Source organism: Streptomyces dysideae (assembly GCF_001514305.1).
GTDB lineage: Bacteria > Actinomycetota > Actinomycetes > Streptomycetales > Streptomycetaceae > Streptomyces > Streptomyces dysideae.
In genome coordinates this window covers 169,955-226,605 of record NZ_KQ949086.1, presented here as the reverse complement: position 1 = coordinate 226,605, position 56,651 = coordinate 169,955, and the positions used below count along the sequence as shown (strand labels likewise).

At 71.3% G+C, this 56,651-nt stretch carries 50 protein-coding genes and 3 pseudogenes (2 of these 53 running past the window's edge); 26 read left to right on the top strand and 27 right to left on the bottom strand.

The genetic code is table 11. From position 1 onward, the window contains the following. The 8 genes from AQJ91_RS20895 to AQJ91_RS20860 form a co-directional block, all read right to left on the bottom strand. On the bottom strand, positions 1–685 hold the 5' portion of the coding sequence (locus AQJ91_RS20895) for an SDR family NAD(P)-dependent oxidoreductase (RefSeq protein ID WP_067023739.1). It extends 107 nt beyond the left edge of the window; 685 of the gene's 792 nt are visible here — the first part of the coding sequence; its start codon is at positions 683–685; its stop codon lies beyond the left edge, outside the window. A 64-nt stretch (positions 686–749) separates the two neighbouring features. Next, on the bottom strand, positions 750–1,877 hold the full coding sequence (gene pcaDC / locus AQJ91_RS20890; RefSeq protein WP_067023736.1) for a bifunctional 3-oxoadipate enol-lactonase/4-carboxymuconolactone decarboxylase PcaDC: 1,128 nt from the start codon (positions 1,875–1,877) through the stop codon (positions 750–752). Further along, positions 1,874–3,211, bottom strand: coding sequence for a 3-carboxy-cis,cis-muconate cycloisomerase (gene pcaB / locus AQJ91_RS20885; protein ID WP_067023733.1), 1,338 nt, complete (start codon positions 3,209–3,211; stop codon positions 1,874–1,876). Before pcaB ends, pcaDC begins: the two co-directional genes overlap by 4 nt. Continuing rightward, positions 3,208–3,813: a protocatechuate 3,4-dioxygenase subunit alpha gene (gene pcaG / locus AQJ91_RS20880; RefSeq protein WP_067023730.1), complete on the bottom strand. Its 606-nt coding sequence runs from the start codon at positions 3,811–3,813 to the stop codon at positions 3,208–3,210. Before pcaG ends, pcaB begins: the two co-directional genes overlap by 4 nt. Before the next feature lie 6 nt (positions 3,814–3,819). Next, positions 3,820–4,593 carry a protocatechuate 3,4-dioxygenase subunit beta gene (pcaH, locus tag AQJ91_RS20875; RefSeq protein WP_067023726.1) on the bottom strand — a complete coding sequence of 258 codons (774 nt, stop codon included), beginning with the start codon at positions 4,591–4,593 and terminating at the stop codon, positions 3,820–3,822. 120 nt (positions 4,594–4,713) lie between these two features. After that, positions 4,714–5,916, bottom strand: coding sequence for a thiolase family protein (locus AQJ91_RS20870; protein ID WP_067023723.1), 1,203 nt, complete (start codon positions 5,914–5,916; stop codon positions 4,714–4,716). Next, positions 5,913–6,560, bottom strand: coding sequence for a CoA transferase subunit B (locus AQJ91_RS20865; protein ID WP_067023720.1), 648 nt, complete (start codon positions 6,558–6,560; stop codon positions 5,913–5,915). The genes AQJ91_RS20870 and AQJ91_RS20865 overlap by 4 nt, the downstream gene beginning before the upstream one ends. Beyond that, positions 6,560–7,315, bottom strand: a complete 756-nt coding sequence (locus tag AQJ91_RS20860) for a CoA transferase subunit A (RefSeq protein ID WP_067023717.1) — start codon at positions 7,313–7,315, stop codon at positions 6,560–6,562. The genes AQJ91_RS20865 and AQJ91_RS20860 overlap by 1 nt, the downstream gene beginning before the upstream one ends. 212 nt (positions 7,316–7,527) lie before the next feature. On the opposite strand from AQJ91_RS20860, the gene AQJ91_RS20855 reads away from it, so the two are divergent. Beyond that, positions 7,528–7,992 (top strand): MarR family winged helix-turn-helix transcriptional regulator, encoded by a 465-nt coding sequence (locus AQJ91_RS20855; protein ID WP_067023715.1) that lies wholly within the window; start codon positions 7,528–7,530, stop codon positions 7,990–7,992. Between the two features lie 7 nt (positions 7,993–7,999). Here AQJ91_RS20855 and AQJ91_RS20850 read toward each other — a convergent pair whose 3' ends face one another. Continuing rightward, entirely contained in the window at positions 8,000–8,992 is a 993-nt protein-coding gene (locus AQJ91_RS20850) for a DUF3048 domain-containing protein (RefSeq protein ID WP_067023712.1), read from the bottom strand. A 175-nt stretch (positions 8,993–9,167) separates the two neighbouring features. After that, entirely contained in the window at positions 9,168–10,238 is a 1,071-nt protein-coding gene (locus AQJ91_RS20845; protein WP_067023709.1) for an ATP-dependent DNA ligase, read from the bottom strand. Positions 10,239–10,313: 75 nt separating this feature from the next. Between AQJ91_RS20845 and ligD the strand changes: the two genes are divergently transcribed. Then, positions 10,314–11,330 carry a non-homologous end-joining DNA ligase gene (gene ligD / locus AQJ91_RS20840; protein ID WP_067023706.1) on the top strand — a complete coding sequence of 339 codons (1,017 nt, stop codon included), beginning with the start codon at positions 10,314–10,316 and terminating at the stop codon, positions 11,328–11,330. A gap of 29 nt (positions 11,331–11,359) precedes the next feature. Here the strand turns inward: ligD and AQJ91_RS20835 are convergent, their stop codons facing one another. Beyond that, positions 11,360–13,510 (bottom strand): OmpL47-type beta-barrel domain-containing protein, encoded by a 2,151-nt coding sequence (locus AQJ91_RS20835; protein WP_199847983.1) that lies wholly within the window; start codon positions 13,508–13,510, stop codon positions 11,360–11,362. A gap of 44 nt (positions 13,511–13,554) precedes the next feature. Further along, positions 13,555–16,023, bottom strand: coding sequence for a ThuA domain-containing protein (locus tag AQJ91_RS20830; protein ID WP_079085082.1), 2,469 nt, complete (start codon positions 16,021–16,023; stop codon positions 13,555–13,557). Positions 16,024–16,212: 189 nt separating this feature from the next. Between AQJ91_RS20830 and AQJ91_RS20825 the strand changes: the two genes are divergently transcribed. Next, positions 16,213–17,184: a multicopper oxidase domain-containing protein gene (locus tag AQJ91_RS20825; RefSeq protein WP_067023703.1), complete on the top strand. Its 972-nt coding sequence runs from the start codon at positions 16,213–16,215 to the stop codon at positions 17,182–17,184. A gap of 14 nt (positions 17,185–17,198) precedes the next feature. Here the strand turns inward: AQJ91_RS20825 and AQJ91_RS20820 are convergent, their stop codons facing one another. After that, entirely contained in the window at positions 17,199–18,059 is an 861-nt protein-coding gene (locus tag AQJ91_RS20820; protein ID WP_067023700.1) for a hypothetical protein, read from the bottom strand. Between the two features lie 142 nt (positions 18,060–18,201). On the opposite strand from AQJ91_RS20820, the gene AQJ91_RS20815 reads away from it, so the two are divergent. The 3 genes and pseudogenes from AQJ91_RS20815 (at position 18,202) to AQJ91_RS20805 (ending at position 20,264) form a co-directional block, all read left to right on the top strand. Continuing rightward, positions 18,202–19,239, top strand: coding sequence for a LacI family DNA-binding transcriptional regulator (locus AQJ91_RS20815; protein ID WP_067023698.1), 1,038 nt, complete (start codon positions 18,202–18,204; stop codon positions 19,237–19,239). A gap of 157 nt (positions 19,240–19,396) precedes the next feature. Beyond that, positions 19,397–19,856 (top strand): annotated as a pseudogene (locus AQJ91_RS20810) (VOC family protein); the annotation flags it as partial. 162 nt (positions 19,857–20,018) lie between these two features. Beyond that, on the top strand, positions 20,019–20,264 hold the full coding sequence (locus AQJ91_RS20805; RefSeq protein WP_199847978.1) for a WhiB family transcriptional regulator: 246 nt from the start codon (positions 20,019–20,021) through the stop codon (positions 20,262–20,264). A gap of 391 nt (positions 20,265–20,655) precedes the next feature. Here the strand turns inward: AQJ91_RS20805 and AQJ91_RS20800 are convergent, their stop codons facing one another. From AQJ91_RS20800 to ssgD, 4 genes are all read right to left on the bottom strand, one after another. Next, a complete protein-coding gene (locus tag AQJ91_RS20800) occupies positions 20,656–21,633 on the bottom strand; it encodes an acyl-ACP desaturase (protein WP_067023692.1) in 978 nt (325 codons plus the stop codon). 216 nt (positions 21,634–21,849) lie between these two features. Beyond that, positions 21,850–22,626: a dimethylargininase gene (ddaH, locus tag AQJ91_RS20795; protein ID WP_067023688.1), complete on the bottom strand. Its 777-nt coding sequence runs from the start codon at positions 22,624–22,626 to the stop codon at positions 21,850–21,852. A gap of 182 nt (positions 22,627–22,808) precedes the next feature. Further along, the gene (locus AQJ91_RS20790) at positions 22,809–24,434 is read right to left on the bottom strand and encodes an ABC-F family ATP-binding cassette domain-containing protein (protein WP_067023685.1); all 1,626 of its coding nucleotides are present in this window, start codon (positions 24,432–24,434) and stop codon (positions 22,809–22,811) included. Between the two features lie 257 nt (positions 24,435–24,691). Then, a complete protein-coding gene (gene ssgD / locus AQJ91_RS20785) occupies positions 24,692–25,108 on the bottom strand; it encodes a spore wall synthesis regulator SsgD (protein WP_067023682.1) in 417 nt (138 codons plus the stop codon). Positions 25,109–25,528: 420 nt separating this feature from the next. Here ssgD and AQJ91_RS20780 point away from each other — a divergent pair. From AQJ91_RS20780 to mmpA, 4 genes and pseudogenes are all read left to right on the top strand, one after another. After that, positions 25,529–26,646, top strand: a pseudogene (locus AQJ91_RS20780) (WD40/YVTN/BNR-like repeat-containing protein). Between the two features lie 49 nt (positions 26,647–26,695). Continuing rightward, positions 26,696–27,022: a plasmid stabilization protein gene (locus AQJ91_RS20775; protein WP_067023679.1), complete on the top strand. Its 327-nt coding sequence runs from the start codon at positions 26,696–26,698 to the stop codon at positions 27,020–27,022. 57 nt (positions 27,023–27,079) lie between these two features. Continuing rightward, positions 27,080–27,763, top strand: a pseudogene (locus AQJ91_RS20770) (endonuclease V); the annotation flags it as partial. Positions 27,764–28,331: 568 nt separating this feature from the next. Then, complete coding sequence (mmpA, locus tag AQJ91_RS54480; protein WP_199847977.1) at positions 28,332–28,478, top strand: morphogenic membrane protein MmpA; 147 nt, start codon at positions 28,332–28,334, stop codon at positions 28,476–28,478. A 4-nt stretch (positions 28,479–28,482) separates the two neighbouring features. Here mmpA and AQJ91_RS20765 read toward each other — a convergent pair whose 3' ends face one another. Then, complete coding sequence (locus AQJ91_RS20765) at positions 28,483–29,661, bottom strand: saccharopine dehydrogenase family protein (protein ID WP_067023676.1); 1,179 nt, start codon at positions 29,659–29,661, stop codon at positions 28,483–28,485. A gap of 92 nt (positions 29,662–29,753) precedes the next feature. On the opposite strand from AQJ91_RS20765, the gene AQJ91_RS20760 reads away from it, so the two are divergent. From AQJ91_RS20760 to AQJ91_RS58300, 8 genes are all read left to right on the top strand, one after another. After that, positions 29,754–30,134 (top strand): MmcQ/YjbR family DNA-binding protein, encoded by a 381-nt coding sequence (locus AQJ91_RS20760; protein ID WP_067023826.1) that lies wholly within the window; start codon positions 29,754–29,756, stop codon positions 30,132–30,134. Between the two features lie 125 nt (positions 30,135–30,259). Next, the gene (locus tag AQJ91_RS20755) at positions 30,260–31,390 is read left to right on the top strand and encodes a CaiB/BaiF CoA transferase family protein (RefSeq protein ID WP_079085080.1); all 1,131 of its coding nucleotides are present in this window, start codon (positions 30,260–30,262) and stop codon (positions 31,388–31,390) included. Beyond that, positions 31,387–32,538, top strand: a complete 1,152-nt coding sequence (locus AQJ91_RS20750; protein ID WP_067023673.1) for an acyl-CoA dehydrogenase family protein — start codon at positions 31,387–31,389, stop codon at positions 32,536–32,538. Before AQJ91_RS20755 ends, AQJ91_RS20750 begins: the two co-directional genes overlap by 4 nt. Before the next feature lie 23 nt (positions 32,539–32,561). Then, positions 32,562–33,776 (top strand): acetyl-CoA C-acetyltransferase, encoded by a 1,215-nt coding sequence (locus tag AQJ91_RS20745; RefSeq protein WP_067023670.1) that lies wholly within the window; start codon positions 32,562–32,564, stop codon positions 33,774–33,776. Positions 33,777–33,817: 41 nt separating this feature from the next. Next, positions 33,818–36,010, top strand: a complete 2,193-nt coding sequence (locus AQJ91_RS20740) for a 3-hydroxyacyl-CoA dehydrogenase NAD-binding domain-containing protein (protein ID WP_067023667.1) — start codon at positions 33,818–33,820, stop codon at positions 36,008–36,010. A 66-nt stretch (positions 36,011–36,076) separates the two neighbouring features. Further along, a complete protein-coding gene (locus AQJ91_RS58310; RefSeq protein ID WP_407696885.1) occupies positions 36,077–36,421 on the top strand; it encodes a thiamine pyrophosphate-binding protein in 345 nt (114 codons plus the stop codon). After that, entirely contained in the window at positions 36,418–36,798 is a 381-nt protein-coding gene (locus AQJ91_RS58305; protein WP_407696884.1) for a hypothetical protein, read from the top strand. The genes AQJ91_RS58310 and AQJ91_RS58305 overlap by 4 nt, the downstream gene beginning before the upstream one ends. Further along, on the top strand, positions 36,789–37,100 hold the full coding sequence (locus AQJ91_RS58300; protein WP_407696883.1) for a hypothetical protein: 312 nt from the start codon (positions 36,789–36,791) through the stop codon (positions 37,098–37,100). Before AQJ91_RS58305 ends, AQJ91_RS58300 begins: the two co-directional genes overlap by 10 nt. Positions 37,101–37,120: 20 nt before the next feature. Here AQJ91_RS58300 and AQJ91_RS20730 read toward each other — a convergent pair whose 3' ends face one another. Next, entirely contained in the window at positions 37,121–37,867 is a 747-nt protein-coding gene (locus AQJ91_RS20730) for a MerR family transcriptional regulator (RefSeq protein WP_067023664.1), read from the bottom strand. Positions 37,868–37,981: 114 nt separating this feature from the next. On the opposite strand from AQJ91_RS20730, the gene AQJ91_RS20725 reads away from it, so the two are divergent. Continuing rightward, positions 37,982–38,470 carry a macro domain-containing protein gene (locus AQJ91_RS20725; protein ID WP_067023660.1) on the top strand — a complete coding sequence of 163 codons (489 nt, stop codon included), beginning with the start codon at positions 37,982–37,984 and terminating at the stop codon, positions 38,468–38,470. A gap of 26 nt (positions 38,471–38,496) precedes the next feature. Then, positions 38,497–39,429, top strand: a complete 933-nt coding sequence (locus tag AQJ91_RS20720; protein WP_067023657.1) for an adenosine kinase — start codon at positions 38,497–38,499, stop codon at positions 39,427–39,429. 37 nt (positions 39,430–39,466) lie between these two features. On the opposite strand, the gene AQJ91_RS20715 is transcribed toward AQJ91_RS20720, so the two are convergent. After that, positions 39,467–40,972, bottom strand: coding sequence for a M1 family metallopeptidase (locus AQJ91_RS20715; protein WP_199847976.1), 1,506 nt, complete (start codon positions 40,970–40,972; stop codon positions 39,467–39,469). 201 nt (positions 40,973–41,173) lie between these two features. On the opposite strand from AQJ91_RS20715, the gene AQJ91_RS20710 reads away from it, so the two are divergent. Then, the gene (locus tag AQJ91_RS20710) at positions 41,174–43,129 is read left to right on the top strand and encodes a Xaa-Pro dipeptidyl-peptidase (RefSeq protein WP_067023819.1); all 1,956 of its coding nucleotides are present in this window, start codon (positions 41,174–41,176) and stop codon (positions 43,127–43,129) included. Then, positions 43,126–44,433, top strand: coding sequence for a M14 family metallopeptidase (locus AQJ91_RS20705; RefSeq protein WP_067023651.1), 1,308 nt, complete (start codon positions 43,126–43,128; stop codon positions 44,431–44,433). Before AQJ91_RS20710 ends, AQJ91_RS20705 begins: the two co-directional genes overlap by 4 nt. Positions 44,434–44,439: 6 nt before the next feature. Here AQJ91_RS20705 and AQJ91_RS20700 read toward each other — a convergent pair whose 3' ends face one another. After that, on the bottom strand, positions 44,440–45,399 hold the full coding sequence (locus tag AQJ91_RS20700) for an FAD-dependent oxidoreductase (RefSeq protein WP_067023648.1): 960 nt from the start codon (positions 45,397–45,399) through the stop codon (positions 44,440–44,442). 66 nt (positions 45,400–45,465) lie between these two features. Between AQJ91_RS20700 and AQJ91_RS20695 the strand changes: the two genes are divergently transcribed. Both AQJ91_RS20695 and AQJ91_RS20690 read left to right on the top strand, forming a co-directional pair. Beyond that, positions 45,466–46,488 carry an oxidoreductase gene (locus AQJ91_RS20695; protein ID WP_067023645.1) on the top strand — a complete coding sequence of 341 codons (1,023 nt, stop codon included), beginning with the start codon at positions 45,466–45,468 and terminating at the stop codon, positions 46,486–46,488. Positions 46,489–46,535: 47 nt separating this feature from the next. Beyond that, positions 46,536–48,176 carry an ABC-F family ATP-binding cassette domain-containing protein gene (locus AQJ91_RS20690; RefSeq protein ID WP_067023642.1) on the top strand — a complete coding sequence of 547 codons (1,641 nt, stop codon included), beginning with the start codon at positions 46,536–46,538 and terminating at the stop codon, positions 48,174–48,176. Between the two features lie 30 nt (positions 48,177–48,206). Here AQJ91_RS20690 and AQJ91_RS20685 read toward each other — a convergent pair whose 3' ends face one another. The 5 genes from AQJ91_RS20685 to AQJ91_RS20670 form a co-directional block, all read right to left on the bottom strand. Continuing rightward, positions 48,207–49,445, bottom strand: coding sequence for a serine hydrolase domain-containing protein (locus AQJ91_RS20685; RefSeq protein WP_067023637.1), 1,239 nt, complete (start codon positions 49,443–49,445; stop codon positions 48,207–48,209). Positions 49,446–49,478: 33 nt separating this feature from the next. Next, positions 49,479–50,066 carry a putative glycolipid-binding domain-containing protein gene (locus AQJ91_RS20680; RefSeq protein WP_067023634.1) on the bottom strand — a complete coding sequence of 196 codons (588 nt, stop codon included), beginning with the start codon at positions 50,064–50,066 and terminating at the stop codon, positions 49,479–49,481. Positions 50,067–50,143: 77 nt separating this feature from the next. Beyond that, complete coding sequence (locus AQJ91_RS20675) at positions 50,144–52,555, bottom strand: Tex family protein (protein ID WP_067023630.1); 2,412 nt, start codon at positions 52,553–52,555, stop codon at positions 50,144–50,146. 100 nt (positions 52,556–52,655) lie between these two features. Continuing rightward, on the bottom strand, positions 52,656–52,787 hold the full coding sequence (locus AQJ91_RS57395) for an LPFR motif small protein (RefSeq protein WP_267891225.1): 132 nt from the start codon (positions 52,785–52,787) through the stop codon (positions 52,656–52,658). Positions 52,788–52,865: 78 nt separating this feature from the next. Continuing rightward, positions 52,866–53,735, bottom strand: coding sequence for an SCO6745 family protein (locus tag AQJ91_RS20670; protein WP_067023626.1), 870 nt, complete (start codon positions 53,733–53,735; stop codon positions 52,866–52,868). Positions 53,736–53,847: 112 nt separating this feature from the next. Between AQJ91_RS20670 and AQJ91_RS20665 the strand changes: the two genes are divergently transcribed. Beyond that, positions 53,848–54,807, top strand: a complete 960-nt coding sequence (locus tag AQJ91_RS20665; protein WP_067023623.1) for a GlxA family transcriptional regulator — start codon at positions 53,848–53,850, stop codon at positions 54,805–54,807. 611 nt (positions 54,808–55,418) lie between these two features. Continuing rightward, positions 55,419–56,054, top strand: a complete 636-nt coding sequence (locus AQJ91_RS20660) for a DJ-1/PfpI family protein (RefSeq protein WP_067023620.1) — start codon at positions 55,419–55,421, stop codon at positions 56,052–56,054. On the opposite strand, the gene AQJ91_RS20655 is transcribed toward AQJ91_RS20660, so the two are convergent. Next, on the bottom strand, positions 56,041–56,651 hold the 3' portion of the coding sequence (locus AQJ91_RS20655; RefSeq protein ID WP_067023617.1) for an enoyl-CoA hydratase/isomerase family protein. 142 nt of this gene lie beyond the right edge of the window; 611 of the gene's 753 nt are visible here — the last part of the coding sequence; the start codon falls outside the window, past its right edge — the gene reads right to left on this strand; the stop codon is at positions 56,041–56,043. The genes AQJ91_RS20660 and AQJ91_RS20655 overlap by 14 nt on opposite strands.

Here is a 56,651-nt window from a genome sequence, read left to right as displayed (position 1 = left end):
CCGAGCCCAGGTCCTGAGTGGCCAGGGCCAGGACGCCCGGCGCGCCGTCGGCGACGGTGTTCCAGGGCGTGATGCCGCCCTCGCGGACCATCGCGGTGTCCATGTAGGTCGCCGGGTGCAGCACGTTGACGCTGACGCCGGTGCCCGCCAGCTCCTCGGCGAGGGCGAACGTATGGACGGCGAGCGCGAACTTGCCGCGGCAGTACGCCGAGACACCGCTGTAGCCGCGGGTCAGCTCGGGGTCGTCGAAGTCGAGGGGCTCCTGGCCGGCCGAGCCGACGTTCACGATCCGCGCGGGCGCGTTCGCACGCAGCACCGGCAGCAGGGCGCGGGTCAGCACGACCGGCGCCAAGTAGTTGACCGCCAGCCGCAGTTCGTGCCCGTCGGCGCTCAGCTCACGCCCGGAACCGCTCGGACCGCTGCCCACGCCCGCGTTGTTGACCAGCACGTCGAGCTCGGGGTGGGCGTCGGCGACATGGGCGCCCAGCTCCCGCACCCGGTCCAGAGAGGCCAGATCGGCGACGAAGCCCTCGGCGTCGCCCTCGGCGCGCAGCTCCTCGACGAGCCGTCCCGTACGGTCCGCGTCGCGCCCGTGCGTGAGGACGACATGCCCGGAGCGGACCAGCTCGAAGGCGACGTGGCGGCCGAGACCGGAGGTGGCGCCGGTGATCAGGATGGTGGACATGCCTCCACCGTAGGCACACGGCGGAGGCATGTGCGAGGTGCTGCTGAGGCTGTGACCGGCAGGGTCACCCTTCCTCTTCCGCCAGGACGCGCTGGGCGGCGGCGAACGCCGAGTTCGCCGCCGGAACCCCGCAGTACACGGCCGCCTGCAGCAGTACGGCGCCGATCTCCTCCGGCGTCAGCCCGTTGCGCCGCGCCGCCCGCACATGCATGGCCAGCTCGTCGTAGTGGCCGTGCGCGACCAGCGCCGTCAGCGTGATCATGCTGCGTTCGCGGCGGCTGAGCGTCAGGTCGGTCCAGATCTCGCCCCAGGCGTAGCGCGAGATGAAGTCCTGGAACCGCGCGGTGAAGGCGGTCTGCCGCGCCTGCGCCCGGTCCACGTGCGCGTCGCCGAGCACCTCGCGCCGTACCTCCATGCCGCGCTTGGCACCACCGGCCGCTTTGTCGAAGTGTGCCCGCATCGCCGTCAGCACGGCCTCCGGGCACTGCGCGGGCGCCAGATGCGAGGCCCCCGGGATCTCGACGAGCGCGGCACCGGGCACGGCGTCCGCGATCTCCCGCAGATGCGCGGGTGGGGTGGCGGGATCGTCACGCCCGGCGATCAGCAGGGTCGGCGCGGAGATCTCCGGCAGCCGCTCCCGCAGATCGAACGCGGCCAGCGCGTCACAGCAGGCGGCATACGCGCCCGGGTCGGCGTCCCGATGGTCCTGGACGAGCCCCGGCACGGTGAACCCGGGCGTGAACCAGCGGGCGTCGGCACCCTCCGCCAGCGAGGCCAGCCCCTCACGCCGTACCAGCGCGGCCCGCTCCTCCCACATCTTCGAGCCGTTGAAGTGGGCCGACGAACAGATCACGGCCAGCGACGAGACCCGCTCCGGATGGTGCACGGCGAGATACAGCCCCACCGCACCCCCGAGTGAAACCCCGGCGTACGCGAACCGCTCGATGCCGAGGGAGTCGGCGAGCGCGAGGACGAGACCGGCGAGGTCACCGACGGTCGCGCCGGGTCCGATGAGGTCCGGTGCCGAGCCTCCGTGTCCGGGCAGGTCCCAGCGCACGACGCGATGACCGATGGACAGCTCGGGCGCCACCTGGTCCCACAGGGCGTACGACGTCCCCAGCGAGGGCCCGAGCAGCAGCGGGGGAGCGGTAGTGGGCCCCTCGGTGCGGTGGTTGAGGAGTTTCTCGGTCAACGTCGCTCCAGAGCACGGTCGGTGAGGTCACCGGCGGAACCGGTGTAACGGGCGGGATCGGCGAGCTCGCCGAGGTCGACGTCCTTCAACTCAGGCTCGACGGCGAGGAGTTCGGCGAGCGACCGGCCCTCGGCGTATGTCCGCCGGGCGAGCTCGGTGAGCAGCGCCTTGGCTCGGGCGCGGCCGAGCACGGGAGACAGCTCGGCGGACAGCCGCTCGGAGACGATCAACCCGTGGGTGAGGCCGAGGTGTTCCCGCATGACGACGGGAAAGACCCGTAGCCCTTCGGTGAGTTCGGCGGCGTCGCGCGTGGCTCCGCCGACCAGCCGCAGCAACTCCCGCAACGGCTCCCACTCGGCATGCCAGGCCCCGGCCGGCCGCTCGTCCTCCGCGACCAGCGACCCGTACAGCGTCGCCGCGAGCTGCGGCGCACGCCGGGCGGCGGCCACGATCAGCGTGGACCGCACGGGATTCGCCTTGTGCGGCATCGCCGAGGACCCGCCACCACTGCTCTCCGCGACCTCGGCGATCTCGGTCCGGGCGAGGGTGAGGACGTCCACGGCTGCCTTGCCCAGCGCCCCGGCCGCGAAGGCCAGGCACCCGGCGAGATCGGCGACCGGCGTACGCAGCGTGTGCCAGGGGAGATCCGGCGCCCGCAGGCCGAGCTCACGGGCGTAGGCCGCCGTCAGAGCGGACGGGTCCTGAGTGCCGTACGCCGAGAAGGCCGCCAACGTCCCGGCGGCGCCCCCGAGTTGGGCGGGCAGCGAGTCCCGTACGGCCGTCACCCGGTCCCGCGCGTCGAGCACCAGTGACCGCCACCCGGCCGCCTTCAGCCCGAAGGTTGTGGGTACGGCGTGCTGGGTGAGCGTCCGTCCCGGCATCGCGGTGTCCCGGTGCCCGGCGGCCAGCCGGGCCAGCGCCCGCTCGGTGCGGGAGAGGTCGGCGAGCACCACGGCCAGCGTGCGCGACGCGACCAGCATCGTCGCCGTGTCCATGATGTCCTGGCTGGTCGCACCCCGGTGTACGTACGGGCCGTAGCCGTCGCCGACCGCCTTCGTCAGATCCGCGACCAGCGGGATGACCGGGTTCCCGCCGCCGCGCGCCCGCTCCGCGAGCGACCGTACGTCGAAGCGCCCGGGGTCGGCCGCCTCGGTCACCGCCGTGGCGGCCGCGGCCGGGGCGAGGCCCAGTGCGGCCTGGGCGCGGGTCAGGGCGGCCTCCGCGTCGAGGAGCGCCCGCAGGTACGCGGTGTCGCTCGTCTCGGACGCGGCGGCGGAACCGGCCCACCCGGGGGCGAGCAGACCGGGTCCGGCATCGGCGTCGGGAGATGTCACATGAACTCCAGGAAGACCGTCTCGCCTTCGCCCTGAAGGCGGATGTCGAAACGGTATGCGGCATTCCCCTGGTCCACGGCGATCAGCGTGTCGCGTCGCTCCGCCGCCACCTGGGAGAGCAGCGGGTCGGCGGCGAGTGCCGCCGCGTCGTCCGGCAGATAGATCCGGGTGAACAGGTGCGCGAGCAGCCCGCGCGCGAACACGCACACGCTGATGTACGGAGCGCTCCGCCCCCGCGCCCCGGGCCGCAGCGTACGCGCGGACCAGTGGCCACTGGCGTCGGTCTGGATACGGCCCCAGCCGGTGAACTCGACGCCGTTGCGGCCCAGGAAGCCGCCGCTCGCCGGGTCGCGCCGCATCGAGCCGTCGACCTGCGGCAGGTTGCCGTCCGGGTCCGCACCCCACAGCTCCACGAACGCGTCCGGCAGCGGGTTGCCCTCGCCGTCGTACACATGCCCCTGCAGGGTGATCGTGTCCGGGTGGCCGACCGGGGCGATGTCGTCGCCGCCGGGGAACGGCAGGGCGTGGCCGTAGAAGGGGCCGACCGTGTGCGACGGGGTGGGGAGCACGGTCTCCGGACGGCTCGTGTCGATCTTCGTCATGGCAGGTCAGCGTCCTTCTTCGATCCAGGTGGCGTTCGGCCCGTCGAGCACGATGTCCCAGTGGTAGCCCATCGAGAACTCGGGCACGGACAGACTGTGGTCGTACGTCGCGACCAGCCGCTGCCGGGCCGCGTCGTCCGTCACCGACTGGATGATCGGGTCGTACGGGAACAGCGGGTCGCTCGGGAAGTACATCTGCGTCACGAGCCGCTGCGTGAACGCCGTACCGAACAGCGAGAAGTGGATGTGGGCCGGCCGCCAGGCGTTGACGTGCTGGCGCCACGGGTACGGGCCCGGCTGGATGGTGGTGAAGCTGTAGAAGCCGTCGCTGTCGCTGAGTGTGCGGCCGACGCCGGTGAAGTTCGGGTCGAGCGGGGCGTCGTGCTGCTCGCGCTGGTGGGCGTAGCGGCCGGCCGAGTTGGCCTGCCAGATCTCGACCAGCTGCCCGCGGATCGGACGCCCGTCGCGGTCCAGCAGCCGCCCGGAGACGGTGATGCGCTCGCCGATCGGCTCACCGGTGTGCTGCCGGGTCAGATCGTTGTCGATCTCGGTGATGTCCCGCTCCCCGAACGCGGGCGAGGCCAGCTCCACCAGCTCCGGGTCCTTGGTGACGTCGATACTGATCGGCGGCTGCTTGGGGTGGCGGAGAACGGAGGAGCGGTACGGGGCGTAGTCGCGGCGCGGCTGATGCTCCACGGGCGCCCCATCGGCGACGCGCTTCTCGTAGGCGGCGTGCTCGGCCGCGATCTCCTGGTCGATGTCGTGCTGCGTGAGAGTCATAGGGGTTCCTGAGGGCTCTGACGGTCTCGTCGGGGTCGTAAGGGGCGCGGGGCTCTTGTCGATGTGCGGCTCCGCCGCGTGGGCGCGACCAGCCACGGGCGGCCCGCGGTTTCCGAAGGGCTAGCGTTCAAGCACGAGGGCGAGGCCCTGTCCTACGCCGATGCAGAGGCTGGCGACGCCAACCCCGCTGCCCCGGCGGGCGAGCTGGTGGGCGACCGTACAGGCGAGGCGGGCGCCGGACGCGCCGAGCGGATGGCCGAGTGCGATCGCACCGCCCTGCGGATTGAGGACCGCCGGGTCGAACTCGGGCCACTCGGCGACACAGCCGAGCACCTGCGCGGCGAACGCCTCGTTCAGCTCCAGCACTGACAGATCGTCAAACCCCTTGCCCGCCTTGGCGAGAGCACGGTTGACGGCCTCCACCGGGGCCAGCCCGAAGTAGTGCGGGTCGAGCGCGGAGACGCCGGTCGCGGAGACCCGGGCGAGGGGCTCGCGGCCGGTGGCCTTGAGGCCCTCCTCATCGGTGAGGAGGAGAGCGGCGGCACCGTCGTTGAGCGGTGAGGCGTTGCCCGCGGTGACGGACCCGTTCTCCGTGCGGAAAGACGGCCTGAGCTTGGCCATCGCCGCCAGGGAGGCGTCGGCACGGACGCACTCGTCGGCGGCGAAGAGCACCGGGTCGCTCTTGCGCTGGGGCACCGGCACGGGGGCGAGTTCCCCGGCGAAGAGGTCCTCGCACTGCGCCTTGGCGGCCTTCTGGTGGCTGTGCAGGGCGAACTCGTCCTGCTGCTCGCGGGTGATCTTGTGCTTGTCGGCGATGAGTTCGGCCGACTCACCGAGCGGGACCGTCCACTGCGGGTCCATCCTCGGGTTGACCATGCGCCAGCCGAGGGTGGTGGAGTACAGCTCCGCGTGCCCGGCCGGGAACGGCTTGTCGTTCTTCGGCAGTACATACGGCGCCCGCGTCATCGACTCCACCCCGCCCGCTACGGCGATGGAGGCGTCGCCGACCGCGATGGCGCGGGCGGCCTGGATGACCGCTTCGAGGCCGGAGGCGCACAGCCGGTTGACGGTCACGCCCGGCACGGACGTGGGCAGCCCGGCGAGGAGGGCGGCCATGCGGGCGACGTTGCGGTTCTCCTCGCCGGCGCCGTTGGCGTTGCCGAGGTAGACGTCCTCGATGCGCGCCGGGTCCAACCGCGGGGTGCGGGCGAGGAGTTCACGCAGGGCGTGCGCGGCGAGGTCGTCGGGCCGGACGGAGCCGAGCCCGCCGTTGTAGCGGCCGAACGGGGTGCGTACCGCGTCGACGATGTAGACGTCCTTCATGCCTGGGTCTCCTCCGGGATGCGGACCTTGGCGGCGGTCTTGGCGACGATCTCCTCGACGGTGACGCCGGGCGCGGTCTCCACCAGCACCAGGCCCTCGTCGGTGACGTCGAGGACGCCGAGGTCGGTGATGATCCGGTTCACACACGCCTTGCCGGTAAGGGGCAGCGCGCAGTCCTCGAGGATCTTCGGCGAGCCGTCCTTGGCGGTGTGGGTCATGACGACGATGACCGTGCGGGCGCCGTGGACCAGGTCCATCGCCCCGCCGATGCCGGTGATCATCTTGCCGGGGATGGCCCAGTTGGCCAGGTCGCCCTTGGCGGAGACCTGCATGGCACCGAGCACGGCGACGTCGATGTGTCCGCCGCGGATCATCGAGAAGGACAGCGCCGAGTCGAAGAAGGAGGCGCCGGGCAGGACGGTGACGGTCTCCTTGCCCGCGTTGATCAGGTCGGGGTCGACCTGGTCCGCGGTGGGGTAGGGGCCGGTGCCGAGGATGCCGTTCTCCGATTCGAGGATCACCTCGACGTCGGCGGGGAGGTAGTTGGGGATCAGCGTCGGCAGGCCGATGCCGAGGTTGACGTACTGCCCGTCCTGGAGTTCCCGCGCCGCCCGCGCGGCCATCTCCTCACGCGTCCATGCCATCAGCTGCTCACCGTCCGCCGTTCGATGCCCTTGTCGGCGGCCTGCTCGGGCGTGAGCGCCACCACCCGCTGTACGAAGATCCCGGGCAGATGCACGGCGTCCGGGTCGATCTCGCCCGGCTCGACGAGTTCCTCGACCTCGGCGATCGTCACCCGCCCGGCCATCGCGGCGAGCGGGTTGAAGTTGCGGGTGGACTTGTTGAAGACCAGGTTCCCGTGCCGGTCGCCCTTGGCGGCCCGGACGAGCGCGAAGTCGGTGCGGATCCCGTGCTCCAGGACGTACTCGACCCCGTCGAACTCCCGTACCTCCTTCGGCGGCGACGCGAGCGTGACCCCGCCCGAGCCGTCGTAGCGCCACGGTAGCCCGCCCTCGGCGACCTGGGTGCCGACCCCGGCGGGCGTGTAGAAGGCGGGTATCCCGGCGCCCCCGGCGCGCAGCCGCTCGGCCAGCGTGCCCTGGGGGATCATCTCGACCTCGAGCTCGCCGCCCAGATACTGCCGGGCGAACTCCTTGTTCGCCCCGATGTAGGACCCGGTGACCCGGGCGATGCGACCGGCCGACAGCAGGACCGCCAGGCCGGACTCCATCGCCCCGCAGTTGTTCGACACCACGCCGAGCCCGGACACCCCGCGCTCGTACAGGGCCCGGATCAGTACGTTCGGCACCCCGCTCAATCCGAACCCGCCGACGGCGAGCGTCGCGCCGTCCGGCACATCGGCCACCGCCTCCAGAGCGGTGGCGACCACCTTGTCCATCCGTGAAGCCCCATCCCGTACGAGCGCCCGGTCCAACAGAATAATCAGGGCACTGAGCATTTCGGTGAAGTTTCCTTCACGCTGCCACTCCACGGCGGCAGCGTCAAGACCTCGGGGAATTACAAGGTCACCGCGGTCCACGACCCGCAGACAACTCATTCTGCCACCCGGTATCGTTCAGTGCACGGACGATTGCGACCTCGGGAGCACACATGGCGGCGGTGGACCTCACCACCCACCCCGGGCATCTGGCCCGGCGGCTGCAGCAGGCCCACTACCTGCTGTGGAACACGATGGTCTCGGAGGAGATCACCTCGCCGCAGTTCGCGGTCCTCAACGCACTCGTCGCCGAGCCCGGCCTCGACCAGCGGACCGTGGGGGAGCGGGTCGGCCTCGACCGGTCCACCATCGCGGAGGTGATCAGCCGGCTCGGCCGCCGCGGCCTCCTCGACAAGGTCCGCGACCCGCAGGACGGCCGGCGCTCCCTGCTGCGCCTCACCGACGAGGGGCTGCGCACCCACCGCAAGCTGACCGTGCGCACGGCCAGGATGAACCAGGTCTTCCTGGCCCCCCTCTCCGCCGAGGAGCAGACCCTCTTCTTCGACCTGATCCGACGCGTCGCGGACGCGGCCGAGGGGCTCCGCAACCCGGCGGAACCCCTCGCCACCCAGGGCTGAGCTGAGGTCAGGAGGCCTTCGCGTAGACCACCCACACCTGGCCCTTCGCGAAGTTCACCGGCGTGCCGTCGTTGGTCGTGAACTCCGTGCCGTCCGTGGCCTTCTCGCGCTCCCAGTTCACGTCGTAGGCCCGTCCGTCGCGCAGCACCTTCGCCTTCCCGGAGCCCACCGTCTCGGTGTACGGCGTGTTGTTGCCGAGGAAGTCGTGGTAGGCGGACTTGCGGATCGTCACGTACTGCACGACGACCGTCGCCGCGGCCACCCGCTTCCCGTCGGCCGTCTCCGTGGCTGTGCCGTCCATCGAGACCAGCCAGCGGTCGCGGCTCTCGGACCAGGTGAAGGTGAAGCGGGCGGCCGGGTAGCGCACGGTCCGTGCGGCCTCCGCCTTGCCGCCCGTCGGTGCGGTGCCGTAGCGGAAGCCGGTCGTCAGCGCGTCCGCGCCCGGTGCGGACGGCATCAGCTTGCCGGGGCGGAGGTAGAGGTTGTGCGGGGAGGGCTTGTCGGTGCCGCGGTAGTACGCGCCGGAGGTCTGGTCGGGCGTCTGCACGTTCAGCGGCGCTTTGTTGATCAGTGGCATCAGTTTGCTCTGTGCCCCGGAGAAGGCGAGCGTCGGCTGGTCGAACTGGCGCAGCAGTTCGAGGTCGGACTCGCGCGCGCTGCGCACCGGCCCGACGGCCTTCGGCAGCTTGGTCGCGTACACCGCCATCAGCCGGCTCAGCCCGCCCTCGACCTGCTCCGCGTACACCACGTCCGCGGAGTCCAGGCCCGTGTGAGGCCGGGCCGCGCGCGCGTTGTCGATCTTCACGGCGAGGACGGAGCCACCGCTCGCCGGGCTCTGCGCGGGTTTCGGCTCCTCCTGCTCCCGGCTCGGATCCGCTCCGCGCCCGTCGTCGGAGGGGCCGTTGCCCGTGGTGCAGCCCGCCGCCACGGAGGCCGCCAGCGCGGCGGCCAGGAGTGCCGCTGTCGTCGGCGCGCATCGCGTGCGCGCTCTTCGTGCCATGCCCACCGTTGCCCACCCAGTCTCGTGTCTTCGATTGTGCGCTTATCAGTTCGTTGGTGGCCATACCCGCGTGGTTCTGATTGCGCGCGTTGAGTAGGCCGATCGGCCCATGCCGGTTGGGTGGGAAGTGTCCGGATGGCCCGCTGTTCGGGTCTGTGCGCCCCTCGGGGAACCGTCAGACCCGCGGTCCGAAGATCTCCGCGAGGTTGTACCCGACGGGCTCCTCCAGCTGGGCATAGGTGCAGCTCTCGGGGGTGCGGTCCGGGCGCCAGCGGCGGAGACGGGCCGTGTGCCGGAAGCGCACCCCGTTCTCCATGTGGTCGTACGCCACCTCGGCCACCCGCTCGGGCCTGAGCGGCACCCAGGACAGGTCCTTCTTGCCGGACCAGCGGCTGGGCGCCCCGGGCAGCCGGGCCGTCTCGTGCGCGGCCTCGTCGGCCCAGGCCGCCCAGGGATGCCCCGTGACGTCCTCCATGCGCAGGGACTCCAGCTCCTCGACCAGCTCCGCGCGCCGCTTCATGGGGAACGCGGCGGACACGCCCACATGCTGGAGGGCGCCCCGGTCGTCGTACAGGCCGAGCAGCAGGGAGCCCACGATGGGGCCGCTCTTGTGGAAGCGGTAGCCCGCCACGACGACGTCCGCCGTCCGCTCGTGCTTGACCTTGAACATGGCGCGCTCGTCCTGGAGATAGCGCAGGGTGAGCGGCTTGGCGATGACGCCGTCCAGGCCCGCCCCCTCGTACTGCTCGAACCAGCGCCGCGCCACCTCGATGTCCGTCGTCGCCGGCGCCACGTGCACCGGCGCCGTCACCCCGGACAGCGCCATGACGAGCAGTGCCCGCCGGTCGGTCTGCGGCACGTCCAGCAGTGACTCGTCCGCCAGCGCCAGCAGGTCGAAGGCCACGAACGACGAAGGGGTCCGCTCGGCGAGCGTCCGCACCCGGGAGGCCGCCGGGTGGATGCGCTCGGTGAGCGCGTCGAAGTCCAGCCGGTCGTCCCGCGCGATCACGATCTCGCCGTCCAGCACGCACCGCTGCGGCAACTGCTCCTTCAGCGCCTCGACCAGCTCGGGAAAATACCTGGTCAGCGGCTTGCCTGTCCGGCTGCCGAGCTCGACCTCGGCCCCGTCCCGGAACGCGATCGCCCGGAACCCGTCCCACTTCGCCTCGTACTGCATGCCCGGCGGGATCGTCGCCACCGACTTGGCGAGCATGGGCTTCACGGGCGGCATCACCGGCAGGTCCATGCCTTAGATTCTGCTCGCGTACGCCCATGAATGCCCGGTGTGCGAGGTATGCGCGGTACGCCTACCGTGGCTCGCATGGGCGAAGCGGTGGAACTGGAAGCGGGCGGCCGGACCGTACGGCTGTCCAGCCCCGACAAGATCTTCTTCCCGGAGCGCGGCTTCACCAAGCTGGACCTCGCCCGCTACTACCTCGCCGTCGGTCCCGGCATCCTGCGCGCCCTGCGCGACCGGCCCACCACCCTGGAGCGCTACCCGGACGGCGTGACCGGCGAGTCCTTCTTCCAGAAGCGGGCGCCGAAGAACATGCCCGACTGGATCCCCACCGCCCACATCACCTTCCCCAGCGGCCGCAGCGCCGACGAGATGTGCCCCACCGAGGCGGCGGCCGTCCTGTGGGCCGCCCAGTACGGCACGCTCACCTTCCACCCCTGGCCCGTACGCCGCGCCGACGTCGACCGCCCCGACGAACTCCGTATCGACCTCGACCCGCAGCCCGGCACCGACTTCGCCGACGCCGTCCGCGCCGCCCACGAACTGCGCGCCGTCCTCGACGAGTTCGGCGGCCTGCGCGGCTGGCCGAAGACGTCGGGCGGACGCGGCCTGCATGTGTTCGTGCCGATCGAGCCGCGCTGGACCTTCACCCAGGTCCGGCGGGCGGCCATCGCGGTCGGCCGGGAGGTGGAACGCCGGATGCCGGACCGGGTGACGATCAAGTGGTGGAAGGAGGAAAGGGGTGAACGTATTTTCTTGGATTACAACCAGACCGCCAGAGACCGCACCATCGCCTCCGCCTACTCCGTACGCCCCCGCCCGCACGCCCCCGTCTCCGCACCCCTGCGCTGGGCGGAGGTCGGCGACGCCCACCCCCTCGACTTCGACCTGGCCACCATGCCCGCCCGCTTCGCCGAACTCGGCGACATCCACGCGGACATGGACGACCACGCCTACTCCCTGGACGCCCTGCTGGACCTCGCCCGCCGCGACGAACGCGACCACGGGCTCGGTGACCTGCCGTATCCGCCGGAGTATCCGAAGATGCCGGGCGAGCCGAAACGGGTCCAGCCGAGCAGGGCGAAGCGCGGACCGGCGTGACGGCCGGCCGCGCTCCCGGTGCCTGCCTCCTACAGTTCCTTGATCCTGATGTCCCGGTACGAGACCACGTCCGTCGTGCCGTGCACCTGGAGCCCGAGGTAGCCGGAGGCGAACCGCCGCCCGTCCGTGCCCGGGTCGTCCGAGCGGGGCGGGGCGAAGTCCTGGCCGCCGAGGTTGTCGAACTCGTTGATGAGCACGCCGTTGCGGTAGACCGAGTAGTGCTGGTCGACCACCCGGATCTCGTAGTCGTTCCAGGTGCCCTTCTGGGTGACGCCGGCACCGGCCAGCCCCACCCGGTCGAAGCCGTAGACCGAGCCCGTCTTGTACATGTCGCCGTCGGGCCGGTCGAGCACCTGCACCTCGTGCCCGTACTTGATGGCGACCCACTCCGGCCGTGACTCCTCGGGATGGTCGTGGGCCCACGGGAACCGCACGAACACACCGGAGTTGGCGTTCCCGGTGCCAGGGGCGTCGTCGCGCCACTGGAGCCGGAGCGAGAAGTCACCGTACTTGCGCTGCGGGAACCACAGCATGCCCAGCCCGGCCTTCGTGGTGCCGCTGGTGATCGACCCGTCGGCGTTCAGCCCGAACGAACCGCCGCCCACGTGCTGCCACTTGGCGAAGGACTCCGCACTGCCGTCGAGGATCTTGCGGTAGCCCTCCGTCTGGCCGGGCCTGCCGATCCCCGACTCCCGGGCGGCCTCGTCGACGGCGTCGTACTCGCGCGCGTCGAGGACGCCTTCCCTGAACAGCCCGTCCAGGACGGTCTTCACATGCTTGAGGAACAGCGCGTGGGACGTCCACTCCTTCTCGTCCTCGATCAACTCGTTGATCCGGCAGCGGTTGTTCGTCACCCGGTTGGGCACCCCCGAGTCGACCGTGCCGACGATCACCGTCAACCGCTCGTCGAACTCGGGGCAGTTGGGCGCGGGCACCCCGCCGCCGGCGACCACCGTGAAGGTCACGGTCCGTGCCGCGGACGTGTTGCCCGCCTTGTCGCTCGCGCGGTACGCCACGGTGTGCGTGCCGGCGCGGTCGACGATCACCGGTGTGCTGTATGCGAGATACGGTCCGCCGTCGAGCGAGTACTCCACGCCCGCGACCCCCGAACCGCCCTCGTCCGCCGCGCTCACGGTCACCTTGGCGTTGCCGACGTACGCCCCGTCGGAGTTCTTCGAACCCTCGACGGTCACGCCCGTCACCGGCGGCGTGGTGTCCTGCGGGGGCGCGGAGACGACCGTGAACTGGACGCTCTTCTCGGCGGAGACGTTGCCCACCTTGTCGACGGCGCGGTAGCGGACGGTGTGGGTGCCTACCGTATGCACCATGACGGGTGCGGTATACGGTAGCCAGTCGCCCGCGGTGCCGACCGCATACTGGATCCGGTCGACTCCAGACCCGATATCGGATGCGGTCACCGTGACCGTGGCCATGTCGATGTACGCCCCGTCGGCGTTCTGCGCGCCGCTCACCGTCGCCGAGGTCTCCGGCGGTGTGGTGTCGTCCGACTGCGGGGCGACGACCGTGAACTCGACGCTCTTCTCGGCGGAGACGTTGCCGGCCCTGTCGAAGGCCCGGTACCGGATCTTGTGGGTGCCGATCTGGTCGACGACGATGGGTGCGGTATACGGTAGCCAGTCGCCTGCATCGCCGACCGCGTACTGTATGCGGTCGACCCCCGACCCACCCTCGTCATCCGTCGCCCCGATCGCCACAGTCGCCGAACCGACGTACGCACCCTCCGTGTTCTGCGTCCCGGTCACCTGAGCCGACGTCTCGGGCGCCGTCGTGTCCTCGCCGCCGCCCTCCGTCACCACGACGATGCCCTGCATCTGACCGTGACCGGGGATCGTGCAGTGGTAGAAGTAGCGGCCCGGCGTGAGGGTGACCTCGGCGGTGTGGCGGCCGCCCTGGTCGTCGTTCGGGGTGGCGAGGATGTTCAGCTCGACGTCGTTGTTGAACTCGGGGTCCGACGTCACGAACGTCAACGTGTGCGGCATCCCGGTGGTGTTGCCGGTCGCCGCGCTGTTCTCGAAGACGATCGTCGCCGTACCCGCCACCGCCGTCGTGGGCGCCGACGTATACGCGTTGATGTCGTCGCCGGCGGTCCACGTCAGCTCCTGGGCCGCGGTCGGCTGCTCGGCCTGCGCGAGGGACATCGTCTGGAGACCGACCATCATCAGGAACGCGGCCAACAGGGCCGTCCAGATTCTTCGTTGCCGCGTCACCCGTTCCCCCTCGCCAGCTGACCGGCGGCCGGTGTCGGCCCGCCGCCCGCGTAAGTCACCCGCCACAGTGCCGACTTGGCGTCCGACGTGAAGAAGCCGCGCCCGTAGTCGAGGACGTACAGCGCACCGTCCGGGCCGAACTTCCAGTCCATGAGGTTCCTGATGCCGTCGTTGCCGACCGGCACGATCTTCTTCAGCGACTCCGAGTGGACCGGCAGCCCGCCGGCGCCGTGCGTCTTCGGGTCGGTGAGGACCGCGTTGCGCGGCTGGTCGGCGTCGTAGAAGTCGCCGACGAACCACTTGCCGTCCCAGTAGGCGGGCCACTTGGCCGCGCTCGTGCTCGCCGCGTCGTACCGGTAGACCGGCCCGTTCATCGCGGCCTGTCCGCCGCCCTTGAGCCACGGCAGCAGATAGGTGGCCTCCTCCTGCTTGTACGAGGGGATGCCGTTCGTATCGCGCGGGAAGTCGGGGGCGCCGCCCTGCGGCGAGTACCAGATGTTGTTCCCCGTCACCGACGGGAGGTTGACCAGGCCGTCGTTGTTCGGCGACTCGTTCTTCGGGTGGTCGCAGTCGTACCAGCCCAGCGGCTGCGCCGGATCCGGCAGGTTGCGGTCCCGGTAGGGCTGCTTGTTGCCCATGCAGTACGGCCAGCCCCGGTTGCCCGCCTCGGTGATCACGGCGAACGTGTCGTACTTCGCCGGACCCCAGGTCGTCGACGGGGCGCTCGCGTCGGGGCCGACCCAGCCCGCGTACAGGATGTCGGTCTTCTGGTCGACGAAGATGCGTGCCGGGTTCCGCACGCCCATCACATAGATCTCGCCGCGTGTCCTGCCGCCGCCCTCGTCGGTCTCCCGGCCGGTGAAGAGGTTGCCGTCCGGGAGGGTGTAGGTCCCGTCGGGCTCCGGGTGGATGCGCAGGATCTTGCCGTTGAGGTTGTTGGTGTTGCCGGCGGTCCGGCGCGCGTCGGCGAAGGAGACACCCTGGTAGTTGGGCTGGGGGTTGTTGCCGGAGTAACCGCCGCTGAAGCCACTGGAGTTGTTGTCGCCGGTCGCGATGTACAGGTTGCCCTTGGAGTCCCAGGTCATCCCGCCGCCCGCATGGCAGCAACTGTGGATCTGCACCGGCCACTTGAGCAGTGCCTTCTCACTGCCCAGGTCGAGCTTGTCGGTGGCGAGGTCGAGCGTGAAGCGGGATACGCGCCGCTCGGCCATCCTCGTCTCGCGGTTGATCTGCGAGTGGGGTGTGTAGTGCAGGTACACCCAGCCGTTCTGCGCGAAGCGCGGGTCGAGCTCGATCCCGAGGAGGCCCTCCTCGACCTTGACCAGCTCGTCGCCGCCGCCCTTGTTGCCGAAGACGGTCAACTCGCCTGCCAGTGTGACCTTCTTGGTCGCCGGGTCGTAGACGTGGACCTGTCCCTTGCCCTTGCCGATGTCGGGGTTCTTCCAGTCGGTGACCACGGGCTGGGAGGAGTCGGCGCCGCCCCGGCCGATGTAGAGGACGCGTCCGTCGGGCGCGGTGACCAGGCCGTGCGGTTCGCCGATCTGGTCGTTCTGGCCGGGCTGGTTGGGCTGGGTGAGCCGCTCCGCCTTGTAGTTGCCGTTGATGGTCGCCTTGCAGTCCGCCTGCGCCAGCCGGGTGGTCCACAGCAGGGCGCCGCGCAGATGCGCACGGAAGTCGGTCTCGTCGTACGACGACACCGTGCCGCCCATGCCGGTGTAGAAGGAGCGTCCGCCGTCGTAGTCCCGGCACCAACTCACCGGGTGGTCCCAGCCGTTGGCACTCGCACCCGGCCGATACGTCGACTCGCGCACCCGGGCCACGGTGTGCACGGCACCGGACGGGTTCTGCGTCCAGTTGAACCACTGGTCGGGCCGCTTCCACTGCACCGGCAGATCCTGGGTGGCTGGATGCCGCCGGTCACCGACCTCAACCACCGCCCGCTGTACGGCCGTTGGGCTGGACGTGGCCGGGCGGGCGCCGACCAGGCCGGTGAACCAGTCCGAGTACGGCTCGGCGCGGGCCGCGTCATGGATGCCGACGAAGCCGCCGCCCGCCTCCATGTAGGTCTCCAGGCCCGCCTCCTGCTCAGGGTCGAGGACGTCGCCGCCGCCGGTCGGGAAGACGATGGCGTTGTAGCGGCTCAGCCCCGTCTCGTCGGTGAAGACCCGGGCGTCGTCCGTGGCGTCGACCGCGAAACGCTGGTCGGCCGTGCCCGACAGGCCGATCTTCTCGATCGCCTCGATCGCGGCGTTGACGACGGGCGACTCCTCTCCCGCGGCGGATCCGTAGAAGATCAGCACCCGTACGTCCGCGCCGCCCGGCGGCGACTTGACGGACATCGTTGTCAAGGGCGGATCCGGTCGTGCGCTCGCGGTGGGGCCCGACATCAGCCCGGCGACGACTCCGGCGGCGGTCAGGGTGGCCGCCCAGGCCCGTCTTCTCGTGCGCAAGCCTCGTAAGTGCATGGGCACCTCCTCGGTCACAGCAACAGCGCCAAGGAAGCTAGACCTCTTTGCGCACCACGCCAATATGTATGACCGCAATGAATCGAACTTTGTCCTGAGTGTGGATAAACGGGGGAGTGCCCGCTACCGTCTGACAGGTTCATCGCAGGCTCGTCGCCTCAAGTCCCGGACCATGATGGGGAGTTCGGCATGGACAGACGCGGGTTCAACCGGCGAATGCTGCTGGGTGGTGCGGCCGTCGTGGGAGGCGGGGCCGCCGTAGCGACACAGTTGTCCCTGGCGCCCCAGGCCGCGAGCGCCGCCGAACCGGCGCCGGCCGCTCCGCCCGGCGGTGAGGTCAGGCGCATCAAGCTGTACGCCGAGAAGCTCGCCGACGGGCAGATGGGCTACGGCTTCGAGAAGGGGAAGGCGACGATCCCCGGCCCGCTGATCGAGCTCAACGAGGGCGACACCCTGCACATCGAGTTCGAGAACACGATGGACGTCACCGCGAGCCTGCACGTCCACGGTCTCGACTACGAGACCTCCAGCGACGGCACCAAGCTGAACAGGAGCGACGTCGAACCCGGCGGCACCCGCACCTACACCTGGCGCACCCACGCCCCCGGCCGCCGCAAGGACGGCACCTGGCGGGCGGGCAGCGCGGGCTACTGGCACTACCACGACCACGTCGTCGGCACCGAACACGGCACGGGCGGCATCCGGAAGGGCCTGTACGGGCCGGTCATCGTCCGCCGCGCGGGGGACGTCCTCCCGGACAGGACGTACACGATCGTCTTCAACGACATGCTGATCAACAACCGGCCCGCGTACTCCGGGCCCGACTTCGAGGCCACCGTGGGGGATCGCGTCGAGTTCGTGATGATCACGCACGGCGAGTACTACCACACCTTCCATATGCACGGTCACCGCTGGGCGGACAACCGCACGGGCCTGCTCACCGGCCCCGACGACCCCAGCCAGGTCATCGACAACAAGATCGTGGGCCCGGCCGACTCCTTCGGCTTCCAGGTGATCGCGGGTGAGGGGGTCGGCGCGGGCGCGTGGATGTACCACTGCCACGTCCAGAGCCACTCCGACATGGGGATGGTGGGGCTGTTCCTGGTCAAGAAGACGGATGGGACGATCCCTGGGTACGACCCGCACGGGCACGATCATTGAGGTGATCCGGCGGCTCAGCCCGCGATGTCGAGCACGTTCCATTCCGTGCACGGCTTCTCCTGGACGTACAGCCGAGGGCCGCGGCAGACGACGCGGCAGCTGCCGAGCGTGCCTCCGTCGGGACGGGCGAGGCGGCGTTCGGCCACGGATTCGACGGACGTCTCGGTGAGCCGGCAGTCGTGGACGCGGTCCCGGCCGTTCCGGTACCCGCCGAAGAAGAGCACCCGGTCCCCGTGCACGGCGAGGCCCTTCGCCCCTCTGACCGGCGTGCCGCGCACCCGCGCGGGCCGCCCCTCCCGCGCCTCGATCAGCGGGAACTCCGTGTACGGGTAGGCCCAGGCCGCGCGCCGGTCCACGTTGAGGGCGTAGCAGTCCACCGGGTGGCGCTCCCCGGGCTGCGGGCGGTACTCCCAGACGGGCGCCCCCGTCTGGCTCCAGCACCGCACGCAGGGTGCGCTGAGCGGGTCGCCGAAGACCCCCTCGTCGAAGTACCCCACCCACAGGTTGCCGGACTCGTCGCCCAGCAGATGCTCGATGCCGTCCCCGACCGTGAAGCCCCAGGACGGGCGCCCCAGCGCGTCGAAGACCTGGACCTGATCCGTGCCGGCGCGGGTGCGGCTGTCGGCAACCACGAAGCCGCCGTCGGGCAGGGCGTCCAGCTTGGGGAACCGGGCCTGCACGGAACCGAGATGTGTCTCGTACGGGCGACCGTCCTCGACGGTGACGACCACGGCGTCGTACAGGTCCCTCGGTGCGGTCGGGGCGCGCAGCAGCCAGTGCGCGCGGCCGAACGCATCAACGGTGCTGTGCAGGACGGTCTGCTGCCGGTACGGCCGGGGGAGCCGGGCGTATGGCGCCAGGCGCTCAGCGGCCATGGGCCTTTCTCATCGTCATGCGGCGATCTTCGCGGACCGCGTCCCGCCGCGCAACGCCCTTTTCCGGGGCGGCGAGAGCGCTCTCACCACGGCATCGGTCCGGAGCTATCCTGATCGGCAACCGCCGGTGAGGAGCCCCGCAGTGACCGAAACCGCACCACGTCCCACGCTGGAGGCCGTGGCCGCCCGGGCCGGGGTGTCGCGGGCCACCGTGTCCCGGGTGGTCAACGGTGGGGAAGGGGTGCGGGAACCGCTCGTCGAGCGGGTGCGGCGGGCGGTCGAGGAGCTCGGGTACGTGCCCAATCAGGCCGCCCGCAGTCTGGTGACGCGGCGGCACGACGCCGTCGCCGTCGTGGTGGCCGAGCCGGAGAGCCGCGTCTTCGCCGACCCCTTCTTCGGGCTGCAACTCCGCGGCATCAGCAAGGAGTTGACCGCCTACGACAACCAGCTCGTGCTGCTGCTGACGGAGGGCCGCGACGATCACGCCCGGGTCGCCCGCTACCTTGCCGGTGGCCATGTCGACGGCGCCCTCGTCTTCTCCCTGCACCTCGACGATCCACTGCCCGGGCTGATCCAGCGGGCCGGTGTCCCCACGGTGTTCGGCGGGCGGCCCGGCTGGAGCGGAGACCGGCGCGGGGTGGTGTACGTCGACAGCGACAACCGGGGCGGTGCCCGTGAGGCCGTACGCCATCTCGCCGGCCTCGGCCGCACCCGTATCGCGCACATCACCGGCGCCCTCGACCAGACGTCCGCGGCGGACCGGCTCGACGGGTACCGGGACGTCATGGTGGACGCCGACCCGCGGTTGATCGCGGAGGGCGACTTCACTCCGGCCGGGGGCGAGCGGGCGATGCGTGAACTTCTCGGCAGGTGCCCGGACCTGGACGCCGTGTTCGCCGCGAACGACCTCTCCGCCGCGGGCGCCCTGCGTGTGCTGCGGGCGTCCGGGCGGCGGGTGCCCGACGACGTCGCCGTGATCGGCTTCGACGACATGCTGCCGGTCGCGGAACAGACCGACCCACCGCTCACGACGATCCGTCAGGACATCGAGGAGATGGGCCGGTTGATGGCCCGGCTGCTGCTACGGGGCCTCGACCGTCGCAACCCGGCGGGGGGTGTGGTCGGCACGCCGTCGAGCGTGGTCCTGCCGACCACGCTGATACGCCGCACCTCCGCCTAGGACGCCGGCGCCGCCAGGGACAGCAGCGCCTGGTCGAGCAGCATCGTCCGGGACTCCGCGTCCGGATACTCGCCGTCGATCAGCAGGCCGGCCCAGCCGTCCTCCCGCAGCCGCCGCAGGAGTCGGTGCAGCTCGGCGCGCTGGTCGTCGGGGAGTCGACCACGCGGGCGTGCCCTTCGGGATCTGGCAGCCGGCCCGGCTCAAGGGCGTCGACCTGGTGGGCGACCCCGGCTCGCTGTGCTGGGCCGAGCTGTACACCGCGGACATCGCCCGGGCCGCCGCCTTCCACCACTCCGTGTTCGGCTGGGAGACCTCGGCCATGCCCTTCCCAGACGGCGTCTACACCTGCGTCAATCCGGCCGGGACGGACGAGGACGCCATGTTCGGCGGCCTGGTGCCCCTGGCCGACGACCCCACGGAGGCCGGCTCCGGCCCTTACTGGCTGCCGTACTTCGAGGTCGACGACACCGACACGGCGGTCGGCACCGCGCAGGCACGGGGGCGGCAAGGTCCGTATGCCCGCCACCGACATCGAGGGAGTCGGCCGTATCGCCAAGCTGGAGGACCCCTACGGCGCACGCTTCGCGGTGATCAGGAGCGCGCCGCCGCAGAGGTGACCGCCGTCATCCGCGGCCGCCGGGAGAATCCGGCGGCCGTGCCGCGCGCCGCCGTGCGAACGGGCGCGCGGCGGGGCAGCATCGGGGCGGCCGGAGGCCCGCCGGTACGGCGTTGATCCCGCGTTGATCGAACGTTTTTCGCGGCCCGGCACCATCACACTCATGCACATCGAAACGATCACGCCGGCCGCCCCGGCCTGGCAGGCCCAGGCGCTGTGCGCACAGACCGGAGCGGACTTCTTCTTTCCCGAGCCCGGGAGTTCGGTGCGTGAGGCGAAGCGCATCTGCGGTATGTGCGAGATGCGCCCCGCCTGTCTCGAGTACGCCCTCACCAACGACGAGCGCTTCGGCGTCTGGGGCGGCCTGTCTGAGAAGGAACGGCTGGAGCTCAGGCGTACGTCACGCTGAACCGCCGTGTCCCGGCCGGGACTTGCACATCCTGCCCGGTGACGGCGAGCTCCCGCCCGTCCGCCGACACGGACCGCGTGTTCATCCTGCCGAGCCGGTCCTCTGCTCCACCACGCAAGTCACCTGTGGATCGGCCAGCAGACGGCGAGACTTCGTCCCGGAGCCGTTCATCCCGGAGCCGATCTCCGACTCCACGCGCACCACACGGTGACCGGCCTTCGCGGCCCGCTCCGTCAGCCGGGAGACCTGCCGCTCCAAGTCAGCTTTCCCGACGCCGCCCACGGGAGCGGCACCGTGCCCCTGGACACTCACTCAAGAGCAGTCCCCGACCCCCTGCGGGCACCGTTGCGCCGCAGGGGAGGGCCGTAGACCGCTACAACAGGCCGGAGTGTCAGCCTCCGGCGCGCGCCGCCATCCGCGCCTTGCGCGCCGCCAGCTTCTCGTCGAACTTCGAGGCCTCCGCGTCCAGGCCGCCCATGTACAGACCGAGCTCCTCCTGCGCCTTCAGACCCTCCGGGCCGAGGCCGTCGATGTCCAGGACCTTCAGGAAGCGCAGGACGGGCTGGATGACGTCGTCGTGGTGGATGCGCATGTTGTAGATCTCGCCGATCGCCATCTGCGCGGCGGCCCGCTCGAAGCCGGGCATGCCGTGCCCGGGCATACGGAAGTTCACGATCACGTCGCGCACCGCCTGCATCGTCAGGTCGGGCGCGAGGTCGAAGGCCGCCTTCAGCAGGTTCCGGTAGAAGACCATGTGCAGGTTCTCGTCGGTCGCGATGCGGGCCAGCATGCGGTCGCAGACCGGGTCCCCGGACTGGTGGCCGGTGTTGCGGTGCGAGACGCGGGTCGCCAGCTCCTGGAAGGCGACGTAGGCCACCGAGTGCAGCATCGAGTGCCGGTTGTCCGACTCGAAGCCCTCGCTCATGTGAGCCATCCGGAACTGCTCCAGCTTGTCCGGGTCCACCGCGCGCGAGGTGAGGAGGTAGTCACGCATCACGATGCCGTGCCGGCCCTCCTCGGCGGTCCAGCGGTGCACCCAGGTACCCCAGGCGCCGTCACGGCCGAAGAGCGAGGCGATCTCGTGGTGGTAGCTGGGCAGGTTGTCCTCGGTCAGCAGGTTGACGACCAGGGCGATCCGGCCGATCTCGGTGACCTTGGACTGCTCCTTCTCCCAGGCCTCGCCGTCCTCGAAGAAGCCGGGGAAGTTGCGGCCGTCGCCCCATGGCACGTACTCGTGCGGCATCCAGTCCTTGGTGACCTTCAGATGCCGGTTGAGTTCCTTTTCGACCACTTCCTCCAGTGCGTACAGCAGGCGGGCGTCGGTCCAGTCGGTGGACGGGCTGCCGAGGTGAGAGGACGTGATCGTCACAGGATCTCCAGGGGGACGTGACACGAGCGGTAGTGACCGGCGAGCGGTGAAGTTAACTTACGGAATCGTAGGCTACGAAACCGTAGGTTACGAAGCCGTAGGTTAAGGGTGTCGTAAAGATCGCTGATCAGACCGTGTTTCGCGGGGATTTCCCGGACATACCGAGCAGCCCCGGAACCGCAGGTCCCAGGGCTGGACGATGATCCGTTCACTCGGTCACGCGTACAAGTCCCGCATCCGGACCGAGAGACATGTCACACAGCCCTCGAGCTTCTCGAACTCGCTGATGTCCACCACGACCGGCTCGTACCCGAGATCGGCCAGCAGATCCGCGGTCTTGGGCGCGCTCGCCGCCAGCAGCAGTTTCTCGCCGCCCAGCAGTACCACATGCGCCCCGGACTCCTCCGGCACCGGCAGGAAGCGCGGGAACAGCGACGGCGCGTCCAGCTGCGGGATGCGGCCGAGGATCGTCCCGTCGGGCAGCGCCGTGATCGCCGACTTCAGATGCAGCACCTTGCTCACCGGTACGGCCACGATCCGCGCCCCGAGCGGCTCGAAGGCGGCCCGCAGCTGCTGGACGCCGGCCGCGTTGGTGCGGCCGCCGCGGCCGACGTAGACCGTGTCGCCGACCTTCAGCACATCGCCGCCGTCCAGGGTCCCCGGCTCCCAGATCCAGTTCACCGAGCAGCCCAGCGAGGCCACCGCCTCCTCGACCCCCGGCGTCTCGTCGCGCCGGGACTCGGCACCGGACCGGGTGATCAGCGCGACGTTCTTGTACATGACGACCGCGTCCTCGACGAACACAGAGTCGGGGCAGTCGTCGGCCGGGTCCACCTCGATCGTCTCCCAGCCGTGCGTGCGCAGGGCCTCCGCGTACGCCTCCCACTGCTCGACCGCGCGGTCGACGTCGACCTTCTCCCGCTCGATGTGCGTCACCAGCCCCTCGGCGAGGCGCGGGCTGGGGCGGCGGATGAGGGCCTTCTTGCTGGGCACGTCCGGTCTCCGTATCGGCGGTGGCTTCCGGCGTCCATGATGCGACGCCGGTTCGCCATCATGCAGGGCGGGCCCGCGCGGACAAAACCCTCGTGGTCATGCTGTGGCCCTCCTGAGATGGTCCGCCGTGCACGAGCCCGGGGCGTCGAGGAGCTCCCGCGGCCTCGGGCGTGCACCCGAGGCTAGGCCGGATACCCGACAGCTTCTGACGTGGTTTCCCTGAGCTCTCCCTCCTCCACCATCAGCCAGCGCGTGATCCCGATGGACTTCAGGAACGGCACGTCGTGGCTGGCCACGATCAGCGCCCCCTCGTACGACTCCAGAGCCGTGGTGAGCTGCCGCACGCTCGCCATGTCGAGGTTGTTCGTCGGCTCGTCCAGCATCAGCAGCTGCGGCGCGGGCTCGGCCAGCATCAGCGCGGCCAGCGCCGCGCGGAAGCGTTCGCCGCCGGACAGGGTCGCCGCCTTCTGGTCGGCGCGGGCGCCCCGGAACAGGAAGCGGGCCAGCCGGGCCCGGATCCGGTTGTTGGTGGCTCCCGGCGCGAACCGGGCCACGTTCTCGGCGACGGACCGCTCCCCGTCGAGGACGTCAAGACGCTGCGGCAGGAACCGCAGCGGGACATGCGCCGTCGCCTCGCCCGACACCGGCTCCAGCTCCCCGGCGATCGTCCGCAGCAGTGTCGTCTTGCCCGCGCCGTTCCGCCCGATCAGCGCGATCCGCTCCGGACCGCGCAGGTCGAAACCGCCCGCCACCCGTGCCCCGTACGCCGGCTCCAGGTCCTGGAGCGTGAGCACGGTACGGCCCGGTGGTACGGCCGTGTACGGCAGGTCGACGCGGATCTCGTCGTCGTCCCGTACGGCCTCCACCGCCTCGTCGAGCCGCTCCTTGGCCTCGGTGAGCTTCTCCTCGTGCATGATCCGGTGCTTGCCCGCGGAGACCTGGGCCTCACGCTTGCGCGCCCCCATGACGATCTTCGGCTCGCGCTTCTGGTCCCACATCTTCTGGCCGTACCGCTTACGACGAGCCAACTTGACCTGGGCGTCGACCAGTTCACGCTTCTGCTTCTTCAGGTCGGCCTCGGCGACCCGCACCATCCGCTCCGCCGCCTCCTGTTCGGTGGTGAGGGCCTCCTCGTACGCCGAGAAGTTGCCGCCGTACCAGGTGATCCCGCCGGAACGCAGATCGGCGATCTGGTCGACCAGTTCGAGGAGTTCACGGTCGTGGCTGACCACGACCATCACCCCCGGCCAGGACGCGACGGCCTCGTACAGCCGTCGGCGGGCGTACAGGTCGAGGTTGTTGGTCGGCTCGTCGAGGAGCAGGACGTCCGGCCGGCTCAGCAGCAGCGCGGCCAGGCGCAGGAGCACCGACTCGCCGCCCGAGACCTCGCCGATGGTGCGGTCCAACTCTATGTGGCCGAGCCCGAGTTCGCCGAGGGTGGCGAGCGCGCGCTCCTCCACGTCCCAGTCGTCGCCGACGGTCTCGAAGTGCTCCTCGGCCACGTCGCCCGCCTCGATGGCGTGCAGCGCGACCCGCTTCGCGGCGATGCCGAGCGCCTCGTCGACCCTGAGCGCGGTGTCGAGTGTGACGTTCTGCGGCAGATACCCGACCTCGCCCGCGACGCGCACGGCGCCGTCGGCCGGGCTGAGTTCACCGGCGATGAGCTTCAAAAGGGTTGATTTTCCTGATCCGTTGACGCCGACCAGACCGGTCCTGTCGGAGCCGAAGGCGGCGTCGAGGCCCTCGAAGACGGGGGTGCCGTCGGGCCAGGCGTAGGAGAGGGACGTACACGTGATGGAAGTAGGCATGCGTGCCTCCGCGGTTGCTCGAAACGATCAGGGGCAAACGCGTATCGAGACACCGGCGACCCGGCTCTGGAGGACGGCTCGAACACCGAGGTCGCACACAGCGCACACACCTGTGGTGTGTGACGCGGTGTCTCAGGACCTCAGACGAGCAACGTCCTTCTCCCATCAACGGCAACAGAACCGCTGTACACTCTAGGAAGGGGCTGGAGGGGCGTCAACGTAATTAAAAGGACCTCACCCTGCTGCCGACGGAGCGCTCAGCAGGCATCCCGCATGAGCTCCGCCAGGTCATGGTCCAGGTCCAGCTGGAGATGCTCCAACCCGACCGGCACCAGCTCGTTCGTGGCGTCCAGGAACCGGCGTATCTCGCCGCTGCGGACGTGGACGACGGCGGTGCCCTCGGGGGCGTGGAACTCCAGGACGGTGCGGTCGTAGCCGTAGGGCCGCACCCGTACGTCGCCGTGGCCCTCGGGGTCGGTCAGACCGGCGGTGAGGAGCTCGCGGCTGAAGGTCCAGCAGACCTCCACGCCCTCCAGCGTGGCCGGGGCCGGGAAGGTCATGCGGACGGCGAACGGGTCGCGCCGGTCGTAGTGCAGGGTCGCGGGGATGCTGGGCATCCGCGGCGCGGCGGCGACGAGACGGGCCTCGACGGGCTGCTCGATGACGATGGACAACGCCTGCTCCCTTGTGACGGCTGGACGGACTTCCGGGCGGATGAGGCCGGGTACTGGAAGAGACGACGGAATCGGCCAATCCGTGCACAGGAATGCCGAGTGACCTCTGTCACCGCCTTCATGCACAGGAGTGATGGGGCTCTCCTTCCGTTACTTTTCGGCCAGTTATGGCGATCGTGTGCGTCTGGACGGCGCCGGGGCGGTGGGCTAGTGCCCCAACAGGCGACATTCGCCCCGTCGCGACGCCCGGCACGCTCCCCCACTGCCTTAAGGGCGTGGGAGGTGCCCCCACTCGCCGCACCGGGCACAAACCCAGGTACGTCCAGTACGAGGGCTTGTACCCGGCACGCCGAGAGCACGCACCGGACGCCGCTCCTTGACGGGCGAACGTTGCCTGCCGGGGCACCAGCTTCGCCCGCCATGAGGCGCTTGGGGAGCACGCGACGGACGGGACGTACGTTTCGGAGGCCGGCCGCGGGGGTGGTGTGCGGGGCGGCACTGGCCGCACTGACGGCCGTACCGGCGCAGGCGGGGCAGCAGCCGGAGCACGGGGCACTGAACGACAAGCACTGGGCACTGAAGGAGACGGGTACGGCCGACGTGCGGTTCCGCGGGCTGTCGGCCGTCAGCCGGAACACCGCCTGGCTGGCCGGTACGAAGGGCACCGTCCTGCGCACCACGGACGGCGGCGTGAGCTGGCGGAACGTCTCGCCGCCGGGGGCCGGTGAGCTCCAGTTCCGGGACGTCGAGGCGTTCGATGCGCGGCGGGCCGTGGTGCTGGCCATCGGGGAGGGCGAGGCGTCCCGCGTCTACCGCACCGACGACGGCGGGGCGACCTGGACCGAGTCCTTCCGCAACACCGACGCACAGGCCTTCTACGACTGCATGACCTTCTTCGACCGCCGCCACGGCCTCGCGATGAGCGACCCGGTGGACGGGAGGTTCCGCATCCTGTCGACGAGCGACGGCGGGCGGTCCTGGAAGGTGCTGCCGGACGACGGGATGCCGCCGGCGCTGGAGGGCGAGGCCGGGTTCGCCGCGAGCGGGCAGTGCCTGGTGAGCTCCGGGCCGAAGGACGTCTGGCTGGCCACCGCCGGCGCCGCACGCGCGCGTGTGTGCTGCACTCGGCCGACCGCGGCCTGACCTGGACGGCCACCGACACGCCCGTCCCGGCGGGCGACCCGGCCCGCGGCGTCTTCGCGCTCGCCTTCCGCGACCGTACGCACGGCCTGGCGGTCGGCGGCGACTACCGCGCGGACCAGCCGTCACCTCGGGCCGGCGCACGAACGTCCGAAGGCGGCCGCACCTGGCAGTCGGCCGCCACGCCCCCGCCCGCCTACCGCTCCGGCGTCGCCTGGCTCCCGCACACCCGCACCGCCGCCCTCGCCGTCGGCCCCACCGGCACCGACCTGACGACGGACGCCGGCCGCACCTGGCGGACGGTCGACCCGGGCTCGTACGACACCGTGGACTGCACTGCCGGCCTGGGCTGCTGGGCCGCGGGGGAGCAGGGACGGGTCGCCCGTCTGGAGAGCTGACGGCGGAATGTGGGTACCCGGTCGCCGAGTGCGAGAGGAGTGATCCCACATGCCACGCGGTTCGAGCCCCAAGCGGGAACGGCAGTACGAGCACATCAAGGAGAGCGCGCAGGAGAGGGGCGAGAGCAAGAAGCGCGCCGAGGAGATCGCCGCCCGGACGGTGAACAAGGAACGCGCCCGGTCCGGCGAGTCCGAGCGGGCCAGCCGCACCTCCACCGAGGACATGTCGTCCGGCAAGCGGGGCGGCCAACGGTCGGGCAAGGGCTCCCAGGGCCCCACCTACGACCAGCTCTACGAGGAGGCCAAGCGCCGCAACATCCAGGGCCGTTCGGACATGAACAAGAGTGAGCTGAAGCGGGCGCTGGGCGGCAAGTGACGCCGCAGGCGAACATGATCGCGAGCCTGCCGTCGGCGCCCGTACGCTCGACCCATCATGACGACCGTACGTATCCCCGCGGGCTGGCCCGCGACCGAGGAAGAGGCCCGCGCCGTCCAGGACGAACTGCGGGAGCGGGTGGTGCTGGACGAGCCGGGCCCGCCGCCCGGCTCGGGGCATGTCACCGGTGTCGACGTGGCCTACGACGACGAGCGGGACGTCGTCGCCGCGGCGGCCGTCGTCCTGGACGCGGCGACCCTCGACGTGGTCGCCGAGTCCACGGCCGTCGGGCGGATCTCCTTCCCGTACGTCCCCGGCCTGCTCGCCTTCCGTGAGATCCCGACCGTCCTGGCCGCCCTCGACGCGCTGCCCTGCCCGCCCGGCCTGGTGGTCTGCGACGGCTACGGCCTCGCCCACCCGCGTCGCTTCGGCCTGGCGAGCCACCTCGGCGTCCTCACCGGGTTGCCGACGATCGGCGTGGCCAAGAACCCGTTCACGTTCACGTACGACGCCCCGGACGCCGCGCGCGGCAGTGCGTCCCCGCTCCTCGCCGGCCCCGAGGAGGTCGGCCGTGCCCTGCGCACGAGGGAGGCCGTCAAGCCCGTGTTCGTGTCCGTGGGCCACCGGGTGAGCCTGGCCAACGCCTGCGCCCACACCCTCGCGCTGACCCCCGACTACCGCCTCCCGGAGACGACCCGCCGCGCGGACGCGCTGTGCCGGCAGGCACTGAAGGAGGCGACGCGCGCGAGGAGCCCGCTGGCCGAGATGGCGGCCGCGGACCCTGAACGGAGCTGGGGACGTTCCCTGTTCGAGCGGCAGCCCGTTCCCGTGACCTGGGCGGGCCGGGTGCTCGCAGCGGCGGCGGAGGACGTGGGCCGGACACCGGAGATCGAGGCCGCGCTGGAACTGGCCGGCGACCGCGACCGGTGGAGCCGGGGACGCGACGTGTTCGAGCTGGTCCGCGGGCGAGGGCACACGGCCTGGGAGCAGCCCACGGAGGAGCAACGGCTGCTGCTGCGGCTGGCCGAGCTGGTCGGCAAACTCGCCCACAACGAGTCAGGGCCACCACCGTTCTTCGACCATCACGCGGGCTGGCAGATCGGCCCTCTCGCCGTCCGTCTCGCCGCCGTCTCCCAGGACCCCGCCGCCCGGGACCGGATCGCTCACGCACTCGGGGGCTGGCCGGCGGACGGATCCGGCGGCGCGCCCTGACGAGGCGCGCCGGAGGTGTCCGACCGGCCGACTGAGTACGTCGTCTGAGTACCTGTACGGATGTGGGCGCCCCGCCCCGATCGGCAGGCTGTGCTCCATGACGACGCACCGCTCCCCGAAGCCCCTCGCCGACGCCAACCGCCCCGTCGAGCGCGCCGTGACGGCCGCACTGATCCTCGCCACGCTCGCGGCGCTCGCCTGGGTCGCCGGGATGATCTACACCGTCGCCGAGTGGCCGATCTGAGGCCTCACCGCGTGGCGGCCACCCGGAAGGTGATCCCCGCCCGGCGCAGCCGCCCGATCAGCGCGTCGCCCATCGCCACGGCCGTGGTGACCTGACCGGCCGTCGGCGGCAGCTCGTCCAGGGCCAGGGACAGCGCCGACTCGGCGAACATCTTCGCCGTCTCGCCGTACCCGGGATCACCGCCCGCGACCTCGGTGAACACCCGTCGGCCACCGCCCTCGCCGACGAAGCGGACCGAGAACCAGCTCTTCGCGCGCTTCTCCGGGCCCGGCCCGTCCCCGGGCTTGAGCCGGTCGGACAACCAGCGCCGCGCGGGCGGCAGTTGGGCCGCCGCGAAGAGCCCGCCCACGGCGGCGACCCCGCCCACCGCGACGGGCAGATGCCGTACGGCCGCGTAGTGGCGGTAGCGGAAGTCGGGGCCGTAGCGCTCCAGGGCCCGCGCGGACCGGCGGACGATCTGCGGATCGATCGTCGGCAACGGCACCGCCCACGCGCCGATCTCACGCGCGAACCGGGGCGCACCGGTGGGTGCGAGTGCCCTGCGGCCCACCAGCCTGGGCTCGTGCCGGGCACGGTCACGTGCCGCGGCCAGCATCTGGCGCCCGCGCGAGAACTGGTTGAGCGCCGACGCGAACGTACCGCCCGAGAGCGTCGCGTCCGCGGTCACGAACCCCTCCACGGCCAGCGGCACACCCTCGGGCAGCTGCTGGACCGTGAAGTAGGCGCCCAGGTCGTGCGGCACCGAGTCGAACCCGCAGGCGTGCACCAGCCGCGCACCGGTCTCACGCGCGCGTGCGTCGTGCCGGACGTACGTCAGATCCACGAACTCCGGCTCACCGGAGAGGTCGAGATAGTCGGCCCCGGTGTCCGCGCAGGCGGCGACGAGGTCCTCGCCGTACGTGACATAGGGGCCCACCGCGGTGGCCACCACGCGCGCGTGCTCGGCGAGCCGGCGCACCGAGGCCGGATCGGACACGTCCGCCTCGAGCACGCCGATCTCCGCGCCCCCGGGCAGTCCCTCCCGCAGCCGCTCCAGCTTCTCCTTGCCGCGGCCCGCGACCGCCCACCGCAGCCCCTCGGGCGCGTGCGCGGCGAGATACTCCGCGGTGAGCGTTCCGACGAACCCCGTCGCTCCGAAGAGCACGATGTCGTACGGACGGTCCGTCCCATTCAGCCTGCTCATGACACCCCTCGGTCCCGCAGCACGCGCCGTTGTCGGTGGCCGAGGCTAGCGTGAGGAGTGCGGAGCCCGACGACGAGCCCGGAGGTATGCAGATGGTTGTGGCCAGGAGCGGCCTGAAGAAGTGGGAGAAAGTGCGTGAGTTCGCCCTCGCGCTGCCGGGCGCCGCCGAGGAGTTCCCGTGGGGCGAGACCGTCGCGAAGGTCAACAAGAAGGTGTTCGTCTTCCTCGGCGCCGACGACGGCAGCTTTCCGCTGGGCATCACGGTGAAGCTCAGGGACGAGTCGGCGCACGCCCACGCCCTGACCTGCCCCGGCGCCGAGCCCGCCGGATACGGCCTGGGCAAGGCCGGCTGGGTCAGCATCCCGCTGGAGCAGAAGGGCGCCCCGGCCGCGGAGCTGCTGTGCGACTGGGTCGAGGAGAGCTACCGCACGATCGCACCAAAGCGGCTCACAGCGGAGCTGGACGCGAGCTGAGCCGCCCGGAGCTGAGCCGCCCCGAAATTGGCTGAGCGCTTGCTCACCCAGGTCTTGTGCTGAGGGGAGCGCGTTCCTAGCATCGCCAGTGTTACATCAGGTGTGTCACACCCTCAGGGGGCTGGATGGCAACGACGCCAGGGCAGGGCCCGCTCACCGGCGTGCGCGTGGTCGAGCTGGCCGGGATCGGGCCGGGCCCGTTCGCCGCCATGCTCCTCGCCGACCTGGGCGCCGACGTCGTCCGCGTGGACCGCCCCGGCGGCCCCGGACTCGCGATCGACCCCGAGTACGACATCACCAACCGCAACAAGCGCTCGGTGATCATCGACCTGAAGTCGCCCGACGGCCACGCGCGCGTACTCGACCTCGCCGCGCACGCCGACATCCTCGTAGAGGGCCTGCGCCCCGGTGTCGCCGAGCGCCTCGGCATCGGCCCCGAGGCCTGCCACGCCCGCAACCCGAAGCTCGTGTACGGCCGTATGACCGGCTGGGGGCAAGAGGGCCCCCTCGCGCACCGCGCCGGGCACGACATCGCGTACATCGCGCTCACCGGCACCCTCGGCATGATCGGCGCCCCGGACGAGCCGCCGCCCGCCCCCGCCAACCTGCTCGGCGACTACGCGGGCGGCTCCCTCTACCTCGTCGTCGGTGTCCTCGCCGCCCTCCACCACGCCCGCGCCACCGGCACCGGCCAGGTCGTCGACGCCGCGATCGTCGACGGCACCTCCCACCTCGCCTCGATGATCCACGGCATGCTCGCCGCCGGCGGCTGGCAGGACCGGCGCGGCGCCAACCTCCTCGACGGCGGCTGCCCCTACTACGGCACCTACGAGACCGCCGACGGGAAGCACATGGCGGTCGGCGCCCTCGAACCCCGGTTCTACGCCGAGTTCCTGGACCTGCTCGACCTGAAGGAGTACGCCGAGGCCCGCAAGGACTGGACCCGCTGGGGCGACCTGCGCGAGGCCGTCGCCGCCCGCTTCAAGTCCCGCACCCGGGACCAGTGGACGGCCGTCTTCGAGGGCTCCGACGCGTGCGTGGCGCCCGTCCTGTCGCTGCGCGAGGCCCCGCAGCACCCGCACCTCGCCGCCCGCGGCACCTTCACCGACCACGGCGGCGTCACCCAGCCCGCCCCCGCGCCCCGCTTCTCCGCGACCCCCACCGCCGTACGCACCGGCCCCGCCCAGCCCGGCGCCGACACCGCGGACGTGGCCCGCGACTGGGGCGTACCCGACCTCCTGAAAGGCCTCGAATGAAGCGGCGGATCTTCGCTCCCGAGCACGACGCGTTCCGCGAGACCGTGCGCAGCTTCCTGGCCAAGGAGGTGCTGCCGTACTACGCGCAGTGGGAGAAGGACGGCATCGTCTCCCGCGAGGCCTGGCGGGCCGCGGGCAAGCAGGGCCTCCTCGGGCTCGCCGTGCCCGAGGAGTTCGGGGGCGGCGGCACCTCCGACTTCCGCTACAGCGCCGTCCTGGCCGAGGAGTTCACGCGCGCGGGCGCCCCGGGACTCGCCCTCGGCCTGCACAACGACATCATCGGCCCCTACCTCACCGGCCTCGCCACCGAGGAGCAGAAGCGCCGCTGGCTGCCCGGCTTCTGCGACGGCACGCTGATCACCGCCATCGCGATGACGGAGCCCGGCGCCGGATCCGACCTCCAGGGCATCCGCACGCACGCCGAGGACCGGGGCGACCACTGGGTGCTCAACGGCTCCAAGACGTTCATCTCGAACGGCATCCTCGCCGACCTGGTGATCGTGGTCGCGAAGACGACCCCGGAGGGCGGCGCGCACGGGCTGTCCCTCCTCGTCGTCGAACGCGGCATGGACGGCTTCGAGCGCGGCCGCAACCTCGACAAGATCGGCCAGAAGGCGCAGGACACGGCCGAGTTGTTCTTCCACGACGTCCATGTGCCCAAGGAGAACCTGCTCGGCGAGCTCAACGGCGCCTTCGTCCACCTGATGACGAACCTCGCCCAGGAACGCCTGAGCATCGCCGTCTCCGCGATCGCCGCCGCCGAACACATGCTGGAGATCACCACGGAGTACGTCAAGGAGCGTGAGGCCTTCGGGCGGCCCCTGGCGACCAAGCAGCACATCCGGTTCGAGGTGGCCGAGATGGCCACGGAGTGCGCTGTGACCCGGACCTTCGTCGACCGCTGTATCGAGGCCCACGGAGAAGACGGAGCGGGCGAACTCGACGCCGTGCACGCCTCGATGGCGAAGTGGTGGGCGACCGAGCTGCAGAAGCGGGTCGCCGACCGCTGCCTCCAACTGCACGGCGGCTACGGCTACATGACCGAGTACCCGGTCGCCCGGGCCTTCACCGACGGCCGTATCCAGACCATCTACGGCGGGACCACCGAGATCATGAAGGAGATCATCGGCCGTTCCCTGCTGGGCTGACCCTCACCCCGAAAGGCTTTCCTGTGAGCACCGAAGCGTACGTGTACGACGCGATCCGCACCCCGCGCGGCCGCGGCAAGGCGAACGGCGCCCTGCACGGCACGAAGCCCATCGACCTGGTCGTAGGACTCATCCACGAGCTCCGCGACCGCTTCCCGGGCCTGGACCCGGCGGCCGTCGACGACATCGTGCTCGGCGTCGTCGGCCCGGTCGGCGACCAGGGCTCCGACATCGCCCGCATCGCCGCCGTCGCCGCCGGACTCCCGGACACGGTCGCCGGCGTACAGGAGAACCGCTTCTGTGCGTCGGGCCTGGAGGCCGTCAACATGGCCGCCGCCAAGGTGCGTTCGGGCTGGGAGGACCTCGTCCTCGCGGGCGGCGTCGAGTCCATGTCCCGGGTGCCGATGGCCTCGGACGGCGGCGCCTGGTTCAACGACCCGATGACCAACCTCGCCGTGAACTTCGTACCGCAGGGCATCGGCGCCGACCTCATCGCCACCATCGAGGGATTCTCGCGGCGCGACGTCGACGAGTACGCGGCCCTCTCGCAGGAGCGGGCGGCCACCGCCTGGAAGGAGGGCCGCTTCGAGCGGTCCCTCGTGCCGGTGAAGGACCGCAGCGGCCTGGTCGTCCTCGACCACGACGAGCACATGCGCCCCGGCACGACAGCGGATTCGCTGGCCAAGCTGAAGCCGTCCTTCGCGGACATCGGCGACCTGGGCGGCTTCGACGCCGTCGCGCTGCAGAAGTACCACTGGGTCGAGAAGATCGACCACGTCCACCACGCGGGCAACTCCTCCGGCATCGTGGACGGCGCCTCGCTGGTCGCGATCGGCTCCGGGGAGGTCGGCGAGCGCTACGGGCTCACGCCCCGCGCGCGGATCGTCGCCGCCGCGGTGTCCGGTTCCGAGCCGACGATCATGCTGACCGGTCCTGCCCCCGCCACCCGCAAGGCCCTCGCCAAGGCCGGGCTGACCATCGACGACATCGACCTCGTCGAGATCAACGAGGCCTTCGCCGCGGTCGTCCTGCGTTTCGCGCGGGACATGGGCCTGTCCCTCGACAAGGTCAACGTCAACGGAGGCGCCATCGCCCTCGGTCACCCGCTCGGCGCGACCGGCGCGATGATCCTCGGCACGCTCGTCGACGAACTGGAGCGCCAGGACAAGCGGTACGGCCTCGCGACCCTCTGCGTCGGCGGCGGCATGGGCATCGCCACGATCGTCGAGCGCATCTGAACCCCAGCGGCTTTCACGAGACTTCTACGGAGACCCCCCTCATGACACAGAGCACCAGCATCCGCTGGGAACAGGACCGCACCGGCGTCGTCACCCTCGTCCTCGACGACCCCGATCAGTCCGCCAACACGATGAACCAGGCGTTCCGCGACTCCCTCGCCGTGGTCACCGACCGCCTGGAGGCCGAGAAGGACACCATCCGGGGCGTCATCATCACCTCGGCCAAGAAGACCTTCTTCGCGGGCGGCGACCTGCGCGACCTGATCCGCGTCACGCCCGACACCGCCCAGGAGCTGTTCGACGGCGGCATGGCGATCAAGCGTCACCTGCGCCGCATCGAGACCCTCGGCAAGCCCGTCGTCGCGGCGATGAACGGCGCCGCCCTGGGCGGCGGTTACGAGATCGCCCTGGCCTGCCACCACCGCATCGCCCTCGACGCGCCCGGCTCGAAGATCGGCTGCCCCGAGGTCACCCTCGGCCTGCTGCCGGGCGGAGGCGGCGTCGTTCGCACCGTCCGTCTCCTGGGGATCGCGGACGCCCTCCTCAAGGTGCTGCTGCAGGGCACCCAGCACAACCCGCGGCGCGCCCAGCAGAACGGCCTCGTCCACGAAGTGGCCGCCACCCAGGAGGAGATGCTCGCCAAGGCCCGCGCCTTCATCGAGGCCAACCCCGCCTCGCAGCAGCCCTGGGACAAGCCGGGCTACCGCATCCCGGGCGGTACGCCCGCCAACCCCAAGTTCGCGGCGAACCTGCCCGCCTTCCCGGCCAACCTGCGCAAGCAGACGGGCGGCGCCCCCTACCCGGCCCCGCGCAACATCCTCGCCGCCGCCGTCGAGGGCTCCCAGGTCGACTTCGAGACCGCGCAGGTCATCGAGGCGCGGTACTTCGTGGAGCTGGCAGCCGGCCAGACGTCCAAGAACATGATCCAGGCCTTCTTCTTCGACCTCCAGGCCGTCAACTCCGGTGCCAGCCGCCCCAAGGGCATCGAACCCCGCAAGGTCCGCAAGGTCGCCGTCCTCGGCGCCGGGATGATGGGCGCGGGCATCGCCTACTCGTGCGCCCGCGCGGGCATCGACGTCGTCCTCAAGGACGTGTCGCCGGAGGCCGCCCAGAAGGGCAGGAGCTACTCCGAGAAGCTGTGCGCCAAGGCCGTCTCCCGGGGCCGTACCACCCAGGAGAAGGCGGACGCGCTGCTCGCCCGCATCACGCCGACGGCCGACCCGCAGGACGTGGCGGGCTGCGACGCCGTCATCGAGGCCGTGTTCGAGGACCCGGCGCTCAAGCACAAGGTGTTCCAGGAGATCCAGCACGTCGTCGCGCCGGACGCGCTGCTGTGCTCCAACACGTCGACGCTGCCGATCACCGCGCTGGCCGAAGGCGTCGAACGCCAGGCCGACTTCATCGGACTGCACTTCTTCTCGCCGGTCGACAAGATGCCGCTCGTCGAGATCATCAAGGGCGAGCGGACGGGCGAGGCGGCCCTCGCACGCGCCTTCGACCTGGTCCGGCAGATCAGGAAGACGCCGATCGTCGTCAACGACTCGCGCGGCTTCTTCACGTCCCGGGTCATCGGGCACTTCATCAACGAGGGCGTGGCGATGGTCGGCGAGGGCATCGAGCCCGCGTCGGTCGAGCAGGCGGCGGCACAGGCGGGCTACCCGGCCAAGGTGCTGTCCCTGATGGACGAGCTGACGCTCACGCTGCCGCGGAAGATCCGCAACGAGAGCAGGCGGGCCGTCGAGGAGGCGGGCGGCACCTGGGCGACGCACCCGGCGGAGGCGGTGATCGACCGCATGGTCGACGAGTTCGGCCGGACAGGCCGTAGCGGGGGAGCCGGCTTCTACGAGTACGGGGAAGACGGCAAGCGGACGGGCCTGTGGCCGGGCCTGCGGGAGCACTTCACCCGAGAAGGCGCCGACATCCCCTTCAGGACTGTGCCTTTCGAAGACATGCAGGAACGCATGCTCTTCTCCGAGGCCCTCGACACGGTCAGGCTCCTGGAGGAGGGCGTCCTGACTTCGGTCGCCGACGCCAACATCGGCTCCATCTTCGGGATCGGCTTCCCTGGCTGGACGGGTGGCGTGCTGCAGTACGTCAACGGCTACGACGGCGGCCTCACCGGCTTCGTGACACGCGCGCGTGAACTCGCCGAGCGCTATGGGGAGCGGTTCACGCCGCCGGCGCTGCTGGTGGAGAAGGCGGAGAAGGGGGAGACCTTCAGCGACGCACGCTGACGTATCGCTCAGCGGTCGGTGGTGCCGGGGTTGCCGAAGATCCGGTCCACGCCCTCGCCGCGCAGGATGTCCAGGACGGCGAGCGCGGGACGGGTTCCCATAGGGGGCACCTCGTGGGGACTGCCGTTCCTGGCCGCGCTGCCGAAGGCGGACGACGCCCCCGAGTGGGTCCTCGGCGTCCACGAGGGCGCCGTCGTCTTCATGGCCGACGGCTACGCCCGCGGCACCGGCCGCCCCGCCTTCGCCAGCCTGCACATCGCCGCTGGGCTCGCCAACGGCCTGATCGGCCTGCTCAACGCCCGTCGCTCCCGCACTCCGCTCGTGGTGACGGCCGGCCAGCAGGACCGACGGCACCTCCAGCAGGACCCCATGCTCTCGGGCGACCTCGTCGGCCTGGCCGCCCCGCGGTGAAGGCTGCCTACGACGTCCAGCACGCCCGCGACCTGCCGCTCGCCCTGCGCCGCGCCTTCGCCCTGGCCGTACGGCCGCCCGCCGGGCCGGTGTTCCAGTCCGTCCCCATGGACCTGTTCGCCGGCCTGGAGCGGGCCGCCGTCCTGCTCGGCGACGCCGCCCGTCCCGCGATCGTCGCCGGTGACGGCGTGGGCCGCGAGGGCGCCCTCCCGGCCCTGGCGCGTACGGCGGAGACCTGCGGTGCGACCGTCCACCATCAGCCGATGGCCGACTGCCTGAACCTCCCGGCCACGCATCCCCTGTACGCCGGGATGCTGCCGCCCCGCCCCGCCACGACGCGATCCGCGCCGCGCTCTCCTCGTACGACATGGTCGTGATCGCCGGCGCGCACGCCTTCACCCCGCACCACTACAGCCCCGGCCCCGCACTCCCGCCCGGCCTCACCGTCGCCCAACTCGACTCCGACCCCGATGAGATCGGCCGTAACTTTCCCGCCGACGCGGGCCTGGTCGGAGCCCTCGGCCCGTCCCTGCACCGCCTCGCCGAACTCCTGCGCGAACGCGTGCCCGCCCACACCGCCAAGGGCCACATCCAGCAAGCCGGTTCCGCGCTGCTGAGCACTCACAGGTACCCACACCTTGTCACCCGCGCGCGAACCACGAGTGGAGCTGCTTCCTGACCGGGCAGACGCTCGATGGGTCAGACGGATCCGCCTTCCTCTGACGATCCGTCCTCCTTCGACGTGCCCTCCAGCCACTCGCGCAGCTCCTCCCTCAGCGACCGCTGAAAGGTCGTCAACAGAGCCTGCACGACCAGGGGTTGCATGTGCGCGGACAGCGACTTCACGTCCTGCGTGGCGCGTTCCGACACCTCGCCGCGGAACAGCCGCGACAGCTCGTGGGCCGCCGCGCGCGAGTGCTCGATCAGGACCTTCCGCGACGCCAGGATCGCCTCCTGCGACAGCGGTACGTCCAGCAGCGCCACGCCCAGCCGCAGCAGACCGAGGTCGACACGGCAGGAACCGTCCTCGACCGCCACCACGTTCATCGCGGCGAGCCGCTCCACGTCCTCGTCGCTCAGCGTCCGCCCCGCCCGCCGGTCCAGCTCCGCCCGGGTCACCGTTTCCACGGCGTCCGGCGCCCAGGAGGCGACCACGGCCCGGTGGATCGCGAGATCGTGGGCGCTCAGGTCCGGCGGCAGCTGCTGCACGTACCGGTCGATGGCCGCCAGCGTCATGCCCTGCTGCTGGAGTTCCTCGATGAGCGCCAGCCGGGCCAGGTGCTCCCGCCCGTAGTGCCCCACTCTCCGCGGACCGATCACCGGCGGGGGCAGCAGCCCTTTGGTGCCGTAGAACCGCACCGTGCGGACCGTCACGCCCGCCCGCGCGGCCAGCTCGTCGATCGTGAGGGTCGGCTCCCCGGTGTCGGTTCCGGTGTCGGTCGTCATGTGCAGCAGTATCGCTGTCTCATCAATTGTGTGAAACCTCCTGGGCACCCCGACCACCATGCTCGGAAGTAGCAGGTCAGGGCCACTGTCAGTGGCAGCGCCTACGGTGGCGTCATGTCGGAGATCAAGTATGTCCGGGGTGACGCCACCGTTCCGTCGGTGAAGGGCGTCAAGGTGATCGCCCATGTCTGCAACGACATCGGGGGATGGGGAAAGGGATTCGTCCTGGCGCTGTCGCGCCGCTGGCCGGAGCCGGAGGCGGCGTTCCGCGCCTGGCACCGGCACCGCGCGTCGAACGACTTCGGGCTGGGCGCGGTCCAGTTCGTGCAGGTTGATCCGTATGTGTGGGTGGCCAACATGGTCGGGCAGCGCGGGATCCGGACGGGCAGCGAGGGCGTCCCTGTTCGCTACGAGGCGATCGACTCGGCGCTGGAGAAGGTGGCGGACAAGGCGGCCGAGCTCGGCGCGTCCGTGCACCTGCCGCGGATAGGCTGCGGGCTGGCCGGCGGCAAGTGGTCGCAAGTCGAGCCGCTCATCGTCGAGCGGCTCGTGAAGCGGGGCATCGCCGTCACGGTCCATGACCATGGGGAGGGGCGGAGTTGAGCCGACCAGGACCGCGACCGGGGGACGTGCCGGAGCCGAGCAGCGACAACGACGTGCTCGTGCTGGGCGGCGCGGGCGTCGACACCATCGTGTACGTGCCGGAGCTGCCGCTGCCGTACGCCGACAGCTACATGATCGACTCCGGGATCCGCACCCGAGCCGGCCAGACCGGCGACTTCGTGGCCCTGGCGCTGAGCGCCCTCGGCCTGCGCATCCACCACCTCGACGTGCTCGGCGACGACCCCGAGGGCGACCTGGTCCGCGCCCTGCACCACGACCGGGGCATCGCGCTCACGGCCGTACCGCAGCCCGCCGGCACCAAGCGCGCGGTCAACCTGGTCGGGCCTGACGGACGGCGTCTGTCCCTGTACGACACCAGCCGCGCGTACGCGGACGACCGTCTGCCAGAGGCCACGGTCCGGACCCTTGCCGGGGTGAGCCGCCACGCCCATGTCTCCATCACCCACCCGTGCGCCCACGCGCTGCCGATCCTGCGCGAGACCGGCGTGACCCTCTCGACCGACCTGCACAACTGGGACGGCGAGAACCCGTACCACGAGCCGTTCGCCTACACGGCGGACGTTGTCTTCCTCTCCACGACCGCCCTGACCGACCCCGAGCGCACGATGCGCCGCATCGCCGAGCGAGGCCGGGCCGAGGTGGTCGTCGCCACGGCCGGGGCCGAGGGCGCGTTTCTGCTGGCCGACGGCGAGCTGATCCGCGTACCGGCGGTGACGCCACCAGCGCCCGTGGTGGACTCCAACGGCGCGGGCGACGCCTTCGCGGCCGGGTTCCTCTTCGGCCGTCTCAGCGGCGAGCCACCGCACCGGTGTGCCCTGTACGGCGCGGTGGCGGGCGCGTACGCCTGTACGGTGCCGTCGACGCAGGCTGAGGCGATAGGCCGGGGCGAACTCCTGGCCAGGGCGGCCGAGTTGGAGCCGGTGACCGGCACACACTAGGTGGCCCAAGGGAGTCGCTGGGCCACCCACCCGCTACTCAGTGCTCGTGTTCCTGCTCATGCACGTTGTTCGTCGCAGCGATCTTCTTCCACGACTTCGGCTGTGCGGGAGCCACCGCCACCTTCGCGATCGACGCCGCCCGGGCCGCCGGAGCCGTCGGCTTCGACGGCTGGAACAGCCAGGTGTCGAACAGCGTGCCCAGCGACTGCCCGGACACCTCCTCGGCGTACTTCTGGAAGTCGGCGACCGTCGCGTTGCCGTGCGCGAACTTCTGCGGCCAGCCCTTGAGGATCGCGAAGAACGCGTCGTCCCCGATCTCGTTCCGCAGCGCCTGGAGGGTCAGTGCGCCCCGGTCGTAGACGGCGATGTGGAACTGGTTCTCCGGGCCGGGATCCCCGGGCTTCACCGCCCAGAACGGGTCGTCGGCGGGACGCGAGGCGTACACGTGGTCGGCGATCTCCTGCGCCGTCCCCTCGCCCTCGTGCTCCGACCACAGCCACTGCGCGTACCGCGCGAAGCCCTCGTTGATCCAGATGTCCTTCCACCCGGCGACGGACACCAGGTCGCCGTACCACTGGTGGGCCAGCTCATGGACGACGACGGACACGTTCGAGCCGTTGGCGAACTGCCGCGGGCTGTAGAAGGGCCGGGTCTGCGTCTCCAGCGCGTACCCGGTGGTGGTGTTCGGCACGTACCCGCCGAGCGCGTTGTAGGGATACGGCCCGTAGTACTCGGCCAGCCAGTCGGCGACCTCCCCGGTCCGCTCGATGCTCGCCCGCGCCGCCCCCGCGTTGTCGCCCAGGTCCTTGCTGTAGGCGTTGAGGACCGGAATACCGCTCTCGGTGGTGCCGGTCGTGATGTCGAACTTCCCGACCGCGAGCGTGGCGAGATAGGTGGCCTGCGGCTTGTTGGACCGCCAGTTGAAGCGGGTCCAGCCGGCGCGTGAACTCGTCGACTGCAGCGTGCCGTTGGAGATGGCCTGCGTGCCGTCGGGCACCTGCACGGACACGTCGTAGGTGGCCTTGTCGAGCGGATGGTCGTTGCTGGGGAACCACCACCAGGCCGCCTCGGGCTCGTTGGCCCCGACGCCGCCGTCCGGAGTGCGGTGCCAGCTGGTGAACCCGTATGCCTGCTTCGACGACGGCACCCCGCTGTAGCGGACCACGACGGTGACGTCCGTGCCCTTGGCCAGCGGTGTCTTCGGCGTGATCTCCAGCTCGTGCTCGCCCGAGGTCGCGAACGACGCCTTCGCGCCGTTGACCCGCACCTCGCCGACGTCCAGCAGAAAGTCCAGATTGAACCGGGACAGGTCCTGCGTGGTGCGGGCGAGCAGGGCCGCCGTCCCCTCCAGCGTGTCCGTGGCCGGCTGGTACTTCAGCCGCAGGTCGTAGTGGGAGACGTCGTATCCGCCGTTGCCGTAGGCCGGGTAATAGGGATCGCCGATGCCCGGAGCGCCGGGGGAGTGGCTCGCGGCCGATGCCGGGATCGCCAGCATCAGCGAGGCCGCCGCCAGTGCGCCCGGCGCCATGATTCTGCGGTGCACGAAAGCTCCAAGTCGTGGGGGCAAGAAGTCTGTTCGGAGCCTATTGACTCCCTGTGCCCCCAGCATGTCCATGGCCGCCCCTGTCACACGATCGCCATTCGGCCGACCTGCGCCACCCGCCCCTCCCAGGGCCGTCACCTGTCCCGGCAGGCCTCCAGTTGCCCTCTTCTGTACGGGAGTTGACCGATGTACCGTCCGCGCATGCCGATAAGCACGCGCTTCATGATCTGGAGACCGCTCGCGACAGCGGCCGCGGCCGCCCTGACGGTCACGTTCCTGACGCCCGCCGGGGCACACGCCGCCCCGCGCGAGAGCAAGCCCGTCTACTCGTACGAGAACGCCATCCGCGAGGCCGTATGGGTGGACACCGGAATCGACTACGACCGTGACGGAAAGAGCGACCGCGTCGCCGTCGACGTCGTCCGGCCCCGCGAAGCCGCCCAACAGGGCCGGAAGATACCCGTCATCATGGATGCCAGCCCCTACTACTCCTGCTGCGGGCGCGGCAACGAGGGCCAGCGGAAGACGTACGACGAGAGCGGCAACGTCGTCCAGATGCCGCTGTTCTACGACAACTACTTCGTGCCGCGCGGCTACGCCTTCGTCGGCGTCGACCTCGCCGGCACCAACCGCTCCGACGGCTGCGTGGACGTCGGCGGCCGCTCCGACATCCAGTCCGCGAAGGCCGTCGTCGACTGGCTCAACGGCCGCGCCAAGGCCTACACCTCTCGTACGGGAAGCACGAAGGCCAAGGCCGGCTGGACCAACGGCAAGACCGGCATGATCGGCAAGAGCTGGGACGGCACCATCGCCAACGGTGTCGCCGCCACCGGCGTCGAGGGCCTGAAGACCATCGTCCCGATCAGCGCCATCTCCTCCTGGTACGACTACTACTTCCAGCAGGGCGCCCCGCTCTACGACTCCGGTCCCGACTGGCTGTCCGACTACGTCGACAGCCCCGACGCCCGCGCCAAGTGCGCCGCCGTCCAGCAGCAGCTCGTCGACGGCGCACCGCGCACCGGCGACTGGACGCCGCTGTGGACCGAGCGCGACTACGTCAAGGACGCCTCGAAAGTGGAGGCCAGCGTCTTCCTCATCCACGGCCTCCAGGACCTCAACGTCCGTATGAAGCACGTCGGCCAGTGGTGGGACGCCCTCGCGAAGAACGGCGTCGAGCGCAAGATCTGGCTCTCCCAGACCGGCCACGTCGACCCCTTCGACTTCCGCCGCGCCACCTGGGTCGACACCCTGCACCGCTGGTTCGACCACGAACTCCTCGGCTACGACAACGGCATCGACGACGAGCCGATGGCCGACATCGAACGCCACCCCGACCAGTGGGTGACGTCGAAGGTCTGGCCGCCGCGCGGCACGGACACCACGACCCTGCGCCCGGCGACCGGCACCCAGGCAGGCGTCGGCACCCTCGGCCTGACCCCCGGAACCGGCACCGAGACCTTCACCGACGACCCGCAGCACAGTGAGACCGACTGGGCCGCGCACATCGACCAGCCCACCCCCGACAAGGCGGGCTTCACGACCGAGCCGCTCACCCGCGACCTGCGCCTGTCCGGCTCCTCCAAGGTCACCGTCACCGCGACCCCGACCACCTCGACGGCCCACCTCAGCGCCGTCCTGGTCGACCTCGGCCCCGACACCATCCGTGACTACGCCAGGAGCGGCGAGGGCATCACCACCCTCACCGACCGCACCTGCTGGGGCGTCAGCACCACTGGTGACAGCGCTTGCTACAAGGAGACGCAGGCCAAGACGACGGACGTCGACTACACGGTCGTCAGCCGCGGCTGGGCCGACCTCGGCAACCACGCCTCCGACCTGACGGGCGTCCCGCTCACCCCGGGCAAGGCGTACACCATCACCCTCGATCTGGCGGCCACCGACCACGTCGTCCCGGCCGGGCACCGCCTCGCCCTGATCGTCGCGGGCACCGACCAGGACCTGATCGACCCGCCGTCGACCACGCCGACGCTGACGCTCGACCTGTCCCGGACGAAGGCCAGCGTCCCGCTGGTCGGCGGTGCCCCCGCGTTCGCCCGCGCCACCGCCGGCTCCGTGACCGCCGTACCTGAGGCCACGGTCCTCGACGGCGTGACCGCGCCGAGCACCGTCCAGCGCGTCCCGGGGGGAGGCCGGTGACCCGGATCCGCGCCCTGACCCTCACCACGGCGGCCCTGGCCGCGTCCCTCATGGCGGTACCGGCCCAGGCGGCCGACGCCCCGCCGCGCACCGGCTTCGAGCAGTCGAACGGCGCCCGCTGGACCAGTCAGCCCGAGGAACAGGAGCTCCTCGCGGCCCTCGACCGGGCGAGCGACCGGGTCTCCGTCGCCCGTATCGGTACGACGAAGCAGGGCCGTCCGCTCCAGCTCGTCCGGATCGGCACCCTCCCCCACTCTCGGCTTCGCTCGAGCGGGGGGACCCCCATCGCCCCGAACAAGGTGCTCCTCGTGTGCAGCCAGCACGGCGACGAGCCGTCCGGCCGCGAGGCCTGTCTGTCCACGGTCCGCGACCTGGCCTACGCCAAGGACCCGCGGACCCGGCGCTTCCTGGACCGCACCACGGTGCTGGTCGTGCCCACCGCCAACCCGGACGGCCGGGCCGCCGACACCCGCGGCAACAGCGACGGCGTGGACATCAACCGCGACCACATCGCCCTGCGGACCGCCGAGGGCCGCGCCATGGCGGCCCTCGTCCGGGACCAGCGCCCCGACGTGGTCTACGACCTGCACGAGTACGGCGCCACACCCCCGTACTACGACAAGGACCTGTTCGACCTCTGGCCCCGCAACCTCAACACGGACCCGCACGTCCACGACGAGGCCCGGGCCTTGTCCGAGGGATACGTCCGCCCCGCCGCACAGAGCGCCGGCCACTCCACCGGCACGTACGGCATCTGGACCGACCCCGAGACCGGCGACCCGATCAGACAGGTCGCCGGTGACGGGCAGGAACGCATCCTGCGGAACATGTCCGGCGTCAAGCACTCGGTGGGCCTGCTCATCGAGAGCCGCGTCGACCCGCTCACGGACGCGGAGAAGGCGGACGAGGCGCTGAACAACCGGCGCCGGGTGAGCTCCCAGCTCGCCGCGCTGGAGGGACTGTTCGGCTTCGCCGACGAGCACCGCGGACAGGTCGAGGCGGCCACCGGCACGGCCCGCCGCGCGGGGTACGCCGACACCGGTCCCGTCTACGTCGGCGGTGCCGACAACGACGCGCCCGAACCGGCCGAGGTGATCCAGGACCCGCCCTGCGGCTACCGGCTCACCGCCGACCAGTACACGGATTTCAAGGACGAGCTGGCCCTGCACGGAGTCCGGTCGAAGGCGACCTCCACCGGTGCCTACGTCCCGCTCCGCCAGTCCCTGCGCGCCCTCGTCCCCCTGCTCCTCGACGAGCGCGCGCCGTACCACGTCACGGTCGGGGAGCCCGACACCGACTGCTGATCCGGCTCACGTCCCGGAGGGGGCGGCCAGCCCGGCCGCCTCCTCCGCACAGCCCCACGCCACGGTGATGCCCGCACCGCCGTGCCCGTAGTTGTGCACCAGCACCCGACCGTCCGGCAGCGGTTCACGCTCCAGCCGGACCGCGTCCCGCACGGGCCGCAGCCCCACCCGGTGCCCCAGCACCCGGGCCCCGGCGATCTCCGGCCGCAGCGCCGCACACCGCCGTACGATCGCCTCCGCCACCGCGGGATCCGGCTCCAGCGACCACCCGCCCTCGACCGCCGTACCGCCGAGCAGCAATCGCCCCGGCTGCGGGAAGAAGTACGCCATCTCCCCGTCGGCGTCGGTGGAGGTCAGCCAGGTGTCGATGCCCGGGTTCTCCACGACCACCAGCTGCCCGCGCACCGGCCGCACGGACGCGTCCGGCACCAGCTCCCGGGCACCCAGCCCCGTGCAGTTGACCACGACCGGCGCCCCGGCCTCGGCGAAACCGGAGACGGTGCGTGTCTCGATCGTCCCGCCCGCCTTGAGGAACCGTTCCCGCAGCCACGGCAGATGGGTCGACATGTCGATGAGCGGCAGCCGCGCCCACAGCCCCGTCCCGGCGTACTCCTCGGCCGTCGACGCACGCAGCCCCGGCACCCGCGCGGCCGCCCACGCGTCGGCCCCGTCCAGATCCGCCTCGCCCAGTACCCCTTCGACCATGCGTACGCCGGTGAGCTCGGGGTACGCCGCCAGCTCCGCGTACACGGAGAGGGAACGCAGCGCCCACTCGCGCGCCTGCGTGACCGGCTCGATCCGGTACGGCCACCACAGCGCGCCCGCAACCGCCGAGGTGGTCCGCTCGACGGGATCTCGCGTCCACACGCGCACCCGACTGCCGCGCTCGGCGAGGACGACGGCCGTCGTCAGCCCGATCACCCCGCCGCCGACCACGATGACATCGCTGCTCAGGCCACTGTCCATGCCGGGACGTTAGCGGAATGCGTCATGCCGTGCTCATATCGCCCCTGCTGTGGGGATACTCACAGCATGTCTGCCGAGTACGCGACCTTCGGCCTGGCACCGGCGATGCGTGCCGGTGGAGTCCTCGCCAACGGTGACTACCAAGTGCACCGGGACTTCGTGGACTTCATCGTCGACGGACGCCCGCTGCTGTTCCAGCTCTCCGACCTCGACGCCGTCTCCCCACTCGCCTCCGACGTTCCGCCCGCGATCTTCACCGCACAGGTCCGCAGCCTGCTCCTGGAGGCGGAGGCACCGCTTCCGGGCGGGCGCTATGTCATCTACGGCTGCCCGGAATGCGAGGACCTCGCCTGCGGTGCCGTCACCGCGGTCATCGACAAGGAGGGCGACGACTACATCTGGCGGGACTTCGCCTGGCAGACGGACGTGGCTGCCGACCTCGGCCTCAACGGCTACCACGGCATAGGGCCCTTCCGCTTCCACGGCGCCGAGTACCGGGCGGCGCTGGGCTCGCTGCTCGACGGCGACTCCGGTGGCGCGCGGCGCCGGGTGCTCCTGATCGGCGCCCGTGTCGCCCTGCTGGCCAAGCTCGCCGCCGCCCTGCGCACCATCGGTATCGGCGCCGACATCACCCGCGACGCCGAGGGCGTCCACGCCGACGAACTGCGTGCCTACGGTGCCGTCGCCTTCGGCCGCGGGATCGGCGAGGAGCAGCGGGCCGCCGTACGCCGCTCCTTCGAACGTGCCGGCGTCGAGGTGACGTACGTCGACGGCCTGGCCCCGATCGTCCCGCTCCTCGTCGCCCAGATCGAACACGCCCTGGACCGCAGCCCGCGGGAACAGCGCCGACTGACCCACCTGGTGGCCGCCGGCGGCGAGGCGGGCATCGAGGTCACCTCACCCTGCCGGGTCCAGCTCACCGCGTACCGCCTCGACCGCCTCTACCGCACCCACACCCATGAGCTCTTCGACGGCATCCTCGAACCCGGCCGCCATCGCATCGCCCTGGACGCGAAGGCGGTGAAGGGGGAGTCGTTCGTGGTGGCGCGCACGTCGGGGAGCGTGCTGGTGGAGGCGATGGCGCGCTGAAACCGGGACGCGTGCGGTGCGGTACGGCCGTTAGGATCGGCGGTCTGATGACTGCCACCCTCGTCGCCAAGAACCTCGCCGCCGGCCACGGCGACCGCTCCCTGTTCAGCGGGCTCGACCTCGTCGTCGCGCCCGGAGACGTGATCGGGCTGGTCGGCGCCAACGGCGCCGGCAAGTCCACCCTGCTCCGGATGCTCGCCGGCCTGATCGCGCCGGAGGAGGGCGAGCTGCGCCTGTCTCCGCCCACGGCGACCGTCGGCCACCTCCCGCAGGAGCCAGAACGGCGCGAGGGCGAGACCGTACGGGACTTCCTGGCCCGCCGCACCGGCGTCGCCGAGGCCCAGCGGACCATGGACGAGGCGACACAGGCCCTGGTCGACGGCGCCCCCGGCGCGGACGACGCGTACGCGACCAGCCTGGAGCGCTGGCTGGGACTGGGTGGCGCCGACCTCGACGAGCGGGCCGAGGAGGTCGCCGACTCGCTGGGCCTGGCGGTGGACCTGGACCAGCCGATGACGTCCCTGTCCGGCGGCCAGGCCGCCCGCGCCGGCCTCGCCTCCCTGCTCCTCTCCCGCTACGACGTCTTCCTGCTCGACGAGCCGACCAACGACCTGGACCTGGACGGCCTGGAACGCCTCGAACGCTTCGTGAGCGGCCTGCGTGCCGGCACGGTGGTCGTCAGCCACGACCGGGAGTTCCTCACCCGCACCGTCACCAAGGTCCTCGAACTGGACCTCGCCCAGCAGCAGATCAACCTCTACGGCGGCGGATACGCGGCCTACCTGGAGGAACGCGACGTCGCCCGTCGGCACGCCCGCGACGACTACGAGGAGTACGAGGGGAAGAAGAACGCCCTTGAGGACCGGGCCCGGACGCAGCGCTCCTGGATGGACAAGGGCGTGAAGAACGCGCGCCGCAAGGCGGGCAACGACAACGACAAGATCGGCCGCAAGTTCCGCAGCGAGGCCAGCGAGAAGCAGGCCGCCAAGGCCCGCCAGACGCAGCGCATGATCGAGCGCCTCGACGTCGTCGAGGAACCCCGCAAGGAGTGGGAACTGCGGATGGAGATCGCGTCGGCACCGCGCTCCGGCGCGGTGGTCGCGACCCTGCGCGACGCCGAGGTCCGCCGCGGCGGCTTCACCCTCGGCCCGGTGTCCCTGCAGATCGACTGGGCGGACCGGGTGGCGGTCACCGGAGCCAACGGCGCCGGCAAGTCGACCCTGCTCGGCGCCCTCCTCGGCCGCGTCCCGCTGACCGCGGGCCAGGCGTCACTCGGCTCGGGCGTCCTGATCGGCGAGGTGGACCAGGCCCGCAAGCTGTTCTACGGCCCGGAGGGGCTGCTGGACGCCTTCTGCGCGGCGGTCCCGGACACCGAGCCGGTGGAAGTCCGCACCCTGCTGGCCAAGTTCGGCCTGAAATCCGACCACGTCCTGCGCCCCGCGGCCACCCTCTCCCCGGGCGAACGCACCCGAGCGGCCCTCGCCCTCCTCCAGGGCCGAGGCGTCAACCTCCTCGTCCTCGACGAACCGACCAACCACCTCGACCTCCCGGCCATCGAGCAACTGGAATCGGCCCTCGACGCCTACGAGGGCACCCTGCTCCTGGTCACCCACGACCGGCGCATGCTCGACGCGGTCCACGTCACCCGCCGCCTGGAGGTCGCCGACGGCAAGGTGACCGAACGCTAGGGCGCGTGCGTCAGCCCTTGGGCCTGTGCGTCAGCGCTTGGGGCGCAGCAGCGCGCAGACGAAGTTCTCCTGTACGGCGCGCAGCTTCCGCAACAGACCGGGCTTCAGGGCCTGGTTGATCTGGGTGGTGGCGGAGAAGGTCAACGACCCGCGCCCGTCCGGCGTGGCGGCGATCAGCTGCGTGTAGCCGAGGGTGTTGCCGGTGTGCCCCAGCACCACGCCGCATCGGGTCGTGTACCGGAAGACGGCGAGTCCCGCGGCGTTGCGTCCCGGCCCGGCGGGCTCGGACGCTGCACCGCGGATCCAGCGCCTCTGCTCCCGCACGACGTGGCGTCCGTACAGCCGGCCGCCGGCGTAGCCGCGGACGAAGCTGGTCATGTCGGTGGGCGTGGAGACGATGCCACCCGAGGCCCACACCCCGGACATGCCGAGGACCTCGCTGACGTCCTCCGGCGGTGCGGGCGGGTCCACGTCGTAGCCGTGCAGGTAGGGCCTCGGCGTCCGGTAGCCCTGCGGCAGGCTCGTGTGGCGCAGGCCCAGCGGCCGGTACACCAGCTCGTCCAGCAGACGCTCGTACGGGATGCGGGTGGCTGCTTCCGCCATCAGGGCGACGGCGATGTTGTCGGAGTTGGAGTACTGGTACCGGGAGCCGGGCCGGAAACGCAGAGGCTGGTCGGCGACGTAGTCGAGCAGTCGGCGGGAGTCGAAGCGGTGCCGGGGGTCGGCGCGAACGGTGTCCACGAACGCCGGGGCCTGCGCGAAGTCGGGCAGGCCGCTGGTGTGGTTCAGCAGCTGGCGCAGCGTCACGGAGCCCCAGGCGCTCGGCAGGCGCGGCAGCCGCTCGCGCAAGGTGTCGTCGAGACGCAGGTGGCGGCGGTGGACGAGGGACAGCGCCACCGCGCCGCTGAACGCCTTGGCCGCACTGGCGATGCGCATGTGGTCATCAGGGTCGGGTCTGCGGCCGGTGCGCAGGTCCGCGACGCCGGCCCGGACGACCCGGCTGCCCCGGCCGTCGCGGAGAACGGCGATGACGCCGGGCGGGCCACTCGGCGTGCGGACCAGGTCGTCGAGCTGGTGCTGGAGCGCGTCGTAGGTGTTCGGTGCGGGCGGCGACGTGGCGGCAACCGCGGTGGCCGGGGCCAGCAGGGTCAGGCAGGTGGCGATGAGGGAGGCCGCTCCCGGACGGGGCCCGAGCGGGGAACGGCGGCGGGGTGGCGGTCGGCATCGGCTCTCCCTGAGCGGCGGCGGGCACGCGGGCTGGGCGTCCAGATTCGCCCGCCCGGATCCGTGCAGCCGCTCGTGCTACTGCACATGGTCCAACGGGCTGTGCCCTCCGGATCGGTCGAGCCGCGTCGCCATCCCCGGGTAGTCGACGACGATGCCGTCGTCGTCGAACTCGATGTCACTGCGGAAGTCGTCGGAGACGAAGCGAATCCGGCCCTGCCCGAGGTGCGTGTAGGTCTGCCGCGACGGCCGTACCGTCAGGCCCGGCACCGACACCCACGCCATCAGGAACTCCCGCTCGCCGGGCGCCCGATGGAGACCGTGGCGGAGCACCGGCATGGTGTTGGTGAGCGGGCACAGGCCCAGGTCGCAGTCGAGGGCGCCGTCGACGTCGGGCAGCGGCTCGCCGTCCGCGATCCAGCGGCCGTGGCCGTCGTGCCGCAGGTCCAGGGAGCGGGCGCCGGTCTGGGTCCGCGCCGTGACGCTCAGCCGACGGGTCACGAAGTCCTCGGCCGTCTCCAGTTCGTACGAGATCCAGTACGGCTGGGGCACGATGCCGACCGCACGGCCACGGGCCCGCAGGGAGCCGTCGGCGAACTCGGCCCAGGCGGTCTCGTAGCCCTGGCTCTCCGTGACGCTCCAGGTGATGACACGCGAAGTCGACATGCAGACACCCTACGAGCGGACCGGCCCGGAGCCTCCGTGTCGTACCGGAGAGTCCGGGCCGGTCACCGCCGGGTGCCTCAGCGCTTGCCCTTCTTCGGGTCCAGCAGACCTGCCCGGCGCAGTGCGTCGGCCATCGCGCTGTTGGCGGGCGGCGCCGCCTGACGCGAGCCGCCCCCGCCCCCGCCCCCGCCCCCGCTGGCCCCGCGGCCCTGCCGCTGCTGCGGCGGACGCCCGCCACCCCGCTGCTGCCGCCGCTCGCCGCCCGGATTCTGCTGCCGGTCCTGGGGCGCGGCCTCGTCGTCCAGCCGCAGCGTCAGCGAGATCCGCTTGCGCGGAACGTCGATGTCCAGCACCTTCACCTTGACGATGTCACCGGGCTTGACCACGTCCCGCGGGTCCTTGACGAACGTCTTCGACATGGCGGAGACATGCACCAGACCGTCCTGGTGGACGCCGACGTCCACGAACGCCCCGAAGGCCGCCACATTCGTCACGACGCCCTCCAGGACCATCCCGGACGACAGGTCGGAGAGCTTCTCGACGCCCTCCTTGAAGGTGGCCGTCTTGAACGCGGGCCGCGGGTCGCGCCCGGGCTTCTCCAGCTCCTTGAGGATGTCGGTGACCGTCGGCAGACCGAACGTCTCGTCCACGAAGTCGTCCGGCCGCAGCGACCGCAGCGCGCCCGTGTTGCCGATGAGCGAGGCCACCTCCTGCCCCGACGTCTTCACCATCCGCCGCACCACCGGATACGCCTCCGGGTGCACGCTGGACGAGTCCAGCGGGTCGTCGCCGCCCCGGATCCGCAGGAAGCCCGCACACTGCTCGTACGCCTTGGGCCCGAGCCGCGCCACGCCCTTCAGCTGGGTGCGCGACTTGAAGGGGCCGTTCGCGTCCCGGTGCGCCACGATGTTCTCGGCCAGCCCGGACGTGATGCCGGAGACCCGGGCGAGCAGCGGCGCCGACGCCGTGTTGACGTCGACCCCGACGCCGTTCACGCAGTCCTCCACCACTGCGTCCAGCGACCGCGACAGCTTCACCTCCGACAGGTCGTGCTGGTACTGCCCGACCCCGATCGACTTCGGGTCGATCTTCACCAGCTCGGCCAGCGGATCCTGCAGCCGCCGCGCGATCGACACCGCGCCGCGCAGCGACACGTCCATGTCGGGCAGCTCCTGCGAGGCGAACGCGGACGCCGAGTACACGGAGGCGCCCGCCTCGGACACCATCACCTTGGTGAGCTTCAACTCCGGGTGTCTGGTGATGAGTTCAGCGGCGAGCTTGTCGGTCTCCCGGGACGCCGTGCCGTTGCCGATCGCCACCAGCTCGACCGTGTGCTCCTTCGCCAGCCGCGCCAGCTTGGCGATCGCCTCGTCCCACTTGTTCGCCGGGACGTGCGGATAGATGACGTCCGTCGCGACGACCTTGCCGGTCGCGTCGACGACGGCGACCTTCACGCCCGTACGGAACCCGGGGTCCAGGCCCAGCGTCGCGCGCGTGCCGGCCGGGGCGGCCAGCAGCAGGTCGCGGAGGTTCGCCGCGAACACGTTGACCGCCTCGTCCTCGGCGGCCGTACGCAGCCGCAGCCGCATGTCGATGCCGAGGTGCACGAGGAGCCGGGTCCGCCAGGCCCAGCGGACCGTGTCCGTGAGCCACTTGTCGCCGGGGCGACCCCGGTCGGCGATCCCGAACTTCGAGGCGACGATCCCCTCGTACGACGAAGGAACCGATGACGATTCAGTCTGCTCCTCGGGCTCCAGGACGAGGTCGAGGACCTCCTCCTTCTCGCCGCGCAGCATCGCCAGGATCCGGTGCGAAGGCAGCTCGGTGAACGGCTCGGCGAAGTCGAAGTAGTCGGCGAACTTGGCGCCCGCCTCCTCCTTGCCCTCGCGCACCTTGGCGGCCAGCCGCCCGCGCACCCACATGCGCTCGCGCAGCTCGCCGATCAGGTCGGCGTCCTCCGAGAACCGCTCGGTGAGGATCGCCCGGGCTCCGTCGAGTGCGGCCTGCGGATCGGCGACCCCCTTGTCGGCGTCGACGAACGCGGCGGCCGCCGCGAGGGGGGCGACCGTCGGGTCGCCGAGCAGGCCCTCGGCGAGCGGTTCGAGGCCCGCCTCGCGCGCGATCTGCGCCTTGGTGCGCCGCTTGGGCTTGTACGGCAGGTAGATGTCCTCCAGCCGCGCCTTGGTCTCGGCGCCGCGGATCCGCGCCGCCAGCTCCTCGGTGAGCTTGCCCTGCTCGCGCACCGAGTCCAGGATCGCCGTCCGCCGCTCCTCCAGCTCCCGCAGATAGCGCAGCCGCTCCTCGAGCGCGCGCAGCTGCGCGTCGTCGAGCATCTCCGTCGCTTCCTTGCGGTAGCGGGCGATGAAGGGCACCGTCGAACCGCCGTCGAGCAACTCCACGGCAGCCCTGACCTGCCGCTCCCGTACGCCGAGCTCCTCGGCGATCCTGCCTTCGATGGACCCAACTGCGATGGACCCGGGTGTCGTCACGATCCCGTACCGCCTTCTCACTGAGGTTGCGCGGCAATTGTGGCAGGTGACACCGACAATCGGGGATCAGGGCGGCAACCCGGCCGGTCGGCGGGCCGCGTCAGGCCCTGCGGCGGCGCGTGGCGCCCGAGGCACCGCCGAACAGCCGGGCCAGGGCCCGGAAGGGCAGCGTCACCACGGTGGCGACGGCCGAGCCGATCTGCCGCAACACGTCTGCGATCGCGCGGAACATGAGAACGCACCTTTCCTCGCCCGGCCACACCGTGGCCGGCGGGGTCCGGGTACCGCGGCCACGGCCCGGCACACGGATTCAGCGCTTGCCGAACAGATCCGCCGGAAACGCCCCCGCCGCCGCCACGGCCCGGGCGAACCCGGTCGCGAGCTCCGTCAGCCGCGCGACCCCGTCCGCCCCGAGGTGCTCGTACGGGGCCCGGTCCAGCCGGTCCGTCTGCTCCTCGATCTCCGCGCGCAGCGCGAACCCCCGCTCCGTGAGCTCGCCCGCACCGTCCACCAGCCCGCGCTCCCGCAGTCGCCCCACGGCCGCGTCCCAGTCCTCCTCGGTCCAGCCGCGGGTGGTGAACACCCACTTCGGCGCCATGCCCTTGCCGGTCGCCGTGTGGGTGACCACGGCCTCCAGGCCGCCGAGGCCCGCGGACATCAGGGCGGTGAGATGACCGTCGCCCCGGTGCTCGCGCAGGAGGGTGGCGGCGTGGAAGTACGCCAGGTGCGGCTCCTCGGGAACCGGCAGGTCGGCGTGCGCGGCGTACAGCGGCCGGGCACTGCGGGAACAGGCCTCGGCGGCCCGCAGCGCGAGCCCGGCAGCCTCCGCGATCTGTGCCGACGCCACGGCCTCCTCGCCCAGCAGCCGGCGCAGCGTCGCGTCCACGGCACGCGCGCGTGCGGCCAGCACGTCCTGGGGCGAGGCGGTCTCCCACACCGCGGGCACATGCCGGGCCACGAGCTCGTACTTGTAGTTGTAGAACGCCGCCGCGACCGTGCCGGCCCCGACCGCTCCCATCGCGGCCGACCGCACCGCGAAGTTGACGGCCCTGGGGCTCGTGACGCCGAGGGCGGCCAGTTCCTTCCCCACGTCCGGGGAGAAGTAATGCGTCGCGTGCAGGGTGTTGAGCGCGTTGTGACAGCGGCGGCCGGCGCGCGGCTCGAGGGCGGCAGTAGTCATGCGGGCACGTTACCAACCGCTTGGTATGTGTTTTGCGCGCGTTCCCTTCTTGGCAGGAAAGGTGGGCTACTCGTCATTGCGGCCATCGGGCCGCCCGCCAAGAATCGAGGACATGGCGCAGCGAACCGTTCTCTTCGTGCTCTTCGACGACGTCCAGAGTCTCGACGTCACCGGCCCGCTGGAGGTCTTCGTGGGGGCCGAGCGGCACACTCCGGGCTCGTACCGCATCCGTACCGCCTCCCTGGGCGGCGCCCCCGTGCGCACCTCCGGAGGCCTGACCGTCGTCCCGGACGGGACCCTCGCCGACGCGCCCACCCCGCACACCCTCATCGTTCCCGGCGGCAAGGGCACCCGCGGCGCCGACCCGCGGCTGACCGACTGGGTGCGCGAGCACGGCGCCCGCGCCGAACGTGTGATCTCCGTCTGCACCGGCGCGATCCTGCTCGCCGAGGCCGGCCTGCTGGACGGCCGCCGGGTCACGACCCACTGGGCGTACTGCGGCAAGCTCGCCCGCGACCACCCGGCGATCGAGGTCGACCCGGACCCCATCTTCATCCGCGACGGACCCGTCTCCACCTCCGCCGGTGTCACCTCGGGCATCGACCTCGCCCTCGCCCTGGTCGAGGAGGACCTCGGCCGGGACGCGGCGCTCGCCATCGCCCGTCACCTGGTCGTCTTCCTGCGCCGACCGGGCAACCAGGCCCATTTCAGTGCCCAGCTCGCCGCCCAGACCGCCCAGCGCGAGCCGCTCCGCGAGGTCCAGCAGTGGATCAGCGACCACCCCGACGCCGACCTGACCGTCGAGTCCCTCGCCGCCCGCGCCAGCCTCTCCCCACGCCACTTCGCCCGCGCCTTCCAGACCGAGACCGGCATGACGCCCGGCCGCTACGTCGACCGCGTCCGCCTGGAACACGCCCGCCGCCTCCTGGAGGACACCGCCGACGGCGTCGAGACCATCTCCCGCGCCAGCGGCTACGGCACCCCCGAAGCCATGCGCCGAGCCTTCATCAAGGCCCTGGGCACACCCCCGACGGAATACCGCCGCCGCTTCCACCCGGCCGAGTCCCACTGACCCCGGTCGCTACCTCGAGGAGTCCGTACGAACACCGTCCACTGAGACCTGACGCGTGTCGCGTGACGCGAAGGGTGGCGTCCCATGGCGTGGTGTAGCGGCGCGGAGTTCATGACTCCGCAGGTCAGCACAGCTACGTGCCCGTCGCCCCGCAGGATTGTGGCGTGGCCGCCACTGAGCGGCGCGGACGTCGGTACGGAGGAACGGCCGGCACCTTCCCTCGGCGCACCGAGCGGACCCGCATGGCTACACCACGCCACGGCCCGCCGCCACGCGAAGCCCGGCGTCATACGCGAACCGCCCGCACCGCCTGCCGCAGTCCGGCGGCCGCCGAGATCCCGCCCTCCACCGAGTCCCGACGCGTGCCGCGCGAAGCCCGGCGCCACCCGTGAGCCAGCCGACCCGTCCACCGAAGCCCAGCGATCGAAGTGAGCCCGCCCGTCACCGAATCCTGGCGCGCGCCGCCTGAAGCCAAGCCCAGCGTCACACGCGACCCGGCCACCTCACCAACCGAAGCATCGCCCAGGGCGTCAGAGCCGAGTGCCCGTCGCTGCCTGGCCGACCATCCACCGAAGCCCAGCGCCCCACCGACGTCCAGCGAAAGGCCTCCCATGCAGATCGCCATCGTCCTCTTCGACCGTTTCACCGCCCTCGACGCCGTCGGCCCGTACGAGATCCTCTGCCGTCTTCCGGGCGCGGAGACCGTGTTCGTCGCCGAGCGGACCGGTCCCGTCCGTACCGACCATGGCAGCCTCGCCCTCACCGCCGACCAGACCCTCGCCGAGGTGCCGAGCCCCGACATCGTGGTCGTACCGGGCGGCCCCGGCCAGAGCCCGCAGATGGCCAACGAGACCCTCCTGGACTGGCTGCGCACCGCCGACGCCACCAGCACCTGGACGACGTCCGTGTGCACCGGCTCGCTGCTGCTGGCCGCCGCCGGACTCCTGGAAGGCCGGCGCGCGACCTCGCACTGGCTGGCCCTGGACTTTCTGAAGCCGTTCGGCGTCGAGCCGACGAGGGAGCGGGTCGTCTTCGACGGCAAGTACGTCACCGCGGCCGGTGTCTCCTCCGGTATCGACATGGGTCTCGCCCTGCTCGGCAGGATCGCCGGCGACGAGCGTGCCCAGGCGGTGCAGCTGGCCACGGAGTACGACCCGCAGCCGCCCTACGAGGCCGGATCCCCCCAGAAGGCTCCCGCCCACATCGTCGACCGGCTCCGGGGGCGCAGCCGCTTCATCCTGACGTAGTAGTCCAGGTGAAGCGCGGCTGCCTGCGCTCCAGGAACGCGGCGACCCCTTCCGCCCGGTCGTCGCTGCCGCGTGCCTGTTCGGCCCAGTGGGCGTCCCGGTCCGTACGCCCGTCGGCGAACTCCTTCGCCGCGGCCTGCGTCAGCTGCGAGCGGGATGTCAGGATCCGAGTGAACTCCGCAACTCGCTTGGCCAGTTCGCCCTCCGGCAGCACCTCGTCGACCAGTCCCGTGCGCAGCGCCCGCTCCGTGTCGATCAACTCGCCCGAGAACAACAGGTACTTGGTGGTCGCCGGCCCCACCAGCGACACCAACCGCCGCGTAGAGGGCGCCGCGTACACGATCCCGAGTTTCGCCGGTGTCACTCCGAAGAGTGAACCCTCCTCGGCGAACCGCAGATCGCAGGCCGCCGCGAGCTGTGACCCGCCGCCCACACAGTGGCCCCGAATCGCCGCCAGCGTGGGCTTCGGAAACGCGGCCAGGGCCTCCTCGGCGGCCACCGCGAGCCCCTGCGCCTCCTCGGAGGAGCCACGGAGTGTGGAGATGTCGGCTCCCGCGCAGAACGTGCCGCCCTCACCGGTCAGCACCAGGACCCGGA

Excerpts from the sequence above, each read along its gene's own strand:
- AQJ91_RS20710 (WP_067023819.1), top strand. The coding sequence starts at position 41,174 with ATGCCGATAAGCACGCGCTTCATGATCTGGAGACCGCTCGCGACAGCG.
- AQJ91_RS20790 (WP_067023685.1), bottom strand. The coding sequence starts at position 24,434 with ATGCCTACTTCCATCACGTGTACGTCCCTCTCCTACGCCTGGCCCGAC.
- AQJ91_RS20825 (WP_067023703.1), top strand. The coding sequence starts at position 16,213 with ATGGACAGACGCGGGTTCAACCGGCGAATGCTGCTGGGTGGTGCGGCC.
- mmpA (WP_199847977.1), top strand. The coding sequence starts at position 28,332 with ATGACGACGCACCGCTCCCCGAAGCCCCTCGCCGACGCCAACCGCCCC.
- AQJ91_RS20660 (WP_067023620.1), top strand. The coding sequence starts at position 55,419 with ATGCAGATCGCCATCGTCCTCTTCGACCGTTTCACCGCCCTCGACGCC.
- AQJ91_RS20870 (WP_067023723.1), bottom strand. The coding sequence starts at position 5,916 with ATGAAGGACGTCTACATCGTCGACGCGGTACGCACCCCGTTCGGCCGC.
- AQJ91_RS20845 (WP_067023709.1), bottom strand. The coding sequence starts at position 10,238 with ATGGACCTGCCGGTGATGCCGCCCGTGAAGCCCATGCTCGCCAAGTCG.
- AQJ91_RS20700 (WP_067023648.1), bottom strand. The coding sequence starts at position 45,399 with ATGGACAGTGGCCTGAGCAGCGATGTCATCGTGGTCGGCGGCGGGGTG.
- AQJ91_RS20830 (WP_079085082.1), bottom strand. The coding sequence starts at position 16,023 with ATGCACTTACGAGGCTTGCGCACGAGAAGACGGGCCTGGGCGGCCACC.
- pcaH (WP_067023726.1), bottom strand. The coding sequence starts at position 4,593 with ATGACTCTCACGCAGCACGACATCGACCAGGAGATCGCGGCCGAGCAC.
- AQJ91_RS58300 (WP_407696883.1), top strand. The coding sequence starts at position 36,789 with ATGGTCGTGATCGCCGGCGCGCACGCCTTCACCCCGCACCACTACAGC.
- AQJ91_RS20670 (WP_067023626.1), bottom strand. The coding sequence starts at position 53,735 with ATGACTACTGCCGCCCTCGAGCCGCGCGCCGGCCGCCGCTGTCACAAC.
- pcaG (WP_067023730.1), bottom strand. The coding sequence starts at position 3,813 with ATGACGAAGATCGACACGAGCCGTCCGGAGACCGTGCTCCCCACCCCG.
- AQJ91_RS20765 (WP_067023676.1), bottom strand. The coding sequence starts at position 29,661 with ATGAGCAGGCTGAATGGGACGGACCGTCCGTACGACATCGTGCTCTTC.
- AQJ91_RS20855 (WP_067023715.1), top strand. The coding sequence starts at position 7,528 with ATGGCGGCGGTGGACCTCACCACCCACCCCGGGCATCTGGCCCGGCGG.
- AQJ91_RS20695 (WP_067023645.1), top strand. The coding sequence starts at position 45,466 with ATGTCTGCCGAGTACGCGACCTTCGGCCTGGCACCGGCGATGCGTGCC.
- AQJ91_RS58310 (WP_407696885.1), top strand. The coding sequence starts at position 36,077 with ATGTCCAGGACGGCGAGCGCGGGACGGGTTCCCATAGGGGGCACCTCG.
- AQJ91_RS20850 (WP_067023712.1), bottom strand. The coding sequence starts at position 8,992 with ATGGCACGAAGAGCGCGCACGCGATGCGCGCCGACGACAGCGGCACTC.
- AQJ91_RS20690 (WP_067023642.1), top strand. The coding sequence starts at position 46,536 with ATGACTGCCACCCTCGTCGCCAAGAACCTCGCCGCCGGCCACGGCGAC.
- AQJ91_RS20730 (WP_067023664.1), bottom strand. The coding sequence starts at position 37,867 with ATGACGACCGACACCGGAACCGACACCGGGGAGCCGACCCTCACGATC.
- AQJ91_RS20860 (WP_067023717.1), bottom strand. The coding sequence starts at position 7,315 with ATGGACAAGGTGGTCGCCACCGCTCTGGAGGCGGTGGCCGATGTGCCG.
- AQJ91_RS20680 (WP_067023634.1), bottom strand. The coding sequence starts at position 50,066 with ATGTCGACTTCGCGTGTCATCACCTGGAGCGTCACGGAGAGCCAGGGC.
- AQJ91_RS20725 (WP_067023660.1), top strand. The coding sequence starts at position 37,982 with ATGTCGGAGATCAAGTATGTCCGGGGTGACGCCACCGTTCCGTCGGTG.
- AQJ91_RS20740 (WP_067023667.1), top strand. The coding sequence starts at position 33,818 with ATGACACAGAGCACCAGCATCCGCTGGGAACAGGACCGCACCGGCGTC.
- AQJ91_RS20835 (WP_199847983.1), bottom strand. The coding sequence starts at position 13,510 with ATGATGGTCGGTCTCCAGACGATGTCCCTCGCGCAGGCCGAGCAGCCG.
- AQJ91_RS20820 (WP_067023700.1), bottom strand. The coding sequence starts at position 18,059 with ATGGCCGCTGAGCGCCTGGCGCCATACGCCCGGCTCCCCCGGCCGTAC.
- AQJ91_RS20760 (WP_067023826.1), top strand. The coding sequence starts at position 29,754 with ATGGTTGTGGCCAGGAGCGGCCTGAAGAAGTGGGAGAAAGTGCGTGAG.
- AQJ91_RS20750 (WP_067023673.1), top strand. The coding sequence starts at position 31,387 with ATGAAGCGGCGGATCTTCGCTCCCGAGCACGACGCGTTCCGCGAGACC.
- ligD (WP_067023706.1), top strand. The coding sequence starts at position 10,314 with ATGGGCGAAGCGGTGGAACTGGAAGCGGGCGGCCGGACCGTACGGCTG.
- AQJ91_RS20755 (WP_079085080.1), top strand. The coding sequence starts at position 30,260 with ATGGCAACGACGCCAGGGCAGGGCCCGCTCACCGGCGTGCGCGTGGTC.
- AQJ91_RS57395 (WP_267891225.1), bottom strand. The coding sequence starts at position 52,787 with ATGTTCCGCGCGATCGCAGACGTGTTGCGGCAGATCGGCTCGGCCGTC.
- AQJ91_RS20865 (WP_067023720.1), bottom strand. The coding sequence starts at position 6,560 with ATGGCATGGACGCGTGAGGAGATGGCCGCGCGGGCGGCGCGGGAACTC.
- AQJ91_RS20665 (WP_067023623.1), top strand. The coding sequence starts at position 53,848 with ATGGCGCAGCGAACCGTTCTCTTCGTGCTCTTCGACGACGTCCAGAGT.
- AQJ91_RS20775 (WP_067023679.1), top strand. The coding sequence starts at position 26,696 with ATGCCACGCGGTTCGAGCCCCAAGCGGGAACGGCAGTACGAGCACATC.
- AQJ91_RS20805 (WP_199847978.1), top strand. The coding sequence starts at position 20,019 with ATGCACATCGAAACGATCACGCCGGCCGCCCCGGCCTGGCAGGCCCAG.